The organism is Streptomyces lydicus (genome assembly GCF_000717345.1).
GTDB classification, from domain to species: domain Bacteria; phylum Actinomycetota; class Actinomycetes; order Streptomycetales; family Streptomycetaceae; genus Streptomyces; species Streptomyces lydicus.
The window spans coordinates 1-56185 of record NZ_JNZA01000008.1 but is presented as its reverse complement, the minus strand read 5'-3'; the positions used below and the strand labels follow the sequence as shown (position 1 = coordinate 56185).

Annotated in this window: 49 protein-coding genes and 2 pseudogenes (1 of these 51 cut by a window edge); 22 read left to right on the top strand and 29 right to left on the bottom strand. The window is 73.3% G+C overall.

Annotated features, from left to right (window positions below):
• Positions 1-611 carry the 3' portion of an ABC transporter ATP-binding protein gene (locus OO62_RS08690; RefSeq protein ID WP_033266693.1) on the top strand. 211 nt of this gene lie to the left of the window's left edge, so only the last 611 of its 822 coding nucleotides appear in the window; its start codon lies beyond the left edge, outside the window; the stop codon is at positions 609-611.
• A gap of 13 nt (positions 612-624) precedes the next feature.
• Here OO62_RS08690 and OO62_RS08685 read toward each other — a convergent pair whose 3' ends face one another.
• A complete protein-coding gene (locus OO62_RS08685; RefSeq protein ID WP_033266692.1) occupies positions 625-1089 on the bottom strand; it encodes a MarR family winged helix-turn-helix transcriptional regulator in 465 nt (154 codons plus the stop codon).
• A gap of 80 nt (positions 1090-1169) precedes the next feature.
• Here OO62_RS08685 and OO62_RS08680 point away from each other — a divergent pair, with 80 nt between their 5' ends.
• Positions 1170-2081 carry an alpha/beta fold hydrolase gene (locus OO62_RS08680; RefSeq protein WP_033266691.1) on the top strand — a complete coding sequence of 304 codons (912 nt, stop codon included), beginning with the start codon at positions 1170-1172 and terminating at the stop codon, positions 2079-2081.
• Here OO62_RS08680 and OO62_RS08675 read toward each other — a convergent pair.
• Positions 2026-2925, bottom strand: coding sequence for an ADP-ribosylglycohydrolase family protein (locus OO62_RS08675; RefSeq protein WP_033266690.1), 900 nt, complete (start codon positions 2923-2925; stop codon positions 2026-2028). The two genes, OO62_RS08680 and OO62_RS08675, sit on opposite strands and share 56 nt — an antisense overlap.
• A 55-nt stretch (positions 2926-2980) precedes the next feature.
• On the bottom strand, positions 2981-4090 hold the full coding sequence (locus OO62_RS08670) for a ferritin-like domain-containing protein (protein WP_033266689.1): 1110 nt from the start codon (positions 4088-4090) through the stop codon (positions 2981-2983).
• A 169-nt stretch (positions 4091-4259) separates the two neighbouring features.
• Here OO62_RS08670 and OO62_RS08665 point away from each other — a divergent pair, with 169 nt between their 5' ends.
• From OO62_RS08665 to OO62_RS08655, 3 genes are all read left to right on the top strand, one after another.
• Positions 4260-5207 (top strand): AurF N-oxygenase family protein, encoded by a 948-nt coding sequence (locus OO62_RS08665; protein WP_033266688.1) that lies wholly within the window; start codon positions 4260-4262, stop codon positions 5205-5207.
• A 73-nt stretch (positions 5208-5280) separates the two neighbouring features.
• A complete protein-coding gene (locus tag OO62_RS08660; RefSeq protein ID WP_051732912.1) occupies positions 5281-6021 on the top strand; it encodes a TetR/AcrR family transcriptional regulator in 741 nt (246 codons plus the stop codon).
• A 36-nt stretch (positions 6022-6057) separates the two neighbouring features.
• Positions 6058-6345 (top strand): hypothetical protein, encoded by a 288-nt coding sequence (locus tag OO62_RS08655; RefSeq protein ID WP_033266686.1) that lies wholly within the window; start codon positions 6058-6060, stop codon positions 6343-6345.
• 62 nt (positions 6346-6407) lie between these two features.
• On the opposite strand, the gene OO62_RS08650 is transcribed toward OO62_RS08655, so the two are convergent.
• The 5 genes from OO62_RS08650 to OO62_RS08630 form a co-directional block, all read right to left on the bottom strand.
• On the bottom strand, positions 6408-7661 hold the full coding sequence (locus OO62_RS08650; protein ID WP_033266685.1) for a styrene monooxygenase/indole monooxygenase family protein: 1254 nt from the start codon (positions 7659-7661) through the stop codon (positions 6408-6410).
• A 95-nt stretch (positions 7662-7756) separates the two neighbouring features.
• Positions 7757-8374 carry a GTP-binding protein gene (locus tag OO62_RS08645; protein ID WP_051732909.1) on the bottom strand — a complete coding sequence of 206 codons (618 nt, stop codon included), beginning with the start codon at positions 8372-8374 and terminating at the stop codon, positions 7757-7759.
• Positions 8375-8411: 37 nt separating this feature from the next.
• The gene (locus OO62_RS08640) at positions 8412-8816 is read right to left on the bottom strand and encodes a DUF742 domain-containing protein (RefSeq protein ID WP_033266684.1); all 405 of its coding nucleotides are present in this window, start codon (positions 8814-8816) and stop codon (positions 8412-8414) included.
• Positions 8813-9310: a roadblock/LC7 domain-containing protein gene (locus tag OO62_RS08635; protein WP_033266683.1), complete on the bottom strand. Its 498-nt coding sequence runs from the start codon at positions 9308-9310 to the stop codon at positions 8813-8815. Before OO62_RS08635 ends, OO62_RS08640 begins: the two co-directional genes overlap by 4 nt.
• The gene (locus OO62_RS08630) at positions 9307-12186 is read right to left on the bottom strand and encodes a sensor histidine kinase (RefSeq protein ID WP_051732931.1); all 2880 of its coding nucleotides are present in this window, start codon (positions 12184-12186) and stop codon (positions 9307-9309) included. The genes OO62_RS08635 and OO62_RS08630 overlap by 4 nt, the downstream gene beginning before the upstream one ends.
• A 613-nt stretch (positions 12187-12799) precedes the next feature.
• Here OO62_RS08630 and OO62_RS08625 point away from each other — a divergent pair.
• The gene (locus OO62_RS08625; RefSeq protein ID WP_033266682.1) at positions 12800-13645 is read left to right on the top strand and encodes a PP2C family serine/threonine-protein phosphatase; all 846 of its coding nucleotides are present in this window, start codon (positions 12800-12802) and stop codon (positions 13643-13645) included.
• 70 nt (positions 13646-13715) lie between these two features.
• Here OO62_RS08625 and OO62_RS08620 read toward each other — a convergent pair whose 3' ends face one another.
• On the bottom strand, positions 13716-14219 hold the full coding sequence (locus OO62_RS08620; RefSeq protein ID WP_033266681.1) for a MarR family winged helix-turn-helix transcriptional regulator: 504 nt from the start codon (positions 14217-14219) through the stop codon (positions 13716-13718).
• Positions 14220-14497: 278 nt separating this feature from the next.
• Here OO62_RS08620 and OO62_RS08615 point away from each other — a divergent pair, with 278 nt between their 5' ends.
• On the top strand, positions 14498-15361 hold the full coding sequence (locus OO62_RS08615; protein ID WP_033266680.1) for a lysozyme: 864 nt from the start codon (positions 14498-14500) through the stop codon (positions 15359-15361).
• 139 nt (positions 15362-15500) lie between these two features.
• Here the strand turns inward: OO62_RS08615 and lon are convergent, their stop codons facing one another.
• The gene (lon, locus tag OO62_RS08610; RefSeq protein WP_033266679.1) at positions 15501-17960 is read right to left on the bottom strand and encodes an endopeptidase La; all 2460 of its coding nucleotides are present in this window, start codon (positions 17958-17960) and stop codon (positions 15501-15503) included.
• A gap of 176 nt (positions 17961-18136) precedes the next feature.
• On the bottom strand, positions 18137-18982 hold the full coding sequence (locus OO62_RS08605; RefSeq protein WP_051732907.1) for a pentapeptide repeat-containing protein: 846 nt from the start codon (positions 18980-18982) through the stop codon (positions 18137-18139).
• 252 nt (positions 18983-19234) lie between these two features.
• Here OO62_RS08605 and OO62_RS08600 point away from each other — a divergent pair, with 252 nt between their 5' ends.
• Positions 19235-19789: a hypothetical protein gene (locus OO62_RS08600; protein ID WP_033266678.1), complete on the top strand. Its 555-nt coding sequence runs from the start codon at positions 19235-19237 to the stop codon at positions 19787-19789.
• 65 nt (positions 19790-19854) lie between these two features.
• Here the strand turns inward: OO62_RS08600 and OO62_RS08595 are convergent, their stop codons facing one another.
• Positions 19855-20688, bottom strand: coding sequence for a rhomboid-like protein (locus tag OO62_RS08595; protein WP_033266677.1), 834 nt, complete (start codon positions 20686-20688; stop codon positions 19855-19857).
• Positions 20689-20952: 264 nt separating this feature from the next.
• Between OO62_RS08595 and OO62_RS08590 the strand changes: the two genes are divergently transcribed.
• From OO62_RS08590 to OO62_RS08575, 4 genes are all read left to right on the top strand, one after another.
• Positions 20953-21705: a spermidine synthase family protein gene (locus tag OO62_RS08590; protein ID WP_051732905.1), complete on the top strand. Its 753-nt coding sequence runs from the start codon at positions 20953-20955 to the stop codon at positions 21703-21705.
• A gap of 73 nt (positions 21706-21778) precedes the next feature.
• On the top strand, positions 21779-22516 hold the full coding sequence (locus OO62_RS08585; RefSeq protein WP_033266676.1) for a response regulator transcription factor: 738 nt from the start codon (positions 21779-21781) through the stop codon (positions 22514-22516).
• Positions 22513-23649 carry a HAMP domain-containing sensor histidine kinase gene (locus OO62_RS08580; protein ID WP_228332533.1) on the top strand — a complete coding sequence of 379 codons (1137 nt, stop codon included), beginning with the start codon at positions 22513-22515 and terminating at the stop codon, positions 23647-23649. Before OO62_RS08585 ends, OO62_RS08580 begins: the two co-directional genes overlap by 4 nt.
• A gap of 250 nt (positions 23650-23899) precedes the next feature.
• The gene (locus OO62_RS08575) at positions 23900-27709 is read left to right on the top strand and encodes a multifunctional oxoglutarate decarboxylase/oxoglutarate dehydrogenase thiamine pyrophosphate-binding subunit/dihydrolipoyllysine-residue succinyltransferase subunit (RefSeq protein ID WP_033266675.1); all 3810 of its coding nucleotides are present in this window, start codon (positions 23900-23902) and stop codon (positions 27707-27709) included.
• 116 nt (positions 27710-27825) lie between these two features.
• On the opposite strand, the gene fxsT is transcribed toward OO62_RS08575, so the two are convergent.
• From fxsT to OO62_RS08540, 7 genes are all read right to left on the bottom strand, one after another.
• Entirely contained in the window at positions 27826-30876 is a 3051-nt protein-coding gene (gene fxsT, locus OO62_RS08570; RefSeq protein ID WP_228332532.1) for an FxSxx-COOH system tetratricopeptide repeat protein, read from the bottom strand.
• A 133-nt stretch (positions 30877-31009) separates the two neighbouring features.
• Entirely contained in the window at positions 31010-32191 is a 1182-nt protein-coding gene (locus tag OO62_RS08565) for an FxsB family cyclophane-forming radical SAM/SPASM peptide maturase (protein WP_206738429.1), read from the bottom strand.
• A gap of 205 nt (positions 32192-32396) precedes the next feature.
• The gene (locus OO62_RS08560; protein WP_033266674.1) at positions 32397-32606 is read right to left on the bottom strand and encodes a YxD-tail cyclophane-containing RiPP peptide; all 210 of its coding nucleotides are present in this window, start codon (positions 32604-32606) and stop codon (positions 32397-32399) included.
• A gap of 169 nt (positions 32607-32775) precedes the next feature.
• Complete coding sequence (locus OO62_RS08555; protein WP_033266673.1) at positions 32776-36186, bottom strand: SAV_2336 N-terminal domain-related protein; 3411 nt, start codon at positions 36184-36186, stop codon at positions 32776-32778.
• 5 nt (positions 36187-36191) lie between these two features.
• Positions 36192-37265 (bottom strand): AAA family ATPase, encoded by a 1074-nt coding sequence (locus tag OO62_RS08550; protein WP_033266672.1) that lies wholly within the window; start codon positions 37263-37265, stop codon positions 36192-36194.
• Between the two features lie 406 nt (positions 37266-37671).
• Positions 37672-39822, bottom strand: coding sequence for a VMAP-C domain-containing protein (locus OO62_RS08545; protein ID WP_033266671.1), 2151 nt, complete (start codon positions 39820-39822; stop codon positions 37672-37674).
• Positions 39822-40238, bottom strand: coding sequence for a CU044_2847 family protein (locus OO62_RS08540; protein WP_033266670.1), 417 nt, complete (start codon positions 40236-40238; stop codon positions 39822-39824). The genes OO62_RS08545 and OO62_RS08540 overlap by 1 nt, the downstream gene beginning before the upstream one ends.
• A gap of 161 nt (positions 40239-40399) precedes the next feature.
• Here OO62_RS08540 and OO62_RS08535 point away from each other — a divergent pair, with 161 nt between their 5' ends.
• The 3 genes from OO62_RS08535 (at position 40400) to OO62_RS08525 (ending at position 42887) form a co-directional block, all read left to right on the top strand.
• Positions 40400-40582: a DUF6104 family protein gene (locus tag OO62_RS08535; protein WP_033266669.1), complete on the top strand. Its 183-nt coding sequence runs from the start codon at positions 40400-40402 to the stop codon at positions 40580-40582.
• Between the two features lie 224 nt (positions 40583-40806).
• On the top strand, positions 40807-41727 hold the full coding sequence (locus OO62_RS08530; RefSeq protein ID WP_033266668.1) for a DUF4097 family beta strand repeat-containing protein: 921 nt from the start codon (positions 40807-40809) through the stop codon (positions 41725-41727).
• Between the two features lie 2 nt (positions 41728-41729).
• Complete coding sequence (locus OO62_RS08525) at positions 41730-42887, top strand: PadR family transcriptional regulator (protein WP_033266667.1); 1158 nt, start codon at positions 41730-41732, stop codon at positions 42885-42887.
• Between the two features lie 57 nt (positions 42888-42944).
• On the opposite strand, the gene OO62_RS08520 is transcribed toward OO62_RS08525, so the two are convergent.
• From OO62_RS08520 to OO62_RS08510, 3 genes are all read right to left on the bottom strand, one after another.
• Complete coding sequence (locus tag OO62_RS08520; RefSeq protein WP_033266666.1) at positions 42945-44087, bottom strand: serine hydrolase domain-containing protein; 1143 nt, start codon at positions 44085-44087, stop codon at positions 42945-42947.
• A 104-nt stretch (positions 44088-44191) separates the two neighbouring features.
• A complete protein-coding gene (locus OO62_RS08515; protein WP_033266665.1) occupies positions 44192-44755 on the bottom strand; it encodes a Clp protease N-terminal domain-containing protein in 564 nt (187 codons plus the stop codon).
• Positions 44755-44964: a helix-turn-helix domain-containing protein gene (locus tag OO62_RS08510; RefSeq protein ID WP_033266922.1), complete on the bottom strand. Its 210-nt coding sequence runs from the start codon at positions 44962-44964 to the stop codon at positions 44755-44757. The genes OO62_RS08515 and OO62_RS08510 overlap by 1 nt, the downstream gene beginning before the upstream one ends.
• 146 nt (positions 44965-45110) lie before the next feature.
• On the opposite strand from OO62_RS08510, the gene OO62_RS08505 reads away from it, so the two are divergent.
• Both OO62_RS08505 and OO62_RS36380 read left to right on the top strand, forming a co-directional pair.
• Positions 45111-45872 (top strand): antibiotic biosynthesis monooxygenase, encoded by a 762-nt coding sequence (locus OO62_RS08505; RefSeq protein ID WP_033266664.1) that lies wholly within the window; start codon positions 45111-45113, stop codon positions 45870-45872.
• A gap of 1 nt (position 45873) precedes the next feature.
• A pseudogene (locus OO62_RS36380) lies at positions 45874-46379 on the top strand (cupin domain-containing protein).
• A gap of 4 nt (positions 46380-46383) precedes the next feature.
• On the opposite strand, the gene OO62_RS08495 reads toward OO62_RS36380, so the two are convergent.
• The 3 genes from OO62_RS08495 to OO62_RS08485 form a co-directional block, all read right to left on the bottom strand.
• Positions 46384-46995 carry a HutD/Ves family protein gene (locus tag OO62_RS08495; protein WP_033266663.1) on the bottom strand — a complete coding sequence of 204 codons (612 nt, stop codon included), beginning with the start codon at positions 46993-46995 and terminating at the stop codon, positions 46384-46386.
• Complete coding sequence (locus OO62_RS08490; protein ID WP_033266662.1) at positions 46992-47954, bottom strand: zinc-binding dehydrogenase; 963 nt, start codon at positions 47952-47954, stop codon at positions 46992-46994. The genes OO62_RS08495 and OO62_RS08490 overlap by 4 nt, the downstream gene beginning before the upstream one ends.
• Positions 47955-48089: 135 nt before the next feature.
• Complete coding sequence (locus tag OO62_RS08485) at positions 48090-49319, bottom strand: NAD(P)-dependent malic enzyme (protein WP_033266661.1); 1230 nt, start codon at positions 49317-49319, stop codon at positions 48090-48092.
• 532 nt (positions 49320-49851) lie between these two features.
• Between OO62_RS08485 and OO62_RS08480 the strand changes: the two genes are divergently transcribed.
• The 3 genes from OO62_RS08480 to OO62_RS08470 all read left to right on the top strand — a co-directional run bounded on the left by OO62_RS08480 (position 49852) and on the right by OO62_RS08470 (position 52629).
• Entirely contained in the window at positions 49852-50826 is a 975-nt protein-coding gene (locus tag OO62_RS08480) for an ABC transporter substrate-binding protein (protein ID WP_033266660.1), read from the top strand.
• Positions 50827-50887: 61 nt separating this feature from the next.
• Positions 50888-51829, top strand: coding sequence for an amino acid ABC transporter permease (locus OO62_RS08475; RefSeq protein WP_033266659.1), 942 nt, complete (start codon positions 50888-50890; stop codon positions 51827-51829).
• Positions 51830-51876: 47 nt separating this feature from the next.
• Positions 51877-52629 carry an amino acid ABC transporter ATP-binding protein gene (locus OO62_RS08470; RefSeq protein WP_033266921.1) on the top strand — a complete coding sequence of 251 codons (753 nt, stop codon included), beginning with the start codon at positions 51877-51879 and terminating at the stop codon, positions 52627-52629.
• Positions 52630-52688: 59 nt separating this feature from the next.
• Here OO62_RS08470 and OO62_RS08465 read toward each other — a convergent pair whose 3' ends face one another.
• Positions 52689-53450 carry a class I SAM-dependent methyltransferase gene (locus OO62_RS08465; protein ID WP_033266658.1) on the bottom strand — a complete coding sequence of 254 codons (762 nt, stop codon included), beginning with the start codon at positions 53448-53450 and terminating at the stop codon, positions 52689-52691.
• 94 nt (positions 53451-53544) lie between these two features.
• On the opposite strand from OO62_RS08465, the gene OO62_RS08460 reads away from it, so the two are divergent.
• The gene (locus OO62_RS08460; protein WP_033266657.1) at positions 53545-54174 is read left to right on the top strand and encodes a CGNR zinc finger domain-containing protein; all 630 of its coding nucleotides are present in this window, start codon (positions 53545-53547) and stop codon (positions 54172-54174) included.
• Here the strand turns inward: OO62_RS08460 and sodX are convergent.
• Positions 54078-54548: a nickel-type superoxide dismutase maturation protease gene (gene sodX / locus OO62_RS08455; RefSeq protein ID WP_033266656.1), complete on the bottom strand. Its 471-nt coding sequence runs from the start codon at positions 54546-54548 to the stop codon at positions 54078-54080. The two genes, OO62_RS08460 and sodX, sit on opposite strands and share 97 nt — an antisense overlap.
• A 157-nt stretch (positions 54549-54705) precedes the next feature.
• Here sodX and sodN point away from each other — a divergent pair, with 157 nt between their 5' ends.
• A complete protein-coding gene (gene sodN / locus OO62_RS08450) occupies positions 54706-55101 on the top strand; it encodes a superoxide dismutase, Ni (protein ID WP_033266655.1) in 396 nt (131 codons plus the stop codon).
• A gap of 413 nt (positions 55102-55514) precedes the next feature.
• On the opposite strand, the gene OO62_RS08445 is transcribed toward sodN, so the two are convergent.
• Together OO62_RS08445 and OO62_RS08440 are read right to left on the bottom strand one after the other, a co-directional pair.
• Entirely contained in the window at positions 55515-55823 is a 309-nt protein-coding gene (locus OO62_RS08445; RefSeq protein ID WP_033266654.1) for an SCO5918 family protein, read from the bottom strand.
• Between the two features lie 99 nt (positions 55824-55922).
• A pseudogene (locus OO62_RS08440) lies at positions 55923-56185 on the bottom strand (DEAD/DEAH box helicase); the annotation flags it as partial.

The window sequence follows — 56185 nt, the reverse complement described above, 5'->3', positions numbered from 1 at the left end:
TCGGCACGGTGGAGGTGCTCGGGCACCGGCTCGGCTCGGTCGACGTGCGCGAACTGCGCGCCGTCATCGGGCTGGTCTCCGCCGCCCAGAAGGTGCCGCAGGACGCGACCGGGCACACGGTCGTGCTGACCGGCGCGACCGGCACCGTGCAGCCGCTGTGGCGCGAGTACGACCGGGCCACCCGCGAGCGCGCCCACGAGCTGCTCGCCGAACTGGACTGCAAGGAGCTGGCGGACCGCCCGTTCGGGGTGTGCTCGGGCGGCCAGCGGGCCAGGATCCTGATCGCCCGCGCGCTGATGGCCGCCCCCGCACTGCTGTTGCTCGACGAGCCGTTCAACGCGCTCGACCTGCCCTCCCGCGAGGACCTGATCGACGCGCTGCACCGACTGGCCCGCAGCCGCCCGGAGTTGGCGACCGTGACGGTCACCCACCATCTTGAGGAGCTGTCCCCGGCCATCGGCCACGCCCTGCTGCTGCGCGACGGGCGGGTGCAGGCGCGCGGCCCGGTCGAGGAGGTGCTGACCGGGGCGCGGATGACGGCCTGCTTCGGCCGTCCGATCGAGGTCTCCCGGCACGAGGGACGCTGGCTGGCGCGGTCGGCCCGGAGCTAGGGGGTGTCTCCCCCTAGGCCCCCTCGTCGTCCGCCGAGGCCGCGTCCCGTACGCCGGACAGGAAGCGGTGGACGGCGGCCCGTTCGCCGGCGTCGAAGGTGGCGAGCAGGGCGAGGGCGCGGTCGATCAGCGGGCCGAAGAACGACTGGCCCAGGGCGATCGCGCGGTCGTCCACCTCCAGCAGGACGCGGCGCCGGTCACGGGTGTCGCGGACCCGGCGGATCAGGCCGAGCCGCTCCAGGCGGTCGACCAGCGCCGTGGTGCCGGCGGAGTTCAGGCCGAGGTGTGCCCCGAGCCGGCCGGGCGTCGACTCCTCGCCGGCCCGGGCCGCGTCCAGCAGGCTGATCAGCGCCCGCAGGTCGGTGGGGTGCAGGCCGTTGCGGCCGGCGAACCGCGCACCCGCGAGGTCGAGTCGCAGGGTTGTCTCGCGCAGCAGATGGACCAGGTCCATCCCGTCCGGCTCCTGCCGCTGCACCATGTCCGGCCGCCTTTCCTCGCTCGCCCCCTATCCTAATATCTCGCTCAACGAGATACTTGCCGAGCGAGAGGATGGTTCGTATGGCAGCCACTGCCTTCCACACCGCCTACGAGGAAGCCATGGCCCGCTGGCCGGTCCCGGTGGAACGGCGCGAGGTGGTCACGGAGTTCGGCACCACCCGGGTCAACGTCTGCGGGGCGGCCGACGGCCCGCCGCTGGTGCTGCTGCCCGGCGGCGGCACCAGCTCGGCCGTCTGGCACGCCCTGGCCGCCGCGCTCGCCCCGGCGCACCGGCTGTACGCCGTGGACCAGATGGGCGCGCCCGGCCTCAGCGTGCCCGGCGGACGGAGGGTGCGGCGCCCGGCGGACCTGCCGGACTGGCTCGACGGGGTGCTCGACGGCCTCGGCCTCGCGTCGGCCGCGCTGCTCGGGCACTCGTACGGCGGCTGGGTCGCGCTGCGCCACGCGGTGCACAGCACCGAGGCGGGGCCCGCCGGCTCCTTCCGTGCCCGGGGGCGGGTCGAGCGGCTGGTGCTGCTCGACCCGACCCAGTGCTTCGCCGGTTTCCGGCTGTCCTATCTGGCCCGCGCCCTGCCGCTGTTCCTGCGGCCCGGGGAGCCGAGCGCCCGGCGGCTGCTGGAGTGGGAGGCCCACGGGGAGCCGCCGGCGCCCGAACTGGTGCGGCTGACGGGCCGGGGCGCGGTCGCGTTCCGGGACGCGAAGGTGGTCACCGGGCCGCGGCCGGACACCGGCCGGCTGCGCGGGGCCGGCGTACCGGTCCTGGTGCTGCTGGCGGGGCGCAGCCGGGCGCACGACGTCCGGCGGGTCGCCGCGCGGGCCCGACGGGCCCTGCCGGACGCGGTGGTCGCGACCGTGCCGGGCGTCAGCCACCACTCGATGCCGGACGATCCGACCGGGGAGGTGGGCCGCCGGGTGCTCAGCTTTCTGGCAGCGGCTCCCGGCGCGCCCGCCACTCCTCCGGCAGCGCCGTGACGCCCGTACGGGCCGCGACCACGCCCCCCGTGACGGCGCAGGTGGTGTCCACGTCGCCGAAGCCGGCCGCGGTGGCCCACAGGGCCGATTCCAGGTCGTCGGGATGGCGGGCGGCGCACCAGAGGGCGAACGGGACGGTGTCGTCGGCGCGGATCTGCCGGCCGCTGCCGAGTTCCGCGGCGGCCTGGCCGGGGCCGGCGGCCGGCGGCAGGCCGGCGGCGCGCAGCAGTCCGTCGCGGACCGGGCCGGCGGGGGTGCGGTCCGCGACGGCGTCGAGGTCCGGCGCCTCGCCGCGCGCGCAGAGCGCCGCCGCCACGGCCACCGCGACCGCGCCCGCGACCCCCTGGGGGTGGGCGTGGGTGACCCGGGCGGAGCGGGCGGCCTGGTCCACCACGCGGTCGAGGTCGTCGTGGAACCAGGCGCCGAGCGGCGCCACCCTCATCGCCGCGCCGTTACCGAGGCTGCCCTCGCCGTCGAAGAGGAGGCCGGCCAGTTCCTCCCACGCGTGGGGGGCGGCGGCGACCCGGGGCAGCAGGGCGTGCATGCCGGAGCCGTAGCCGCGGCCGGGGTCCGCGCGGTACGTGGCGGCGAACCGCTGGGCCAACGGCTGCGCCACCACCTCGCCGTGCGTCTCCAGGACGGCGAGGAGGTCCAGCGCCATGGCGGTGTCGTCGGTCCAGTGCCAGCGCGGCTCCGGGGGCGCGGTGCGGTCCGCGATCAGCTGGAGGGACGCGGGCAGGGGGCGCAGGCGCGGGAAGAAGCGCTCCCCGAAGGCGTCGCCGTACGCCAGTCCTTCGAGGCTGGTGCGGGCGGCCCGCCGTCGGTCTTCCGGGTGCAGAACCATGCGGGGATCCTGCCATCCGGGGGCACCGGAGGGGCCGTTTCCGCGTGCACCGCGGTCAGCCCGCCGCCTCCCCCTCCGCGATGGCCGCCGCGACCTCCGCCGTACGGGCCTGCTCCTCGGCGGCGAACCGCTCGGCGTCGAGTTTCTCGGCGAGTTCCTCGTCCTGGGCCATCAGCAGGTCGAGATTGGCGTCGCCCATCTCGAAGACGCCCATGTCGAGGTAGGCGCGCTGGAGCCGTTCGCCCCACAGCCCGATGTCCTTCACGCACGGCACGATCCGGCTGAAGAGCAGTTTCCGGAACAGGTGCAGGAATTCGGAGCGTTCGGTGAATTCGGCGGCTTCCTGCGTCGGAATGCCGAAGTTCTCCAGGACTTCCAGGCCGCGCAGCCGGTCGCGCATCAAATAGCAGCCCTCGATGACGAATTCCTCGCGCTCGCGCAGTTCGGCGTCGGTGAGCTGCTTGTAGTAGTCGCGCAGCGCCATGCGGCCGAAGGCGACGTGCCGGGCCTCGTCCTGCATGACGTACGCCAGGATCTGCTGCGGCAGCGGCTTGGTGGTGGTGTCGCGGATCATGCCGAAGGCGGCCAGCGCCAGGCCCTCGATCAGGACCTGCATGCCGAGGTAGGGCATGTCCCAGCGGGAGTCCTTGAGGGTGTCGCCGAGCAGGGTCTGGAGGTTGTCGTTGATCGGGTAGAGCATCCCGATCTTCTCCCGGAGGAAGCGGCTGTAGATCTCGGCGTGCCGCGCCTCGTCCATGGTCTGGGTGGCGGAGTAGAACTTGGCGTCGAGGTCGGGGACGGATTCCACTATGCGGGCCGCGCAGACCATGGCGCCCTGTTCGCCGTGCAGGAACTGGCTGAACTGCCAGGAGGTGTAGTGCCGGCGCAGTTCGCCGCGGTCCTTCTCGTTCATCTTGTCCCAGTACTTGGTGCCGTAGAGGGACATCGATTCATCGGGGGTGCCGAGCGGGTCGTAGGGGTCCACCTCCTGGTCCCAGTCGATCCGCAGGGTGGCGTCCCACTGCTTGTCCTTGCCCTTCTGGTAGAGGGCCAGCAGCCGGTCGCGTCCGTCGTCGTAGTCCCAGCTGAAGCGGGCCGCGCCGGCGGCCGGCACCTTCCACAGGGGGTCGCCTGGGTCCTGTACGTAGAGATCCGGTGTCGGCACGGACAGCCTCCTCGGCTCGCCAAACGCCTTGTCATGGGCGGTGGTTGGCAGGCTCACACGTTTCTTACCGGCGGGTCAATAAGTCGTGCGCGGGGGATTGACGAGCTTGCTGACACGCAGTCTCATAAGAGGCGACCGCGGGTAACCCACGAGCGAGGTAGCCACAGCCATGACGAGCGCGCCCACCGCAATGACCGTGACGGACACCGACGTCCTGCGCGACGCCCTCGGTCTCCTCAAGGACCGGGAGCAGGTCGCCGAGCGGTTGCTCGACTCCTCCGCCAAGCACTCCTTCGACCCCGACACCGAACTCGACTGGACCGCGCCCCCCGAAGAGGGCAAGTGGTTCTGGCCGCCGGAGCTGGTCTCGCTCTACGACACCCCGCTGTGGAAGAAGATGTCGCCGGAGCAGCAGCAGGACCTCTCCCGGCACGAGGCCGCCTCGCTCGCCTCGCTGGGCATCTGGTTCGAGATCATCCTGATGCAGCTGCTCGTCCGGCACATCTACGACAAGCCGGTCACCAGCGCCCACGTGCGCTACGCGCTCACCGAGATCGCCGACGAGTGCCGGCACTCGAAGATGTTCGCGCGCATGATCCAGTGGGGCGGGGCGCCCACGTACCCCGTCTCCCGCCTCAACCACAACCTCGCCCGCGTCCTCAAGACCATTTCCACCACCCCGGGTTCGTTCGCCTGCACCCTGCTCGGCGAGGAGATCCTCGACTGGATGCAGCGGCTGACCTTCCCGGACGAGCGGGTGCAGACGCTGGTGCGCGGGGTGACCCGGATCCACGTCGTCGAGGAGGCGCGGCACGTCCGCTACGCCCGCGAGGAGCTGCGCCGCCAGATGGTGACCGCGCCGCGCTGGGAGCGGGAGCTGACCCGGATCAGCTCCGGCGAGGCGGCCCGGGTCTTCTCCGTCGCCTTCGTCAATCCGGAGGTCTACACCAACGTCGGGCTGGACCGGCGCGAGGCGGTCGCCCAGGTCAAGGCCAGCGGCCACCGCCGCGAGGTGATGCAGTCCGGCGCCGAGCGGCTGACGGACTTCCTCGACGAGATCGGCGTACTGCGCGGTGCGGGCCGCAGGTTGTGGCGCAGCTCCGGGCTGCTGGCCTGAAGCACCCGCTCACCCGCCCGTTGGACACGAGCACCTGTACGAGCGGGAATCCGGGGCGGTTACGCTGCTGTTCATGAACGGCAGCGGCACCGCCCCAGCAGTACCCCGACCCGCCTATCGCAGGCTCAGCGTCGAGCAGCGCCGCAGCCAATTGCTCACCGCCGCGCTCGGCCTGTTCGCCCAGCGCGCCCCCGAGGACGTCTCGCTGGACGACGTCGCCACCGCGGCCCAGGTGTCGCGGCCGCTCGTCTACCGCTACTTCCCGGGCGGCAAGCAGCAGTTGTACGAGGCCGCGCTGCGCAGCGCGGCCGACATCCTGGAGCGCTGCTTCGCCGAACCGGAGAGCGGGCCGCTCACCCAGCGGCTGTCGTGCGCCCTCGACCGCTATCTGGCGTTCGTCGACGAGCACGACGCCGGCTTCAGCGCGCTGCTCCAGGGCGGCAGCGTCGTGGAGACCACCCGTACGTCCGCGATCGTGGACGAGGTGCGGCGCGCCGCGGCCGACCAGATCCTGCGGCACCTGGGCGAGCCGGAGCCGGGCCTGCGGCTCCGGATGACCGTCCGGATGTGGATCACCGCCGTCGAGGGTGCCTCGCTGATCTGGCTCGACGAGGGCAAACAGCCGCCGCTCGACGAACTGCGCGACTGGCTGGTCGACCACTTCGTCGCGCTGCTGGCCGCGACCGCGGCGCGCGATCCGCAGACCGCTCGGGTGACCCGGGCGGCGCTGCGGACGGAGTCCGCCGACGGCCCGGTCGGCGACCTCACCCGCCGCCTGCTGCCCGTCGTGAGCGAGGCCGCGCACCTGTTGTGACCTGCGCCTGCGCGCCGCGGGTGGAAGACTGGAACGGTGCGAAGCGAGAACACCCTGTTCGTCGGCGGACCGCTGGACGGCCGGGTCCTGCCGGTGCTCCTCGGCATGACCGGCCAGCCGCCGAAGACCTACGAGGTGCCGGTGCCGAACGACGACGGCCGGCCGCCGACGGTGCACGTCTACCGCCGGGCCCCCGGGCGGGTGGGCCGGCTGGGCCTGCCGCACGGGTGGAAGTACACCTACGACCCGGAGGGAACGCCGGGCCGCGGCGACAGGGGCCTCAAGTGGCCCTGGAGCAAGCCGGGCTCAGGGCGCGCGGGGTGAGCAGACCGCCCCGGCGGCCGGGCACGGGTGCCGGGCCGCCGGGGCGGTGGTGAGGTCAGCCGTCAGCCGCTCAGCGAGGCCAGGTAGGCGTTCGCCTTGTCCGGCTCGAAGAAGAAGTTCTCGAAGTCGGACGGGTCGTCGAAGCCGTTGGCGAAGCGGTCGGCGACGGGCTGGAGCTGGCCGGCCGCGCCGAGGAGGTTGAGGACGTGCTCCGGCGGCGGCGCCAGCATCGCGTTGGTCCACTTGGTGACGTGCCCGGCGGTCTGCCAGTAGCGCTCGAAGGTGCCCCGCATCCACTCCTCGTCGAACGGCTGCTCACCGCGCTCCACGATGGAGCCGAGGTAGGAGGCGGCGCACTTGGCGGCCGAGTTGGAGCCCTGGCCGGTGATCGGGTCGTTGGCGACGACCACGTCGGCGACGCCGAGCACCAGGCCGCCGGAGGGCAGCCGGCCGATCGGGTTGCGCACGGTCGGGGCGTAGCGGCCGGCCAGCGTGCCGTTGGCGTCGGTCAGTTCGACCTTGGCGGCGCGCGCGTACTCCCAGGGCAGGAACTTCTCCATCAGCTCCAGGGTGAGCGCCAGGTGCTCGTCGGGGTCCTTGACCGACTGGAAGACGTCCAGCGGGCCGCCGGGGATGCCCTCCCAGAAGAGGATGTCGGCGCGGCCGGAGAGGGTGTACGTCGGCATGACGAAGAGCTCGCCGACACCGGGGACGATGTTGCAGCGCACCGCGTCGAAGTCGGGGTGCTCCGGGCGCGGGCCCAGGCCGTGGACGTAGGAGACGGCGAGCGCGCGCTGCGGGGTGTCGTAGGGCGAACGGGAGGCGTCCCGGCCGAACATGGACACCAGCTCGCCCTTGCCGGCCGAGACCAGCGTCAGGTCGTAGCGGCTCGCGAAGAAGTCCAGGTCGGAGACGGCGGCACCGTGGATGACGAGCTGGCCACCGCGCTGCGCGAAGGTCTCCATCCAGCCGGCCATCTTCACCCGCTGGTCGACGGACTGGGCGTAGCCGTCGAGCTTGCCGACCCAGTCGATGGCGCGCTGCGACCCCTCCGGCGCCTCGTGGCTGCCGGGCGCGGCGACCGAGACGCCGAGGCCCTCGATGCGCGGGGCCTGGCTCTCCCAGAAGTTGATGCCCAGGTCGCGCTCGTGCTGGAGGGCGGTGTCGAACATGCACTGCGTCGACATGACCCGGCCGGAGCGGATCTCGTCGGCGGTGCGGTTGGACATCAGGGTGACCTCGTAGCCCCGGGCCTGGAGGCCGAGGGCCAGCTGGAGACCGGACTGTCCGGCTCCGACGACGAGTATCTTCCGCATGGCGGCACTCTTCTCTGTTACTGCGGTGTTCGGGGAGGGGTTCGGGGGTGGCGCGGGAGCGGGCCCCGGGGACGGGCCCGCCGGGGGACGGCCGGCTACTCCGGCGCGGTTTCCAGGGCGTGGCCGACCAGCGAGAGGAGCGACTGGATCACCGTGGTCCGCTTGCGCGCGTCCATGATCACGATCGGTACCTCCGGCGGGACGGTCAGCGCCTCGCGGACGTCCTCGGCGTCGTACGCGTCGGTCCCCTCGAAGTGGTTGACCGCGACGACGTACGGCAGCCCGCAGCTCTCGAAGTAGTCCAGCGCCGGGAAGCAGTCCTCCAGGCGCCGGGTGTCGGCCATCACGATCGCACCGATCGCGCCGCGCACCAGGTCGTCCCACATGAACCAGAAGCGCTGCTGCCCGGGCGTGCCGAACAGGTACAGCACCAGTTCCTGGTCGAGGGTGATCCGCCCGAAGTCCATCGCGACCGTGGTCGTGGTCTTCTCCGGGGTCGCGGTCAGATCGTCGGTGTCCTCGCTGGCCTGGGTCATCACCGCCTCGGTCTGGAGCGGGGTGATCTCCGAGACCGATCCGACGAAGGTGGTCTTGCCGACGCCGAAGCCGCCGGCCACCACGATCTTGGTGGCGATCGGTGCCCGCGAGCGGTCCGTCTGCCAGCTCTGCAGCCCCGCGTCGGTGGCCGCGGCCACCGGGTCGGCCTGGCCCACGGAACCGGCGGTCGGCGTCGGCCCGGCCGATATCGTGTCAGAGCCTGTGAAGTCCACTCAGCACCCTTTCGAGCAGCGCGCGGTCGGGCCGGCCGGTGCCGTGCCCGGTGCCGTAGACGCGAATCTTTCCCTGGTCGGCGAGGTCGCTGAGCAGGACGCGGACCACGCCCAGCGGCATCTTGAGGAGCGCGGAGATCTCCGCGACCGAGCGCATCCGGCGGCACAGTTCGACGATGGCTCGCATCTCCGGCATCACCCGGTCGCCCCAGCCGCCGGAGGTCAGCTCGGGCCGCTCCTCGGGGGCTTCCAGCGCGGCCACGAACGTCTCGACGAGCAGTACGTGGCCGAAGCGGGTCCGGCCGCCGGTGAGCGAATAGGGCCGTACCCGCGAGGGTTTGCGGTCCCCGCCGCGTATGGGGAGTTTGGGGGTACTGCTACTCACTGGGCGCTCTCCATCGACTTGCGCAGCTCACTGCGGAGTTCGGGGGTGAGGACATGACCGGCCCGGCCGACGAAGAGCGCCATGTGATAGGCGATGACGTTCATGTCGCAGTCCGGAGTGGCGTGCACACCGAGCAGCGAGCCGTCGCTGATCGACATGACGAACACACTGCCCTCGTCCATCGTGATCATCGTCTGCTTGACGGCACCGCCGTCCATCAGCTTCGCGGCTCCCTGGGTGAGGCTGCCGAGGCCGGACACGATGGTGGCGAGGTCGGCGCTGGATCCCCGGGGCCCGTCACCGGCACCCGGAAGGGCCGCCGGCCCCTCCTCCCGGTCGGGGTCGGAGTTGAGCAGCAGCAGACCGTCCGAGGAGACCACCGCGACCGAGCGGATGCCCGGCACCTCGTCGACCAGGTTGCTCAGCAGCCAGTGCAGATTCCGTGCCTGGCTGCTCAGTCCTTGTCCGTAACCTGTGGGCGCTTGCGCCTTCAATCGCGTGCCTCCTCGCCAACGTGGCTCTCTGCCGGGGCCCCCGCTCCGTCGGTGTCGGTCTGTGGGATGGTCTGCTCCGCCGTGCGTTCCGCGATCTCGGCCTCGACCTCGCGCCGGCCGACCCGCGCCCCCTGCTGAAAGCCGCCGAGCCGGCGCCGCAGCGCCTCGGCGTTGGCCGATCCGCTCTTGCGCGGGGCGGTGGGCGCTTGCTGCTGTGCCACGACCTTGGGCGTGCGCTTGGGCAGCCCCAGGGCGGTCCGCCGCTTCTCCGCGGACGGGGCGGCGGGTTCCGGAGCGGCCTCCGCGGGCGCCGCGTCGGTGGCGGGCACGCCGGTGGGCGCCCCGTCCGGCCCGGGCCGGGTGTGCTGCTCCGGGCCGACGGCGTACGGGCCGGGCCCGGCCGGGGCTGGCGGCGTGGTGCCGCCGGTCGCCGAAGGCGCGGTCCGGTCCACGGCCGGGGGCGCCCCGTCCGCCGGCCGGGTGTGCTCGCCGCTGTCGTCGGGCGCGAGCCCGGCCGCGTCGATCGCGCGCTCGGCGGCGGCGACCAGCGGGTCCGCGGCCGGGGCGGCAGCGGACCCGGCCCGCGGGTCCACCCGCTGCGCCCGCGTCGGCAGGGCGTTGGAGTTGGCCTCGGCGACCGAGCCGGGCAGGCTCGCGGTGTGCGTCACGTCCCGCGTCGCGGCGGGCGAAGCGGCCGGGCGGGTCGGCAGGATCGAGCCGGGCAGCACGATGACGGCGGTGACGCCGCCCTGCCGGGCGTCCCGCAGCTGCACCCGGACGCCGTGCCGGGCGGCCAGCCGCACCACGACGTACAGGCCCAGGCCCAGCGCCTCGTCGACGTTCTCGGCGGACGAGGCGGCCTCGGCGTCCGCCAGCCGCTCGTTGAGCTCGGCCATCCGCTCCGCGGTGATCCCTATGCCCTCGTCCTGGACCGAGAGCATCAGCTCACCGCTCTCCAGCAGCCAGCCGGACAGCTCGACATGGGCGTCCGGCGGCGAGAACGCGGTGGCGTTCTCCAGGAGTTCGGCGACCAGGTGGCTGAGGTCGTCCGCGGCGAAGCCGGCGACCTGGGAGTGCGGCGGCAGCGACTGGATGCGCACCCGCTCGTAGCGCTCGATCTCACTGATCGCGGCGCGCAGCACGTCCAGCAGCGGCACCGGGCCCTGGTGGGTGGTGCCGTGCTGCTCCGCGCCCGCGAGCACGAGCAGGTTCTCGCTGTTGCGGCGCATCCGTGCGGCGAAGTGGTCCAGCTTGAACAGGGTCGCCAGCCGCTCGGGGTCCTGCTCGCTCTCCTCCAGCGACTCGAGGACGGCGAGCTGGCGCTCGACGAGTCCGAGGGTGCGCAGCGAGAGGTTGACGAACCGGCCCTGCACACCGGCGTGCGCGGCGGCCAGCCGCTCGGTGAGCTCGGCGACCTGCGCCTGGAGCGTGGCGCTCTGCTCCTGGAGGACCTCGCGCTGGGCGGCCAGCCGCTGCCGGCCGCCGACCAGCCGCTTGCGCTCGCCCTCCAGTTCGGCGGTGCGCCGGGTCAGCTCGCCGACCTGGGCGTGCAGCGCGTTGACGGACCGTACGGCGGCGGCGAACTCGTCGTTGCGGCCCTTGTAGCTGACGGGCTCCTCGTTGACGGGGTCCTCGGCCACCCGCTTGGCGCCGATCCGCAGCGCCGCCAGCGGCTGGGTCATGGTGCGCGCGGCCCAGATGCCGGCGCCGACGGCCAGCAGCAGGCAGAGCCCCTCCAGACCGATGCGGATCTCCAGCTCGGTCACGTCGTCGTCGCGCAGCGCGCCGAGGCGCTGGATGTCGGCGGTGGCCAGGGCGGATTCGACGCCGCGCATCAGTCCGACGCGGGAGGTGAGGGTGGCCTGCACCCGCTGGCGGCTGAGCCGCATGTCGGCGGCGTCCAGGCGGGGCTGGTCGGTCAGCCGGGTCAGATAGCGCTCGGCGGTGGCCACGTCGGCGCCGTTGACGGTGCGGTCGTAGCGGTCCTTGGCGCTCTGGCTCGCGCCCTGGCGGAAGTCGCCCAGCGCGCCCTGTGCGCGCAGGTGCGCGACCTGGGCGAGGGCCGTCAGCCGGGGCTGGCTGCCGCCCGCGTTGAGCCCGGCGAGCAGCAGTCCGCGGGTGCCGGCGGCCTGTTCGGCGGCCCGGCCGAGGGCGGGCAGCGCGCGGACGTCGGCGGCCGCGGCGTCCGCGCGGGCGGGCAGCCCGCGGGCGATGCCGTCGCCGATCGCGCCGAGTGCCTGGAGGATGCCGGTATAGGCGTTGTAGACCTGCTCGGGGGTGTCGGTCCCGGACAGTGCCTGGTGACGGGTTTGCGGCAGGGTGGCCAGCAGGCGGGCGGCCGCCCGGTAGGCGGGGGTGTCACCCGACGCGTCCTGGGCCTCGGAACGCAGCTCGTCGATCTGCCGGTCGACCCGGGCCTGCTGGGTCCGGGAGACCGCGGAGTCGGCGGAGACGGCGGCCTGCACCCGGGCCCCGCCGGTCCCGGCGCGGGTCGCGGTGCCGTTCGTGCCGGTGCCGTTCGTACCGGTGGCGTGGGTGCCGATGCCGTTGGTGCCCGTCGTGCCGTCGGCGGCGCCCGTCGCGTTGACTCCCGTGCCGTTGAGGCCGGTTCCGCCGGTTCCGGTGCCGTTGAGGCCGATTCCGCCGGTTCCGGTGCCCGTCCGGGCGGCGCGGCCGGCGGCGGCGTACGCGGTCATGCCGTCGCGCTCGTCGGCGAGGGAGTGCGACAGCGCGACGGCGCGGGCGTTCAGCTGGGCCAGATCCACCAGTTGCTGGCTGGCGTTGGCGTCGTCGGCGGTGGCGGCGAGGCCGGGGGCGCCGGCACCGAGGACCGCCGCGGCGACCACGGCGACCGCTCCGACGAGCCGGTTGCGCACCCGCGCGGGACGCCGCCCCGCGAGGTCGTCAACGGTCGCACCCGGTCCCTTGCCGGACAGCGGGCCCTTGCCGGGTCCCGCGATCGAACCGGCCGGTGAACCCGGCTTCCCTGCGCCGCCCCGAAGCCGCATCTTCCGCACCGCTGCTCGCATTCCTGTCTCGCCTGCCCACGCCGTGTGGCGTCGCGGACCCGGCTGGCTCTCCGCTCGCGGGGCGGACCTGCGCGAACGCCGCAGCAGCACACACTTCCGCGAGGGTAAACAGTCCGGCTTGCGCGTCGCGACGGACGTCCTGGCCCCGCCCCGTGAACGGGCAACGACCATTCCACCGGCGCCGCGCAGTGGCTCGGCAACACATGCCCGGCCACCTGAACGAGTGAACATCAATCGGAGTTTGGCCATCAACTTCCGTGCGCCGATGTTTTCGACCGCAACCCCGCGCAACCCCCGGACGGGTTTGGAGATGCGACCCGCTCCTGGCAGGATGCGCGCCCGCACGCCGCCGGGCCCGTGGTCCACACCATTCCCGCACAGCTGACCTGGCCGTACGGGGTTACCGCCGGACACGCCCGGACACCGGGTGGAAACCACGGCCTCCGGCAGACTTGCCGCCATGCGCATCGAACTCGCCACCGAGCCGGGCGATCCCCAACGCCCAAACGAGGACTACGCATCGGTAGCTCTGCCGGCTTCCGGTCAGGGCGGAGTCCTGGTCCTGCTGGACGGCGTGACACCGCCCGCGGAGGACTACGGATGCCGCCATCCGGTCCCGTGGTTCACCGCGCGGCTCGGGGGCGCATTGCTGGAACTGTCTGTTTCACACCGGGATATGACGCTCGCTGAGGTGCTGGGCGCGGCCATCTCCCGGACAGCCGAGGTTCACCGGGCCACCTGTGACCTTTCTCACGTCCGCACGCCGCAGGCAACTGTCGTGCTCGCGCGGTGGTCCGGGGACACCGTCGACCATCTCGTCCTGTCCGATTCGGTGCTGCTGGTGGAACGGACGGACGGCTCGGTGCAGCCGGTGCTCGACCCGCGGCTGGACGAGCTGCCGCCCGCGGTACGGGCGCAGCGGGACGCCGTACGGGCGCTGCCGCGCGGCTCGGCGGAACGGGCCGCCGCGGGCCGGGAGTACGGCCGCGCGGTCGAGGCGCTGCGCAACGCCGAGGGGGGCTTCTTCACCGCCGCGGCGGACCCGGCGGTGGCCGCCCGCGCGGTCACCGGCAGCACCCCGCGCGACCGGGTCCGCTCGCTGACCGCCCTCTCGGACGGCGCGAGCCGCTGGGTGGAGGTCTTCCACGAGGGCTCGTGGGCCGACTGCGTGCGACTGGTGGCCGGCGAGGGCCCCCAGGCACTCATCGACCGGGTGCGCGCCGCCGAGGCCGCCGATCCGGAAGGCACCGGCCGTCCCCGCGGGAAGGCCCGGGACGACGCTGCGGTGATTTTTGTGGCGCCGTGACAGAAACGGGCCCCGGGAGGAGAGCCGGGGGCGGGACGGCCGCCGGGACCGGTGGTCCGGAAGGTGCGGCTTATCCTTCCTCGCCCTCCTGCTCCGCATTCAGCCGGTGCAGCAGCCGCGCCAGTTCGGACACCTCGCCGCGGTCCCAGGAGGCCAGGCGCCGGGCGTACTGCGCGCGGCGCCCGTTGCGGACGCGGGTGAAGCGGGCCCGCCCCTCGTCGGTGATCCTCACCAGGACCGCACGGCCGTCGGCCGGGTCCGGTTCGCGGGCTACCAGCCCCAGCTTCTCCAGCGCGTGCAGTTGACGGCTCATCGTGGCCTTGCCGACGCCGAAGAAGCCGGCGAGGTCGGTGGCGCGCTGGGCGCCGGCATCGGCCAGCCGGAGCAGCAGCCCGTACGCGGACGGCTCCAGGTCGGGATGCACCTCTCGGGCCAGTTCGCCGGAAGAGGCCCGGGCGCGGCGGAGAAATACCGCCAATTCACGTTCCAGGGCGAGAAATACGTGGTCCACACCAGTGGGTTCGCCGTCCGCCGCCGTGTCGCCGGTCCCGGTGTTGTGCACGTCAGCGCCCATGCCCGCTTTCCCTCATCTGAAAGTTTCCGCCCTCGCCGGGCGAAGCCGCAGCTCCGCCAGTATTTCGCAGGATTAGACCAACGGCAGCCCACGGCACCTCTTTTGCCCCCTGGGTCTACGCGCGTATCGTCATTTGTGGCATGACCACACCAAACGGTCGGGCGGTGTCAAAGGTTCCGCCGCGCGTCATGCACGCCGCACCTCCGTGTCCTCGCGTCTTGTCATGCCACTGGTTACCTCCCCCCTCAGAACACCCACCGAGATCTTCGGAGGCACGTATGCCCGTGCTCAGATCCGGCTTCCCCCACCGTCCCGCGCGGTCGCTGGCGACCGTGGCCGGGGCCCTCCTCGCCGTCCTCTCCCTCCTGCTCGGCCTGCCCGGCACCGCCGGTGCCGCGGCTCCCGGGCGCGCACCGGAACCCGCCCATCCCGGGCAGGACTGGGCCGGCTCCCAGATCGCCGCGCACGAGGGCACCGGCGCCGGCGCCGGCGCACCGGCAGGCGCCGCGCTCGCGGGGTCCGTCGAAGGCGTGGACGTCAGCAGCCACAACGGCAACGTCGCCTGGTCGACGCTCTGGAACAGCGGCGTCCGCTTCGCCTATGTCAAGGCGACGGAGTCCACCAGCTACACCAACCCGTACTTCGCGCAGCAGTACAACGGCTCCTACAACGCCGGGCTCATCCGCGGCTCGTACCACTTCGCCACACCCAACACCTCCAGCGGCGCCGCCCAGGCCAACTACTTCGTCGACCACGGCGGCGGCTGGTCCCGGGACGGCAAGACCCTGCCCGGGGCGCTGGACATGGAGTACAACCCCTACGGCTCGACCTGTTACGGGCTGAGCGCGGCCGGCCTGGTCAACTGGATGAAGGACTGGTTCGCCACCTACAAGGCGCGCACCGGCCGGGACGCGGTCATCTACACCTCCACCAGCTGGTGGAAGCAGTGCACCGGCAATTCGTCCGCCTTCGGCGCCGTCAACCCGCTGTGGGTCCCGCGCTACGGCTCGTCGGTCGGCGAACTCCCCGGCGGCTGGGGCTTCCACACCATCTGGCAGTACACCTCCACCGGCCCGACGGTCGGCGACCACAACCTCTTCAACGGCGCCTACGACCGGCTCCAGGCGCTGGCCAACGGCTGACCCCGCATCCCCCGGCACCGGGCGACCCGGCCCACGGCCGGCACGCGGGCGTACGGCCCCCACCCACGCCCGGTCGTACGCGCGAGAGGGCCCCTGCCGCACCTGGCGGCAGGGGCCCGTCCCGTTCCCCGCGCGTCCCTCACACCGCGACGGGGACCTCCGGCGCCGCCCCGTTCGACGCCGGGGTCAGCGCCAGTTCCAGCACCTGCCGGACGTCCGCGACCGCGTGCACCTCCAGAGCGGCCAGGATCTCGGCCGGCACGTCGTCCAGGTCCGGCTCGTTGCGCTTGGGGATGATCACCGTGGTGATCCCGGCCCGGTGCGCCGCGAGCAGCTTCTGCTTGACGCCGCCGATCGGCAGCACCCGCCCGGTCAGCGAGACCTCACCGGTCATCGCCACCTCCGGCCGGACCTGCCGGCCGGACAGCAGCGAGGCCAGCGCCGTGGTCATCGTCACGCCCGCACTCGGCCCGTCCTTGGGGACGGCGCCGGCCGGTACGTGCAGATGCACTCCGCGCTCCTTCAGGTCGCCGACCGGGAGCTCCAGCTCCGCGCCGTGCGAGCGCAGGAACGACAGGGCGATGTGCGCGGACTCCTTCATCACGTCGCCGAGCTGTCCGGTCAGCTGGAGCCCGGACGCGCCGGTCTCCGGATCGGCCAGCGACGCCTCCACGTACAGCACGTCGCCGCCGGCACCGGTGACCGCGAGGCCGGTGACCACACCGGGCACCGCCGTCCGGCGCTCCGCCGGGTCCTGCGCCGACTCCGGGGTGTGGTGCGGCCGCCCGATCAGCGGGCGCAGCTCGTCCACGCCGACCGTGAACGGCAGCTTCCGCTCGCCGAGTTCGTGCTGGGCCGCGACCTTGCGCAGCAGCCTGGCCAGGGCGCGCTCCAGGTTCCGTACGCCCGCCTCGCGGGTGTACTCGCCCGCGAGCTTGCGCAGCGCCGCGTCCTCCAGCGCCACCTCGCCCGGCTCCAGGCCGGCCCGCTCCAGCTGGCGCGGCAGCAGGTGGTCCCGGGCGATGGTGACCTTCTCGTCCTCGGTGTAGCCGTCCAGCCGGACCAGCTCCATCCGGTCGAGCAGCGGCTCGGGGATGGCTTCCAGGACGTTGGCGGTGGCCAGGAAGACCACGTCGCTGAGGTCGAGTTCGACCTCCAGGTAGTGGTCGCGGAAGGTGTGGTTCTGCGCCGGGTCGAGAACCTCCAGGAGGGCGGCGGCCGGGTCGCCCCGGAAATCGGAGCCCACCTTGTCGATCTCGTCGAGCAGCACGACCGGGTTCATCGACCCGGCCTCCTTGACCGCGCGCACGATCCGGCCGGGCAGCGCGCCGACGTACGTCCGCCGGTGGCCGCGGATCTCCGCCTCGTCGCGCACGCCGCCGAGGGCGACCCGGACGAACTTGCGGCCCATGGCCCGCGCGACGGACTCACCGAGCGAGGTCTTGCCGACGCCGGGCGGCCCGACGAGTGCCAGGACGGCCCCGCCCGCCCGTCGCCCACCACCGCCCTTGCCCGAATCGCTGCGCGATGCCCCCTTCGACGGCCCTCCGACGAGGTCGAGTCCCCGCTCGGACCGGCGCTTGCGGACGGCCAGGTATTCGGTGATCCGCTCCTTGACGTCCTCCAGGCCGGCGTGATCGGTGTCCAGGACCTCCTTGGCGCCGGCGATGTCGTAGGCGTCCTCGGTCCGTTCGTTCCAGGGCAGCTCCAGGACGGTGTCCAGCCAGGTGCGGATCCACGAGCCCTCCGGGCTCTGGTCGCTCGACCGCTCCAGCTTGTCGACCTCCTTGAGGGCCGCCTTGCGGACGTGTTCGGGCAGCTCGGCGGCCTCGACCCGGGCGCGGTAGTCGTCGCCCTCGTCCTCCGGGTCGCCGTTGAGCTCGGCGAGCTCCTTGCGGACGGCCTCCATCTGGCGCCGCAGCAGGAACTCCCGCTGCTGCTTGTCGACGCCCGCCTGGACGTCCTTGGCGATGGACTCGGCGACGTCCTGCTCGGCGAGGTGGTCGCGCAGCGCCTCGGTGGCGAACTTCAGCCGGGCCACCGGGTCGGTGGTCTCCAGCAGCCGCACCTTCTGCTCGGTCGTCAGGAACGGTGAGTACCCGGAGTTGTCGGCGAGGGCCGACACGTCCTCGATCTGCTGGACGCGGTCGACGACCTGCCAGGCACCACGCTTCCGCAGCCAGCTGGTGGCCAGCGCCTTGTACTCGGTGACGAGTTCGGTCACCGCGCCGGGCAGCCGTTCGGGAACGGTCTCCTCGACCGTCGTGCCCTCCACCCACAGCGCGGCACCGGGCCCGGTCGTGCCGGAACCGATCCGCACCCGGCCCAGGCCCCGGATCAGCGCCCCGGGGTCACCGTCGGAGAGCCGCCCGACCTGCTCGATCCGCCCGAGCGTGCCGATGCCCGCGTACGTCCCGTCGACGCGGGGCACAAGCAGCACCCGCGGCTTGTTACCTGACGAGGCTGCGGCCTGCGCGGCCTCCACCGCGGCGCGGACCTCGGTGTCGGACAGGTCCAGAGGCACCACCATGCCGGGCAGTACGACCTCGTCATCGAGGGGCAGCACGGGCAGAGTGAGCGAGGCGGACGTCGAAGCCATGATCTCCCCTTCGGCAAGCAAGTTGAGCTTTACCCACTCAATGTCAGCGACTGCCGAGATGTTCCCCGGTGCGCGTTCGCTGTGAGCGATCAACCGCGGAGCCCGGAAACGCGTACGGCCGAGCCGGGCCTCCACAGGGGGCCCGGCTCGGCTCGGAAGGGGGAAGCGGCGGCCCGCTACCAGTGGGCGGGGCGGGACAGGGCAGACGGCAGCGTGGTGGCGGCGTCGCCCCGGGCCGCGTTGACCTGGGCCTGGGTGAGGAAGAGCGCGCCGGTGAGATCGGCGCCGCGCAGGTCGACGTCGCGCAGATCGGCCCCGATCAGGTCCGCCTGCCGCAGATCGGCGCCCCGGAGGTCGGCGGCGATGAGGTACGCCCCGCGCAGGTTGGCGCCCCGCAGGTCGGCCTTCCGCAGCCGGGCCCCCATGAGGTCGGCGCCCCGGCGCTCCTTCTTGCGGCCCGGGACCGTGGCCCGTACGAGCTCGCTGGTGCGCAGCAGCAGGGTGTTGACCTCGCCGCGGTGGGCCGGCACGTCCAGCTGCCCGAGCTCCTCGGCACTGCCCCGGGTGAGGCGTTCGGTCTTCTCCAGGGCGGCACGCAGCGCGGTGTGGACCGGGCGGGCATCCGGCAGGGCCAGCGCCTCGGCGAGGTACCAGAGGAGTTCGTGCAGCTGCCGCATGACCGGGAAGACGTCGAACATCTGCCGGGCGGTGCCCGGTGCCTGCCGCCAGTCCCGTCCGCCGAAGGTGACCTGGGAGACCTTCTGGCCGGCGCCGAAGCAGTCGAAGACAGTGCAGCCGGAGAAGCCCCGCTCCCGCAGGTCGGCGTGGATGCCGCAGCGGAAGTCGGTCTGCAGGTTCGGGCAGGGCCGCCCGGCGTCCTTGTCGATCGCGAAGTCCGCGGAGGCGGCGAAGGGCAGCGCCACGCAGCACAGCCCGAAGCAGCTGCCGCAGTCGGACACCAGGCCCAGCTCGGCGGTGTGCGGAATCGATTGCTTGGGGTCCTGCGGACGTTCTGCGGACACGGTGCGGGTACTCCTGCGGCCGGCGGGCGGCGCACCTGCTGCGCCGGAAGAAAGGGCCATTCTCCCAGCCCGCGTCGGGGCCCCCGCGCCGGACCACCGCCCGACGGCGACCGCGACGGCCACAGCCGCACGCACCCCGCGCGAACGGAGGAAGGGCGCGCGGCGTCCGGCGCCGCCCGCGGAGGGCGGGGCGGGTGCGGAAAGACGGTCGTTGCGCCTCCCACTACCAGTCAGGACTGCTACTTTCACCGCATGTTGCAGCGGATGTCCGGCGTGTTCATCGGCGCCCTCTTCGGGACCATCTTCGTCATCGCCAATGCCCACGATCCGCTGAATCCCACGATCGGGGTCGCGCTGCGGGTGCTCGCGGTGCTCACTTTCGGGGGACTGCTGGCGCTGGCGCTGCGGGCCGGGCGCCGGGGCGGGGCCGCCGTGGGCGGCCCCCAGGCTTCCCAGGAGAGCTGGTACGGCGGGAAGTTCGGCTTCGTCGTGGCGGCCGAGGTGGTGCTGATGATCGGCGGCAACCTCGCCCTGCGCGGGGCGGGCGCCCCGGCGGAGACCGCCGTGGCCTGGATCGCGCTGATCGTCGGACTGCACTTCCTGGCGCTGACCGCGGTCTGGAAGCGGCGCAGCATCGCCGTGCCGGGCACCGCGCTGACCGCGCTCGGCGTGATCGGACTGGGGATGGCGGCGACCTCCGCCGTGGCGTGGGTGCCGTTCGTCAGCGGTGTGCTGTCCGGTGTGGCGCTGCTGGGCGGCTCCGCCTACGCCGTCACGCACGCCTACCGCGCGACCGTACGGCCGTAGGCCCAGCGGACGGACGACGACCACCCACCGGCGAGGGGCCGCCGCCCGCGCCCCGGCCCCGCGGGTCAGTGCATGCGTGCGCCGCGCAGTGCCGGGTGCCCCAGGTCGCCGAGGAGCGGCGCCGGGCCGGTGCGGTGGACGCGCCAGTGGCGGAGCAGCGGCCAGGCGGCCACGCCCAGGGCGACGGAGAGCAGGTGGCCCCAGTCGGTCATCGGGTCGGCGTAGGCCAGCAGATCGGTGAGGGCCAGATAGCCGACGCCGGCCAGCAGCGGCCAACGCGCCCAGGCCGGGAGCACGCCCGCGAGGGCTCCGGTGCAGGTCATCACGCCGAAGCTGATGCCGTAGTCGAGACGGTGCAGGGAACTCTCCGGCAGCTGGCCGGCGGCGACCGAGAAGGCGACGGGCACCTCGGTGGCGAGGGTGGCCAGCGCATGGCCGCCGAAGAAGACCGCGGCGGTGCGCAGTCCGCCGATCCGCCGCTCCAGGGCCGTCAGCACGAAGAGGAACGCGACCGCGTACGCCGAGGCCACTCCGCCGGCGATCCACAGCGCACTGGCCACCAGCACCAGCAGCGGCGCCTGCGCGAGGTGGACGACGTCGGTGCTGGAGCCCTGCAGCAGTTCGGAGACCAGGCCGGGGTCGGCGTACTCGGCGAACAACGAGGTGCCCGCGAGCAGGAGGGCGAAGCCGAAGGTGAAGGGGGTGCGGGCGGGGGTGGGCAGCAGCTGCCAGGGCCGCGGCCAGGCACGCGCCGGGCGGGGCGGCGGCGCCGCGTCCTCCGCGGGCACCGCACCGCCCCGGCCCCGCTGCCGGGGGATGCCCGACAGCACCGGGAGCGGGTCCGCCGGCCGCTCACCGCCGGCCGGAGCCCGGCCCTCCGACGTCCGCTCCCCCTGCATTCCCCCGACGGTTTCCAGCCTGCTCACGGTCCTGGGCCCCTTCCGTCCATGGCGCATCCGGTGAGCCGTGCCCGTGCCGCTCGGCGGTCCGTGCTTGCTCTGCCCTGCACAACGTCGCGCACCAGCCTGCACGCTCAACCCATGAAGAAGCTGTGCGAGTGAGATGCATCACGTCGGGCAACGGTCGCCGGGGCCGCCGCGTCCGGCTCGGCGGCCCCCGTAACGAGGTGGACCGCCGCCGCCCGCATTGGCCACCATGACCGCATGGCGTCCGTTACTCCTCCGCATCTGACGACGAACGGCCCGGCCCCGGCCCCGGCCCCCCGCACGCTCGACCGCCGTGAGGGCCCGTACGGCGAGGTGGTGCTGCGGCAACGGGACGGCTCCCCCGCCGGCCCCGGCACCCCCGCCGCCCCCGTGATCTACGAGATCATCGCCAACGGCTGCTTCCTGATGGACACCTCCGACGGCCGCTCCGAGCGGCTGCTGGTCGACGCCGCGCTGGCCGCACTGCCGGCCGGCCGGGCGCGGCCCGCGGTGCTGATCGGCGGGCTGGGCGTCGGCTTCTCGCTGGCCCGCGCCGCCGAACAGCCGCGCTGGGGCCGGATCGCCGTCGTCGAGCGCGAGGCGGCGGTCATCGACTGGCACCGCACGGGCCCGCTGTCCGAGGTCTCGGCGGCCGCGCTCGCCGACCCGCGCTGCGCGATCCTGCACACCGACCTGGTCGCCCACCTGCGCGCCGGCGGGGACACCTACGACGCACTGTGTCTGGACATCGACAACGGCCCCGACTGGACCGTCACCGAGGGCAACGACACCCTCTACTCCCCCACCGGACTCGCGGCCTGCCACGACCGCCTGACACCCGGCGGGGTACTCGCCGTGTGGTCCGCGCAGCCCTCGCCGGCCTTCGAGGAAGCCTTGCGAAATGCCGGTTTCAGCGGGGTGCGTACGGAAGAGATCCCGGTTGTCCGAGGCGTCCCCGACGTGGTCCATCTCGCGCGCAAGGGCGCGTAGCCGACAGTCGCACCGTGCCCGTACGCTGCTGCCCAGCAAAACGCGACCACGCAGGGACATGCAGGGGCGGGCGATGGACCAGACTCAGACAACGCAGGGCGGCGCCGCCGCCACGCCGGGTGCCCAGCGCCGGGTGCTGGTCGTGGAGGACGACCCGACGATCGTCGACGCCATCGCGGCCCGGCTGCGCGCCGAGGGCTTCCAGGTGCAGACGGCCACCGACGGCCCGGCCGCGGTGGAGACCGCCGAGGCGTGGCAGCCCGATCTGCTCGTCCTGGACGTGATGCTGCCGGGCTTCGACGGCCTGGAGGTGTGCCGCCGGGTGCAGGCACAGCGCCCGGTCCCGGTGATGATGCTCACCGCCCGGGACGACGAGACGGACATGCTGGTCGGCCTCGGCGTCGGTGCCGACGACTACATGACCAAGCCGTTCTCCATGCGGGAACTGGCCGCGCGGGTGCATGTCCTGCTGCGCCGGGTCGAGCGCGCCGCGCTGGCCGCGCACACCCCGCGCAGCGGCATCCTGCGCCTGGGCGAGCTGGAGATCGACCACGCCCAGCGCCGGGTCCGGGTGCGCGGCGCCGACGTCCACCTCACCCCCACCGAGTTCGATCTGCTGGTCTGCCTGGCGAACACCCCGCGCGCGGTGCTCTCCCGTGAGCAGCTGCTGGCCGAGGTGTGGGACTGGGCGGACGCCTCCGGGACGCGCACGGTCGACAGCCACATCAAGGCCCTGCGCCGCAAGATCGGCGCCGAGCGGATCCGCACGGTCCACGGCGTCGGCTACGCGCTGGAGACCCCGTCCGCATGACGCGGCGGCACCCGCCCGTGCGCCGCTGGTGGCAGCCGCCGCTGCGGAAGCTGTGGCAGCGGGTCTGGGAGGCGCTGCGCCCCCTGGACCCGTACCGCTCCGTGAAGGCGGCGCTCGGCGCGCTGGTCAGCGTCTCGGTGATCATCACCACACTCCTGGTGTTCGTCGCCATGCACTCGGCCACCGAGCTGCGGGTGATCACGATCTTCTCGATCATCGCCTCGCTGCTGATCACCCAGTTCGTGGCGAACAGCCTGACCGCCCCGCTCGGCGAGATGACGGACGTCACCCGCTCGATGGCGCACGGTGACTACAGCCGCCGGGTGCGCTCCGGGCGCCGCGACGAGTTCGGCGACCTGGCGGAGGCGTTCAACCGCATGGCGGCCGACCTGGAGGCGGTGGACACCCACCGCAAGGAGCTGGTGGCGAATGTCTCGCACGAGCTGCGCACGCCCATCGCCGCGCTGCGCGCCGTCCTGGAGAACGTCGTCGACGGGGTCTGCGAGCCCGACCCGGAGACGATGCGCACCGCGCTGAAGCAGACCGAGCGGCTGGGCAGGCTGGTCGAGCACCTTTTGGACCTGTCCCGGCTGGACAACGGCGTGGTGCCGCTGCACGCCCGGCGCTTCGAGGTCTGGCCGTACCTGTCCGGGGTGCTCAAGGAGGCCAACATGAGCCGCGGCGCCTCCACGCTGTCCGGCACCGGCACCCACACCCGTACGGACGTCCACCTCCACCTCGACGTCTCGCCGCCGGAGCTGACCGCGCACGCCGACGCCGAGCGGCTCCACCAGGTCGTGGCGAATCTCATCGACAACGCCATCAAGCACAGCCCGCGCCACGGCCGGGTCACGGTGCACGCCCGGCGCGGCGACGGGCCGGGGAGCCTGGTGGTGGAGGTCCAGGACGAGGGTCCCGGCATCCCCGAGTCGGAGCGCTACCGGGTCTTCGAGCGGTTCAACCGCGGCGGCCCCGGCACGTCCGGCCCCGGCACGGACGGCGGTACGGGACTGGGCCTGGCGATCGCCCGCTGGGCGGTGGATCTGCACGGTGGACGGATCGGGGTGGCCGAATCGTCGAAGGGTTGCCGAATTCGAGTCACTCTTCCGGGTACGGAATCAGCGCGGAGCTGACATCCCGGTTGACGGCACCTGACGTAGGGTCGGTGGTAGGAGCACTCATCCCATGGGTGCGACGGCGGTGAGTCCTACCCGGACGCGGGCAAACTCCGTGTGTTTCCCGCCAAGTCATGCCCCGAAACCCGTCGGGGAATGTGACGTGCGCGACGAGTGGCCCTCCCGGACTGCACCAAAGGTCACAAGAGGCGTAGCCTTTATTCCCGCTGTCCACCACCTTAGGAAGCGGAAGAGGGCGGTTGCCGCCGTGTCGCTACAGTCCCCCAACAGCTCGAGCATCTCGACCGAGGCCGATCAAGAGGGGCAGGGCAAGAGCCCTGCTGCCGCTTTCGGCCCGAATGAGTGGCTCGTCGACGAGATCTACCAGCAGTACCTCCAGGACCCGAACTCGGTAGACCGAGCCTGGTGGGACTTCTTCGCCGACTACAAGCCGGGCGGCGCCACCGCGCCGAGCAAGCCGGCGGAGGGTTCCCCCGGTGCGGCTGACGCCGCGCTGCCCCCCGTGGCGGCCCCGGACCGGTCGGCTCCCGCCGCGCCGGACCAGCCGAAGCCCTCAGCTGCCGCGCCGGCGACCCCGGCGAAGCCGGCCGCGAGCGCTCCGGCCCCGGCCCAGCCCGCCGCCGCGAAGCCCGCGGCTGCGAAGCCGGCCGCCGCGAAGCCCGCGGCCGCGAAGGACACCGAGGCCCCCGGCGGCCCCGAGTACGTCGTCCTGCGTGGCCCCTCGGCCGCCGTGGCGAAGAACATGAACGCCTCGCTGGAGCTGCCGACGGCCACGTCCGTCCGCGCGGTCCCGGTGAAGCTGCTGTTCGACAACCGCATCGTCATCAACAACCATCTGAAGCGCGCCCGTGGCGGGAAGGTCTCCTTCACCCACATCATCGGGTACGCGATGGTGCAGGCCCTCAAGGCCATGCCGTCGATGAACTACTCCTTCGCGCTGAAGGACGGCAAGCCGACGCTGGTCAAGCCCGAGCACGTCAACCTCGGTCTGGCCATCGACCTGGTGAAGCCCAGCGGTGAGCGCCAGCTGGTCGTCGCGGCCATCAAGAAGGCCGAAACGATGACCTTCTTCGAGTTCTGGCAGGCGTACGAGGACATCGTCCGCCGGGCCCGCGACAACAAGCTGACGATGGACGACTTCACCGGGGTCACCGCGTCGCTGACGAACCCCGGCGGCATCGGCACCGTCCACTCCGTGCCGCGTCTGATGCCCGGCCAGTCCATGATCATGGGCGTCGGCTCGATGGACTACCCGGCGGAGTTCCAGGGCACCTCCCAGGACGCCCTGAACAAGCTCGGCGTCTCCAAGGTCATGACGCTGACCAGCACGTACGACCACCGCGTGATCCAGGGCGCCGCCTCCGGCGAGTTCCTGCGCATCATGAACCAGCTGCTGCTCGGCGAGAACGATTTCTTCGACGACATCTTCAAGTCGCTGCGGATCCCGTACGAGCCGGTCCGCTGGCTGCGGGACATCGACGCCTCGCACGACGACGACGTCACCAAGGCCGCCCGGGTCTTCGAGCTGATCCACTCCTACCGGGTCCGCGGCCACGTCATGGCCGACACCGACCCGCTGGAGTACCACCAGCGCAAGCACCCCGACCTCGACATCACCGAGCACGGCCTCACCCTGTGGGACCTGGAGCGCGAGTTCGCGGTCGGCGGCTTCGCCGGCAAGTCCATGATGAAGCTGCGCGACATCCTGGGCGTGCTGCGTGACTCGTACTGCCGCACCACCGGCATCGAGTTCATGCACATCCAGGACCCCAAGCAGCGCAAGTGGATCCAGGACCGGGTCGAGCGTCCGCACAAGTCGCCCGAGCGCGAGGAGCAGCTGCGCATCCTGCGCCGGCTGAACTCCGCCGAGGCGTTCGAGACGTTCCTGCAGACGAAGTACGTCGGCCAGAAGCGCTTCTCGCTGGAGGGCGGCGAGTCCGTCATCCCGCTGCTGGACGCGGTCATCGACTCCGCCGCGGAATCGCGCCTGGACGAGTGCGTCATCGGCATGGCCCACCGCGGCCGCCTCAACGTCCTCGCCAACATCGTCGGCAAGTCGTACGCGCAGATCTTCCGGGAGTTCGAGGGCAACCTCGACCCGAAGTCGATGCACGGCTCCGGCGACGTGAAGTACCACCTGGGCGCGGAGGGCACCTTCACCGGCCTGGACGGCGAGCAGATCAAGGTCTCGCTCACCGCCAACCCCTCCCACCTGGAGGCCGTGGACCCGGTCGTCGAGGGTGTCTCGCGCGCCAAGCAGGACATCATCGGCAAGGGCGGCACGGACTTCACCGTCCTGCCGATCCAGCTGCACGGTGACGCGGCGTTCGCCGGCCAGGGTGTGGTCGCCGAGACGCTGAACATGTCGCAGCTGCGCGGCTACCGCACCGGCGGCACGGTGCACATCGTCATCAACAACCAGGTCGGCTTCACCGCCGCCCCGGAGTCGGCCCGCTCCTCCATGTACGCCACCGACGTGGCCCGCATGATCGAGGCGCCGATCTTCCACGTGAACGGTGACGACCCCGAGGCCGTCGTCCGCGTCGCCCGTCTGGCCTTCGAGTTCCGCCAGGCGTTCAACAAGGACGTGGTCATCGACCTCATCTGCTACCGCCGCCGCGGGCACAACGAGTCGGACAACCCGGCCTTCACCCAGCCGCTGATGTACGACCTGATCGACAAGAAGCGCTCGGTGCGCAAGCTCTACACCGAGTCGCTGATCGGCCGGGGCGACATCACGCTGGAAGAGGCCGAGCAGGCGCTGCAGGACTTCCAGGGCCAGCTGGAGAAGGTCTTCACCGAGGTCCGCGACGCCACCACGACGCCGGCCGCGCCCGAGGTGCCGCAGCCCAAGGCGGAGTTCCCGGTCTACGTCGACACCGCGATCTCCCAGGAGATCGTCAAGCGGATCGCCGAGTCGCAGGTCAACATCCCCGAGCACATCACCGTGCACCCGCGTCTGCTGCCGCAGCTGCAGCGCCGCGCGGGTCAGGTCGAGGACAACACCATCGACTGGGGCATGGGCGAGACCCTCGCCATCGGCTCGCTGCTGATGGAGGGCACCCCGGTCCGGCTCGCCGGCCAGGACTCCCGCCGCGGCACGTTCGGCCAGCGCCACGCGGTGCTGATCGACCGGGAGACCGGCGAGGACTACACCCCGCTGCTCTACCTGTCCGAGGACCAGGCCCGCTTCAACGTCTACGACTCGCTGCTGAGCGAGTACGCGGCGATGGGCTTCGAGTACGGCTACTCGCTGGCCCGCCCGGACGCCCTGGTCATGTGGGAAGCGCAGTTCGGTGACTTCGTCAACGGCGCCCAGACGATCGTGGACGAGTTCATCTCCTCCGCCGAGCAGAAGTGGGGCCAGACCTCCGGCGTCACCCTGCTGCTCCCGCACGGCTACGAGGGCCAGGGCCCGGACCACTCCTCGGCCCGCATCGAGCGGTTCCTCCAGCTGTGCGCGCAGAACAACATGACCGTCGCGATGCCGACGCTGCCGTCGAACTACTTCCACCTCCTGCGGTGGCAGGTGCACAACCCGCACCACAAGCCGCTGGTCGTCTTCACCCCGAAGTCGATGCTGCGCCTGAAGGCCGCGTCGTCGAAGACGGAGGAGTTCACCACGGGCGGCTTCCGTCCCGTCATCGGTGACGCGTCGGTCAAGCCCGAGGACGTCCGCAAGGTCGTCTTCACCTCCGGCAAGGTCTACTACGACCTGGAGGCCGAGCGGCAGAAGCGCGGCGCGTCCGACACCGCGATCATCCGCATCGAGCGGCTGTACCCGCTGCCCGGCAAGGAACTCCAGGCGGAGATCGCCAAGTTCCCGAACGCCGAGAAGTACCTGTGGGCGCAGGAAGAGCCGGCGAACCAGGGTGCCTGGCCGTTCCTCGGTCTCAACCTGATCGACCACCTCGACCTGGCCGTCGGCGCGGATGTCCCGCACGGCGAGCGCCTGCGCCGCATCTCGCGGCCGCACGGCTCCTCGCCCGCGGTCGGCTCCGCCAAGCGGCACCAGGCCGAGCAGGCACAGCTGGTCGCGGAGGTCTTCGACGCGTAAGGCGTCGGGCCACCGGTCGTACCGGGACCGTCACAAGGGCCCGTCCCCGCTGCTGCGGGGGCGGGCCCTTCGGCGTACCGGGAAAGGGGGTTACCGGGGACCCGGCCGACCCGCCCTCACACGGGCTGCGGTTCGAAGTCCCAGTACGGGCGTCTGCGGCGCCGGGCGGAGAGGGTGTGCGGGTGCTCGGCGCCCAGCGTCTCGGAGAGCTGCTGGATCGCCTCCTGCTCCAGCTTCGCCGCCTCCTCGCCCCGGCGGCGCAGCGCCCGCAGGTCCTCGGCCAGCGCCGTCTTCGCGGAGAGCGTCAGCGGATGGCGGTCGCCGAGCGTCACCTTGGCCCGCTCCAGGGTGTCGCGGCCCAGCTCCACCGCGCCGTCCTCGTCGTCGGCCCGGCTGCGGGCGGCGCCGGCGTTGAGCGCGCAGCCCAGCGTCCAGGGGTGGTCGCTGCCCAGCGTCCCGGTCATCCCGTGCAGCGCCCGCTCGGCGAGGTCCAGCGCCTCCGCCGTCTCCCCGAACTCGGCGCGGACCAGCCCGACATTGCCCAGGGTGCCGATGGTGTACGGGTGCCGCTCGCCGGCCAGTGCCTCGTAGCGCTCGGCGACCTCCTCGGCGAGGTCGCGGGCCTGGCCGAGGTCGCCGTGTTCGCGCAGGAAGGTGGCGTGGTCGGCGCGGACCATGAGGGTCTCGGGGTGGCGCGGGCCCAGCACCCGGCGGGAGCGCTCGACGACGTCGGACATCAGCGCGGCGGCCTTGGTCACCTCGCCGGAGCGGCGCCAGCACAGCGCGAGGTTGTGCTCGGCGCGCAGCGTCTGCGGGGTGTGCGCGCCCATCACCTGGAGGTGCAGCCGGGCGTTGAGCTCCTGGCTGGAGGTGGCGTCGCGGTAGCGGCCCAGCAGCCGGAGCATCCGGGCGTAGGCGGTGCCCGCGTTGAGCGTGAGGTGGTGCCGGGCGCGCAGCTCCCGCTCCCGGTAGGCCAGCACCTCGCGGTGTGTGACCAGCGCTTCCTCGTACCGGCCGAGCAGCGCGAAGACGGCGCCGAGGTTGTGCCGCGAGGAGAGGGTGCGCGGGGCCTCGGGGCCGAGCAGGGCGGCGTAGGCCCGCCAGACGGCGTCGAAGAGTTCGTACGCCTGCTGGTAGGAGCCGAGGGCGAGCAGGGTGCCGGCGAGGCCGTCCTGGGCGCGCAGCAGGTCGGCGTCGGAGGGGTCCCGCTCGGCGGCGAGCTGGTCGACGACGGCGCTGCCGACCGCTTCGGCCTCGCGGTAGCGGCCGAGCCTGCGCAGCATGTTGGCGTGCTGGTGGGTGAGCACGAGCATGGTGCGCTGGGTGGGTTCGAGGCGGGTGCGCCAGCGGGACATGAACTGTTCGCACAGCCGCAGCCCGATCCGGTACTCGCCGCGGACCCGCAGGTACTCGACGCAGTTGAGCAGCAGCTGCTGGACCGCCGGGTCGGCGCTGTCGAGCACGCCGGCCGGCTCCAGGTGCGGGATGAGTTCGGCGTAGCGCTCCCAGTAGCGGGTGTCGGCGGGGTTCTGCGGGTCGGCGGTGACCAGCACCCGGCAGGCGGTCGCCGACATCAGGTCGCGCTCGTCCTCGGTCATGTCGCTGCGCAGGAACCGGTGGTAGAGCCGGTGCATCAGCGCGGTCTCCACGGCCGGGTCGGCGTCCTGGGAGACCTGGTAGTCGAGGCGTACGGCGGTGGACTCGGTCAGCCGGCGCAGCGCGGTGTTCCAGCTGATCGGTTCGGCGGCGAGGTCGGCGAGGTGCTCGGGCAGGTCGCCGCGGCGGGCCTTGGCGAGCATCGGGACGGGGATGGCGTCGGGGGCGAAGAAGGCGAACAGCTTGAGGAGTTCGACCGCGGCGGGGCTGCGCTCGCGCAGCGTGTTGAGAGTTATGGCCCAGCTGGTCTGGAAGGCCATCGGGTAGTCGGAGGAGATCCGGATGCCGACGAGGCTGGGCTCGCCGCGCCGGATCAGCTCGATGTACTCCTTGGGCGACATCGGGTTGGCGTCGAGCCAGGCGGCGGTCTGGGCGAGCAGCAGCGGCAGGTCCTGGACGGCTTCGGAGAGCATGTCCGCCTCGACCGGGGTCAGCCGGGACGCGCGGCGGCGGGCGTAGGCGACGGACTCGACGCGGTTGAAGGGCAGTACCTCGATCTCCTGGGCGCTGCCGGATCCGGACCAGTCGCGGGTGAGGGTGGTGATCAGGACGTGGCCGCGGCCGTCGGGGATCAGGTCCTCGATCTGCTCCATGTCGTCGGCGCTGTCGAAGATCAGCAGCCAGCGGCGGTAGGGGCGGCCGACGCGCAGCGCCTCGTGGACGGCGCGGATGCGGTCGCCCAGCTCCCGGCCGACGGGGAGGCCGAGGCGGGTGGCGAGTTCGGCGAGCTGTTCGCGGGCGGCGCCGCGGTTGGTGGCGCTGATCCACCACACCACGTCGTAGTCGTTGCCGAAGCGGTGGGCGTACTCCGCGGCGATCTGGCTCTTGCCGACGCCGGAGGTGCCGTAGAGCGCGATACGGGTCTCCAGCGGCGGGGCCGCGGTGGTCCCGGGTCCGGCCAGCTTGCCGTACAGCTCTTCGAGGACGTTGTCGCGCCCGGTGAAGCGGTTGTTGCGGCGCGGGATGTTCCACACCTCGGGCGGGTTGTTCGGGAAGCGGGGTTCGCCGGGTGCGTTCTCGTCCACGGTCCGGGGCGGCGCGACGATGCCCAGCCGTTGCAGGAGCCGGCGGTTGGCCTCGTTGGCGTCCAGGTCGCGCAGGTCGGCGGGGTGCAGCAGGGACGCGGTGGCGGGCAGGCTCTGGGTGGCCACGCTCACCGCGGCGAAGCGGTCGGCGTGCGGCGGCACCACCTCGCGCAGCGCGGCGGTCCACTCGTCCTGCGTCTTGGGGCCCAGCCGGAAGTACCAGTCGTCCAGCACCATCAGCAGCCGTCCCTCGGCCTCCAGCAGCGCCGACAGCTCCTGGACCAGGGCGGTGTCGACCTTCGGGTCCCAGCGGAGCAGGGTCGTGCCGTGGCCCTGCTGCTCCAGCCGGTGGGCGATCCACGCGGCCCACGGCCGGGCGAAGCCCGCGTAACTGATGGTGATGTGTGCGGCGGAGCCGGCCGGGCCCGACGGACCGGAAGAAGCAGAAGAACCGGCTGAACCAACGGAAATGGACTGCTCGGCCATGCGACCGTCTCCCTGAGGTGCGATGGTGCGCGCGTGCGGAGGGTGAGACATCGGGCACGCCCTGGCTCTTTCGCACGATAGCCCAAGTGTCCCTCCATATGACGACAGTGCGTCAGGTCTTCTTGCATGCAGGTCAGTTGAGGGAAACCGTCGCGTCGAGCCGGGCGGCGATGTGCCGGATGAGGCGTTCCAGGTCCGCGCAGTACACGGACGGATGGGTGAATCCGCCGGCGTCCGCGCGGTAGCGGTGGGCGTAGTTGCCGCCGCCGCACACCTCCACCAGGGCGCAGGCCCGGCACTGGGCGGCGAGCCCGTCCCGGCCGCGCTGGCGGGCCGCCATGCCGGGGTGGGCCAGGGCCTCGTCGAAGCTGTGGCGGAAGACGTTCAGGCCGGTGGCGGCGGCGCCCTCGTAGGCGGACTTCAGCGAGTCCACCTGTTCGATGGCGCCGTCGGTGTCCACGACCAGGGCGACGACGGGGGAGAGACCGACCGCCTCGCTGGTGCTGGGCCGCCCCAGCAGGAGGCCGAGGATCTCGGTGAACACCCGCACGCGGGGGCCCGGGCCGCCGTCCCACCACAGGTCGAAGACGGTGCACAGCCAGTCGCCGTACGGGGCGCGGCCGGCCGGCGCGGGCGGCCCCGGCCGGGGGCCCCGCCCCGCGGGGGCCGGTGGCGGGCTGGACCAGTTGGCGTGCGGCAGCAGGAAGTCGAGCATCGGGGGGTCCAGTGCGCACAGCGAGCCGTAGACCTCGGCGGGGTCGGCGGTGATGTCGATGGTGCACAGGATCCCGGCGAACACCTCGGGGCGGTCGCGGAGCAGCCCGACGGCGCGGCAGACCGCGGGCCAGGAGGGCCGGCCGGCGTGGTCGAGGCGGCGCCGGTTGAGGCCAGGGGTGCCGCCGTCGAGGCTCAGGCCGAGCCGGAAGCCGGCGGCGCCGAGCGTGTCGAGGGTGTCCCGGGTCAGCAGCGTCCCGTTGGTCTGCACGCCGAATTCGGCGGTGCAGCCGGTGGGCAGCGCGGCGCGGACCGCGGCGGCCTGGGCGAGCAGCGGGCCGGGCCCGGTGAGCAGCGGTTCCCCGCCGTGCAGGTCGATGCGGATGTCCCGCAGCCGGTGGGTGCGGGCGTGTTCCGCGATGCGCCGGGCGGTTTGCCGGACGGTGGCGGGCGGCACGGTCCGGGGGCGCTCGCGCCAGCTGTGGTCGGGGCCGGCGTAGATGTAGCAGTAGGTGCAGGCGAGGTTGCAGCGGCTGTGGACCTTCAGGACGAACTGGCGGAAGGGCACCGCGGTGGTCCGGCCGGTCGTCTCCCCCGCCACGGCTCGCCCCCTGCCCCGTAGTCCTCGGTCGAGGTACGGGACCGGCGCCTTCGGCCGTCACGTCCCGTCCGCTGTCTGGTACTTGGCTCCCCATTCGATCGAAGAATCGAATTACCGCGACAACTGGCCGGTTCCCTAGCGCGTTTGCCCAAAAATCACCTCCCGCACGACCGGACGACGCAAAGGGAGGGGCCGTACCGGGCCGTCACCGCAGGAGTTTTCCCGGGCCGTCCTCGTAGTACGCGACGGCCTCGTCCCCGGTGGGCCAGTTGCGCAGCAGCAGGGTGGCGACCTCGCCGAGCACCGCGTGGTCCGTCCGTGCCGCCAGAAGGCGCACATCGACCCCGGCGAAATCCGGCAGCGGCTCGGCCGACGGGGCGGCCGCGGCCCGTTCGGTGCGGGGGGTAGTCGCCACGCTGCTCTCCTCTGACCGGCTGGACGGTGGTTTCCCGGACTCCCGTCCACGGAAACACGTGGGGGCGACGGACGGCCAGGCGGCCGTCCGGGGGGCGGGACGGCCGGGCCCGGAGCCCCGCCGCCCGGCCGGCGTCGGGCGCGGTTCCGGTCCCGCCCGTCCCGGATGGTCAGGCGGTGGACTCCAGGGCGCGCATCCGGGCGCGGGTGCGCTGCGCCTCGGGCCCGGCGTCCTCGCCGGCCCGCTGCCACCGCTCCCAGCTCTCGCGGTAGGCGTGCAGCGCGGAGCGCGGGCCGGCGGTGACCTCCAGGACCTCGGCGCGGCGGTGGTGGGCGCGGGCGGCCAGCAGGGCGCTGCCGGCCCGGCCGGCGGCCGCGGCGGCCCGGCGGTAGCAGGCGGCGGCCCGGTCGTGGCGCTCCCGGGAGTCGAAGCGGCGGTCCAGCAGCAGCTGCACGTCGCCCACTTCGAGCCATGCCTCGGCGCACACCACGTCCGGTACGTCCGCGCCGCGGGCGGCCAGCTCCAGCACCCAGTCGGCCTCGTGCAGATCGGCGAGCGAGGGCTGGCGTTCGTGCCGCAGCCGCAGCGCGCGGCCGAACAGCAGCCGGTGGCTGCCCAGGTCGGGGTCGTGCGGCGCGACCCGGGCCAGCGCCTCGCGCAGGACGTGCACCGCCTCGTTGGCCAGCCGCTTGCCCGGCTCCCCCGGCGGTTCCAGCCGGGCCCGCAGCAGCAGCGCGGCGCCCCGTTCGGCGAGCAGGGAGCTGTGCTCGGGCGAGTCGGGGGCGGTCAGCCGCAGCGCGGCGGCCAGCGCGGCGATCGCGGCGTCCAGGGCGCTCAGCGCGCCGGTGCGGGTGTGGACGGCGCGCTGAGCCGCGGCCGTCCGGCGCAGGCTGACCGCCTCCAGGGCCGGGTCGTCCAGCGCCCGGGCGATCTCCCGGGCGCGGTCGAGGGCCGGCAGCACCGACGGCAGGCCGGTGCCGCCGTTCAGCTCCCGCGCCGCGGCCAGGTCGAGCAGGGTCTCGCACACCAGCCGGTCGGCGGCGCTGCCGCGGCGGCGCAGCAGCACGGTGGCGGTGTCGAGGTCGTCGGCGGCGCGTACGGCCAGCTCCTGGGCGGGGCGCGGTCCTTCGGGAGGCGTCCGGGCGGCCCGGCGGGCCTGGTCGAGCAGGACACCGCCGCGGGCGGCGTAGACCTCGCCGGGCACCTGCTCACCGCTGGGCCACTGGTCGAGGAGGGCGGTGAGGGAACGTTCGGCCTCGTCGAGGGGGTCGGCGGGGCGGTCGGCGCCGGCTCCGGCGTCGCCCTCCCCCGCGTCGGGCGTCGCCCCGGGCGTCTCGGACAGGGCGGCCAGCCGCCGCAGGACCTCGGTGCGCAGCACCATGCTCTCCAGGACACGGGGATCGAGCAGGCTCATCAGCCCGCAGGCGGTGTGCAGGTGACGGGCGGCGTCGGTGAGGGCCGCGTGCTCCTCCGTCGCGGTGCCGGCCCGGCGCCGTTCGCCGGCGCGGGCGTAGGCGACCCGGCCGCGCACGATCAGCGCCCGGGTCCGCTCGGCGTCCCCGGCGGCGTCACCGGCGCCGTCGCCTCCGCCGGCGGCGTCCGCGGCGGACCGGGCCGCCCGCTCCGCCTCCTCCAGGGCGTCCGGCTGGCCCCACTTCGCCCAGGCGTGCAGCAGGGCGCGGGCGAGGTCGGTGCCGGCCGGCGGCAGGCGGTCGGCGGCGGCGCGCAGCAGGCGCACGGCCTCGATCAGGTCGCGGGCGGCGCGGTCCTGTTCGTAGCGCTCCAGCAGGGCGGCGCCCTCGGCGGCCGGGCCGTCGGGGACGTACGACCGCCGGCCGGCCGGGCGCAGCGCCGGTTCGAAGCGGCGCAGTACGCGTTCGGAGACCCGGGCGAAGGGTGCCGGGACGGCGCTCCCCCGGCCCCCGCCGGGAGGGACGCCCCGGCCGGCCTCCGGTTCGCGGCCGCTGCCGGAGAGCATGGCGACCGCGACGGCCGGGAAGTTACGGGCGCTGCGGCCGAAGGTGCGCTCGATGTAGAGCGAGCAGTGCTTGAGGATCAGGGCCGCCTCGCCCGCGCTGAGCCGGCTGAGGAGTTCGTCCCGTACGCCGGGCGCGAAGTCGTACCAGGGGCCGGTGCCCGTGCTCGGCCCGCCGGACGCCCGCTCGTCCGGCGGGAGTTGCGTGACCAGGCCGCTGAGCAGCACCTCGGCGAGTTCGGCCGGCCCGGTGTGCGGCAGCATCGCACGCTGGACGAGCTGGATGACGGGCAGCGCGAGCGGTACGGCCGAGAGGTGCACCGCGAGCAGCCGCGCGGCGGGGGACGCCTGCTGCTCGAACTCACGGACCATGCGCGACGGTTCGCCGCCTCCGGGAGCGTCCTGCGGGCCGGTCGGGGGCTCGGCGCCGTGGTCGGCCCGTACGACGCAGGCCGCGCCGCGCAGCGACAGCCCGGCGTCGGCGGCGGCCAGCCGGGCCCAGCAGCCGAGGGCCGAGGGGGTGGCCGACAGGACCGGGACGGCGCGCTCGCGGGGCGGCCCGGGCGACGAGGCCAGGGCCGGGGCGGGCCGGCGGCGGCGCCGGGCCGGGAGGAAGTCCAGGGCCTGGTAGGAGCCCTGGCGGCGGACGAGGGTGCCGGGGACCGCCGGCAGCAGGGTGCGCCCCCACATGCGCTGCGGCAGCGGCTGGACGACGGCGAGCGGGGCGTCGGCCGCCCAGCGGTAGAGCAGCCGCTGCATCCGGCCGTCGCGCCACAGCGGGCCCGCGCAGTCGCTGATGACGAGGGTGAGGTGGTGGCCGGTGGGGTCGTGCAGCTGGTCGGCGGGGCGCAGCGGGCTGCCGGGGCCGGGCGCCGCGGCGACGCCGACGTCCGGGCCGTGCGGGTGGAGGTAGTGCACGGTGACGTCCCGGAAGGCGCCCACCCGTTCACAGACCTGGCGCAGGTCGTGCAGCATCTGCTCCCAGACGGCCATCGAGGACGAGCCGTCCATCAGCAGCCGCAGGGCGGCGGCGCGGCGGTGCACCCCGCGCAGCACCGGGATGACCGTTTCGGCGTGCGCGGAGAGTTCGGCGGTGGCGGGCTCGTCGAGGGTGTGGCGGGCCGGGGCGGCCGGCGGGCGGTAGCGCTGGACCGGGCGCAGTGCGCGCTGCAGCGGCAGCAGTCCGGGGAAGGCGGAGGCGATCGGCACGGCGACCTCGCCGAGGCGGTGGTGGTCCGGGTCGGCGACCCGCTCGTCCTGGGCGGGCAGCAGCTCGGCGACGCGGCGGCGGGCGCCGTCGCGGGGCGCGGGGGACCGCCCGTCGGAGGCGTCGGGTCCGCTGCCGGACGCGGGCGGTGCGCCGTCGCGCGCCGGGTCCGCCGTACCGGCCGGCCCGGCCCGGAATGTGGCCGGATCTGTACGGTCGGGCGGGTCCGTGCGGTCGGTCGCCGCGTCGGCCGGGCCTCCGGGCGGCGCGTCGGGGGTGATCCACTGGGCGAGCCAGAGGGCGTCGGCCATCGCGCGGGCGTCGGGCGGCAGCCCCGCCGCGGTCAGCCGGGCGACCAGCTCGTCGAGGGGCCCCGGGCCGGGCGCCCCGGGGGGCATCGCAGTCACCTCGTCCGATCGAGAGGCCGCATCAGCTCCGCCGTCAGGCGCCGTCGGGTCTCCTCCTCGTCCTGGTCGGTCCAGCCGGCCTTCTGGGTGAGGTGGATGGCGTTGAAGAGCTGGTCGACGGCGCGGACGTCGCCGGGCTCGCGGTCCAGGAAGCGGTCGATCACCGCTTCGTGGCGCTCGGCGGCCCCCTCGCCGAAGTGGGCCCGCACCATGGCGGCGAGGCGCTCCTTGTCGGGGGCCGGGATGTGGAGGTGGATGCAGCGGCGCAACAGGGGCGCCGGGAAGTCCCGTTCGCCGTTGCTGGTCAGGACGATGAAGGGGAAGGCGCGGCAGCGCACCCGGCCGTCGCGCACCGTCACCCGCGCCCCGTCGTCGCTGAGCACCTGCACCTCGGGGGCGGATCCGGCCAGCCGCTCCAGCTCCGGAATCCTGAACTCCCCTTCCTCCAGGACGTTGAGCAGGTCGTTGGGCAGGTCGATGTCGCTCTTGTCGAGCTCGTCGACGAGCAGGACGCGGGGCCGTGCGGCGGGCAGCAGGGCGGTGCCCAGCGGGCCGAGGCGGATGTAGCGGCCGATGCCGCCGCCGGGCTCGTCCGTGGGGTCCGCGCCGGCCGTGCCGTCCGCGCCGTCCGGGGGGCCGCTGTCCGCCGCGGACGGTGCGGCGCGGGCGATCTGGAGGTCCTGGAGGCGGCCGATGGCGTCGTAGTCGTACAGGCCGTCGCGGAGCGTGCTGCGGCTGACGACCGGCCAGCCGAGCACCCGGCCGAGGCCGAGTTCGTAGGCGACCGAATGCGCCAGGGTGCTCTTGCCGCTGCCCGGCGCGCCGGTCACCAGCAGCGGACGGCGCAGGTAGAGCGCGGCGTTGACCAGCTCGCGCTCGGTCTCGCCCGGGCGGTGGTGGCTGGCCTCGCGGTGCTGCACGCCGAGCCGGCGCTCGGAGGCCGGGTCCAGGGCGGCGGGCGGCGCCACGAGCGGGCCGCCGTCGAAATCGCGCCAGGGGGGCGGCGGTGGAAGGTGCTCGATTCCGTCGTGCGGTGCGCCCGCGCCACGATAGATGAGCCAGTCGCTCACGTCGGAACTCCTCGTCGCCGGCCCGGCATCGGTCAGGAACGGGGGCCGGGGAGAACCGCCGGAGACGTCGGCACCCGCCCGGCCGTCCCCCGCGTCCGCCACCGACACACACGCAATCACGTCGTCACGTCATCACGAACAAGTCTTCCACGACGCTATGACAGTACCCATCCATACGGAAGCACACGGGGCGGTTTCCGGTCTCGCACCGCAGCACCGCGGGGCGCCAAGTGCCGTGCACGGGGCGCGGTTTGCGCATGTGCCGGGCCGTGAGCCGGCCCGGTGCGGGCCGAGCGGCCGGGCCGGGAGCGGGCGCCGGGCGCATGCGCGGGGCGCGCGCGGCGCCCCGGCAGCCTCCCCCGTGCGCGCGGCGCCCCGGCACCCCCGACGGGCGGCCGCCGCGCACTCATCCGGGCGACACCTGGGGCCGGTCCGGGAACAGCTGCGGAATCGGATCCTCCGGATCGTCGTAGAGGAGCACCAGATCGCGCGCCCAGTGCGCGGCCTCCCCGGCGGCCTCCGCCGCCTTGGCGCGCAGCTGCCGCACCAGCTCGGGCAGGCGGACCACACCGCCCGGGCCCTGGAGCAGCTCCCGGATCCCGCGGTGGAACTCCTCGCAGGAGGCGTCGCAGGCCCGCTCCTCCCCGTGGCCGCGGGCCGGCCAGAGCGCGGCCGGGAAGCCGGTGTCCAGCGCGGCACCGACCGCGTCGCGGCCGAACCCGTCGGCGACCGTGTGGCACAGCGCGGGCAGCGCGCCCTGGTCCGCCGTCTCCAGCAGCCGCCAGATCGCCTCGGCGGAGCCCCCGCCGGGGCGCGGGCCGGCGCCCGGGTGCGGCGGGAGGCGCAGCGCCCGCAGTTCGGGGGCGGCGGCCAGGCCCTGCCAGCGGCGCAGCCAGGCCGGGTCGACCTGCTGGCGCCGCCCCTGGTCGCGCAGGACCACCGCGCGCCCGGGCCCCACCGGCCGCCGCCGGGCGGTGCGCCGGGGGGAGGCGGCGACCTCCCACTGGCCGGCGGCGGTGTGCCAGCGGCCCTCGGGGACGGCGACCTCCAGGCGTACCCGGGCGCCCGGGCCGGCGTCGCCGTCGGCCTGCAGCAGCCGTCCGCCGAGCCGTTGCAGCACCTGCTCCCGCGCCTGCTCGAAGGGCACCCCGCCGGCCGCTTCCTGGACGTCCACCCGCAGCCACTGGCCCCGCCCGTAGCCCTCGCTGACCGACCAGTTGTAGAGCTCGTGGCCGCCCTCGTCGTAGAAGAGCGGCTCGAACTCGACGAGCACCGAGCGCGGCCGGCGGCGCACCGGCCCGATCCTGCGGCGGTCCTGCGGCTGCAGCACCACCGCCTTGGCCTGGACGAACTCCGCGAGCCTGGCCGCGTCCTCGCGGACCGCGGCGGCCTGCTCGTCCGGTGCGTCCCGCACCTCGTCGGCGCTGCGCTGAGCCACGATCCGCAAGTAGTGCACGAAGGCGCGCAGTTCGGTGTACGGATCGCTGCCCTGGTAGAGCGCGCCGTGGCCGTCCCGCCAGGTACGCAGCGTCCAGGCGCCGGGCCCCCCGCCGCGCTCCAGCACTTCGCCGACCGCCGCCTCCACCACCAGCGGGTCGCGGGGTGCGGGCAGCCGGGCGAGCAGATGCAGCGCCTGCAGCCGCTCCTGTACCCCCCACAGCCGGCCGCGCCCCGCCATGATCGCGTGCTGGGCGTCGAACCAGGTGGGCCCGCCGGCCCGGCCGAGCTCCTGCCCGGCCCAGTGCCAGCGGTCGTGCAGGCCGGTGAGCGCGTGGTACGGGTCGGGGCCGAGGTCCTCCGCGCCGGCGGCACCCTCGACCAGGTGCTCGGGACCCAGCCCGCGCAGCGCGGTGACGGGCACCGCGAGCCCGACGTGGTCCTGCTGGTGGCGGCCCTTGACGATGCCGACCACCTCGCCGCGGTCGCAGTCGAGCAGCGGCCCGCCGGAGGCGCCGGGAGCGACCCGGACGTCGCTGCCGAACTGCAGCCCGCGGGCGTCCCGGGCGCCGAACCGGACGGCGATGAACGGGTCGACCGGGGCGGCGGGCGGCGGGGTCCCGGCGGCGCCGCACCCGGCACCGGACTCGCGTATGTCGCGTTCACCGGGCCGGGACCCGCCCGACTGTTCGTGCCCGCGGAAGATGTAGGCGTCCTCCAGGAGCGTCGCCGGCTGGTCGCTGAGCCAGGCGCAGGGGTGCGCGGGCGCGGGGTCGCGCAGCCGGACCAGGGCGAGGTCGGCGCGGGCGGCGGGCCCGGCCTGCGGGTCGGGCCGGCTCAGGTCGTACGCGAGCCGCGCGGGCGTCACACGGCCGCCGAACGCGACCCCGAACTCCCCGTCCGGGCCGGTTGCCCGGCGCCGGCCGTCGCTGGCGGTGAGCACATGCGCGCAGGTCAGCACCCATCCCGGCGCGATCAGCACACCGCTGCCCCACAGCGGGGCGTCGGGCACGCCGGGTGCGGCGCGCAGCGCGACGGTGGTGCGTCCGGCGAGGTCGAGGAGCTGGGCGTACCGGGCGCGGTCGCCCCGGCCGGCGGCCGGTCCTTCGGGGGTGGCCATCAGCGGCCCGCGTCGTCCGGCTCCCGGACTCCGGGCGGTGGCGCCCGGTGCTCCTCGGGTGCGGGCGCCCCGCCGTCCCGGCGCCAGGTGAGCGTGACGGACAGATTGGCCTTGGCCTCGCCGTCCGCGAGCAGGGCCACGGCCTTGCCGGGCTTGGCCGACAGCTCCACGCCGAAGGTCACGCTGGTCTCGTCCGGCGCGACCCGCGCGGCGGCCTGGCGGACACTGCTCGCGACCCCGCCGATCACCTCGCGGAGCCCCTCGACCCGGGCGCCGAGCGCGTCCCAGGCGCCCACGTCCTCGAAGTCGTCCGCGCTCCCGTCGGGCCCGGCGAGACCCGGGGCGTCGAGCCGGGAGACCCGGGCCCAGACCTCCGTACCGTCGGGCATTTCGATGCGCTGCGCGCGCTCGTGCATCACGGCCTCCTGCTCCCCCTGAACGGCAATTCGGCCATTCCCCCATTGCCGCAGGGCCGTTGACAGGTGATCAGGCTAGCCCGCGGCCGCCTGTGGCGCGAGAGGTCCGTGGGCCTGCCTATCCTGGCCGGGAATGTCCCATGACCCCTGGTGGAGAGCGCGTGTATTTCACTGACCGTGGCATCGAGGAGCTGGAGAACCGGCGCGGCGAGGAGGAGGTCACCCTCGGCTGGGTGGCCGACCAGCTGCGGACCTTCGTCGATCTGAACCCGGACTTCGAGGTGCCGGTGGAGCGGCTGGCGACCTGGCTGGCGCGCCTGGACGATGACGACGAGGACGAGTAGCCGGGCGAGGACGAGCAGCCGGCCAGCGGCCGGCAGGAGCCTGCCGGGGCGGCGGAACGCCCTGGTCAGCGACGCTTCCGTGGGGGCCCACCCCTAGGGGTGCCACCCCACGGAACGGGGGTCGGCTCGGGGTCGGGGCCGCTTGACTTCCGCAATCCGCGATATATCGTGTTCATTGAGAACGCGATATGTTGCGTTGCACGGCTATCCAGGGGAGGCCAGGAATGTCAGCCCGGACCGAGTGGTCGCAGAATCCCGTACAGGTGACCGAGCCACGCACACTGGAGATCGCCGAGCCCGTCGATGCGCTCAACGTGCGCCTGTACGGCGGCACGGTCAATGTCGTCGGCACCTCGGACGGCGGCCCGGCCCGCCTGGAGATCAGCGAGCTGCACGGGCCGCCGCTGACCGTGTCGTGCGACGGCGGCGTCCTGTCGGTCGCGTACGAGGACCTTCCCTGGCGCGGCTTCCTGAAGTTCCTCGACCGCCGGGGCTGGAACCGCAGCGCGGTGGTCTCGGTGACGGTGCCGGCCGGCACCCGCGTGGAGGTCGGCGTGGTCGGCGCCACCGCGGTGGTCTCCGGCATCTCCGGCGACACCGACGTCCGCGGCGTCACCGGCGACAGCACGCTGGTCGGGCTGACCGGCGCGGTGCGCGCCGAGACGGTGTCGGGAAACGTCGAGGCGCAGGCACTCACCGGCGACCTGCGCTTCACCTCCGTCTCCGGCGACCTGACGGTCATCGACGGCGCGGGCGGCGCGGTGCACGCCGACTCCGTCAGCGGCGACATGGTCCTCGACCTGGACCTCGCTCACGCCGCCGACATCAATCTGACGTCGGTCTCCGGGGAGATCGCCATCCGGCTGCCCGACCCGGCGAACGCCCGGGTGGAGGCGGACACCACGACCGGCACGGTCGCCAACGCCTTCGACGCCCTCCGGGTCAGCGGCCAGTGGGGCGCGAAGAAGATCACCGGCTCGCTGGGCGCGGGCAGCGGCACCCTCAAGGCCACCACCGTCTCCGGCGGCCTGGCCCTGCTGCGCCGGCCCGCCCGCGAGGACGGCCACAGCGGGCCGGACGGCGCCGGCACCGGTCCGCACGAGGACTCCCCGACCGCCCCGCCCGCCGGGAAGAAGGTGCTCTGAGCATGCCCCCCGTCTTCGCCCACGGCCGTCTGCGCCTGTACCTCCTCAAGCTGCTCGACGAGGCCCCGCGGCACGGCTACGAAATCATCCGGCTCCTGGAAGAGCGCTTCCAGGGCCTGTACGCCCCCTCCGCCGGCACGGTCTACCCGCGGCTGGCCAAGCTGGAGGCCGAGGGGCTGGTCACCCACGCGACCGAGGGTGGCCGCAAGGTCTACTCGATCACCGACGCCGGCCGGGCCGAACTCGCCGACCGCGGCGGTGAGCTGGCCGAACTGGAACTGGAGATCAGGGAGTCGGTCGCCTCGCTCGCCTCCGACATCCGCGCCGACGTCAGCGGCTCCGCCCGCGACCTGCGCCGGGAGATCCGGGAGGCCGCCAAGCAGGCCCGCGAGGGCAAGCGGGCTGCCACCGGGGCCGGGCGCGCGGGCGCGGAGAAGCAGGCAGCCGGCGACGAGGGCGGCGGCCGGCCGTTCCCGGAAGCCTCGGACCACCTCGACGCCGCCTTCGGCGACAAGGACGCCTGGCGACAGGCGAAGGAGGAGTTCCGGCGCGCCAAGGACGAGTGGAAGGAACAGGCGCGGCGGGCCAAGGAGGAGAGCAAGCGGGCCAGGCAGGACGCCCAGCGGGCCCGTAAGCAGGCCAGGGACGCCCAGGTGTTCGCCCGCGAGGAGGTCCAGCAGGTCATCCGCCGCGTGCAGGAACAGGCGCAGGGGGCGGTGCGGACCGGCGACTGGTCGGGCGCGGTGCGCGAGGCGCTGGCCGAGGTCTCCCGCGAGGTCGGCCGCTTCACCGGCGACCGTCGTCCCGGCGAGGGCCGGGCCGCGGAGGGCGCCGACGGCGGCGGCAACGGGACGGCCCGGGTGACCGTCGAGCGCGTCGACCCGGCGGAGGAGACGTCCGCAGCGGGCCCGCCGGCCGCCGCCCCGCCCGCCCCGGCGTGGGCCGGCGAACCGGCCAGCGGCGACCCGGCCCGCGACTTCGACCGGCTGCTGGACCGCTTCCGCGACGATCTGCGGGACGCGGCCCGCGACCACGGTGTCACCGCCGAGCAGCTCAAGGAGTCCCGCCGCCGGCTGTCCACGGCCGCCGCCCACATCGGCGCGCTGCTGCGCGAGCCGGAGCGGTACGCCTCGGCCGCGGACACCGACAGCGACGGGTAGCGGGCCGGCGCCCGGCGGCCGGGGCGGTCACCCCGGGTGGTCAGCCCCGGCCCGGCCTCAGGACGCCACGCACTCCCGCAGCGCCCCGATGAGCCGCTCCGCGCGCCGGTCGCCGCTGCCGCCCATCAGGTTCGCGGTGTAGGCGAAGCCCACCCCGAACGCGTCGTCGCCGAAGGCGAACTGGCCGCCCGCCCCACTGCTGGCGAAGGAGCGCGGGCCCAGCAGCCGGCGGAACGGCGAGTCGAGGAGGAAGCCGGTGCCGTAGCGCGCGCCGAAGTCCGGCAGCCCCGACCAGGACGCCCCGCCCGAGCGCGGCCGGACCGCGTCGCTGAGGGTGTCCGCCGAGAGCAGCCGCGGTGCGCCGGCCACGCCGGTGGCGGCCGCCGCGTACAGCGTGGCCAGCCCGCGCGCCGACGAGACCGCGCCGGCGCCGGGGATCTCGGCGGTCAGCAGGGCGGGCCCGTTGTAGCCGTGCGGGTCGTCGAGGCCGGGGAAGGGCAGCACACCGTTCATCGTCAGGGACCGCATGGGCAGCGTGTCGGCGTCCGGCAGCGCCGGCCGGCCCGCGGCCTCGGCGAGCCGGGCCATGCCGGGCAGTTCCTCGGGCGGCAGCCCGATCCAGGTACGCAGCCCCAGGTCGTCGGCGACGGCCTTGCGGAACCAGGCCCCGGGGGTGAGGCCGGTGAGGCGCCGGATCACCTCGCCGACGACGAAGCCGAAGGCATGCGCGTGGTACTCGTACGCGGTGCCGGGCTCCCACAGCGGGCGCTGCTCCTCCAGGGCGCGGATCACCGGCGTCCAGGCGGTGACCTCCTCGAAGGTCAGGTGCTGCTCGGCGAGCGGGATGCCGGCGGTGTGGTCGAGCACCATCCGGGTCGTGATCCGCTCCTTGCCGTGCCGCGCGAACTCCGGCCAGTAGGCGGCCACCGGCGCGTCGAGGTCCAACTGCCCCTGCTGGGCGAGCAGATGGGCGCAGACGCTCACGACGGCCTTGGCGCAGGACATCACCGGAAGGACGGTGTCCTCCTCCCAGGCCCGCCCGGTGCGGCCGTCGGCGATGCCGCCCCACAGGTCCACGACCTTGCGGCCGCCCACGAACACGGTGACGGCGGCGCCGAGTTCGGCCCCCTCGTTGAAGTTGCGGGCGAACGCGTCCGCGACGGGACCGAAGCCCTCGTCGGCCGCTCCGTGGTGTGACACCTGGTGCTCTCTTCCTCGTGTGCGCCGGCGGCCCCCCGTGGGCCGCCGGCCGCGTCACGATAGGCGACCGGTCCACGCGCGCTCGACCGAATATTCCGCGCCGGTCAGCTCGCGCGCCGCCGACTGCCCTCCCCCAGCACCCGCAGCACCTCGGCGTACGTCACCCCGTGATCGGCGAGCACCGCGGCGGCCGGCCCCGGCCGCGCCGTGAGGGCCATCAGCAGATGCTCGTCGCCGAGGTGCCGTTCGCCGCGGCCGACCGCGATGCGCAGCGCGCGCTCCAGGACCGCCTTCGCCTCCGCGGTGAACGGCCGGCGTGCCCGCCCGCGGCGCCCGGCGGGGCCGCCGGCGGCCAACGCGCCCACCCCGTGCGCCCGTTCCACCCGGGCCACGATCTCGTCGACGTCGATGCCGAGCCCGGCCAGCGCCGCCGCGTCCTGCGCCGTGATCCCGCCGCGCCGGCGCACCGCCGCCAGCGCCCGGGCCACGGACGCGCGCCGCTCCCGGACACCGAGTGCGCCGAGCGCCGTCGCGGCCGGTGATGCCGTACGGTCCAGCAACGCCAGCAGCAGCTCCGGTTCGCCGACCGTGCCGCTGCCCGTACGCTCCGCCTGTTCGGCCGCTCCGCGCACCACCGCGCGCGCGTCCGCCGTGAACTTCTCGAACATCAGCGCCTCCCGTGCTTCTTGTGCACCGCTTGCCTGCTGACCCCGAGCTCCGCCGCGATCTCCTGCCACGACCAGCCCTTGGCCCGCGCACTGCGCACCTGTACGGCTTCGAGCTGCTCCAGCAGCCGCCGGAGCGCGGCCACCGCCCGCAGTCCGACCCTGGGGTCCTGATCACCCGCCCGTTCGGCGAGATCCGTCGCTTCGGTCATCCTGTCAATGTACGTTGACACATCCCACTCGTCAACCATCGTTGACATCTCCTGCGGTGCGAAGACCGACCCCCTTGACCTCAAGCGCGGTTGAGGAAGCAGGCTCCTGATCACCACCCGCCGAACGGCGCAGAACGGAGCCGCTGATGCCGCTGTCCACCGACTTCCCCGACGTCCGCCGCCCGGACGCCGCGACGGTCCTCGTCAGCCCCTGGCTCGTGCCGGCCCCCGGTCTCCAGGCGCCGGCGGCCGCGTCCGTCCTCGCCGAATGGGAGCACCGGCAGCGCCCGGACGCGATGCTCTCGCTCACCGCCTTCCTGAGCACCGACGGCAGCCACGTCCTCAACTACGCGCAGTGGACCAGCGACGACGACCACCGGGAGTGGGTCCGCACCGGACGCCCCGCCGTCGTCCGCCGGATCGACCGGGCCCTCGCCGGCATCCGGCGGCCCGGCCCGGTGCGCTACCGGTGGTACCGCAGCCATGTGCCGGCGGAGAACGCCGGGCTTCGCCCCGGGCTCCTGGTCACCCCGGCCCACTCCACGGACGGCCCGGCCGCCCAGCGGGCCGTCGCCGACACCGTCGTCGCGGTGCTGCGCGAGGAACGGGTGCCGGGCCTGCTCGGCGTCCACCTCCACCTCCACCTCAGCCGGGACGGCCGGCGGGTGCTCCGGTACACGGAGTGGACCGACGACGCGGCGTGGCACGCCTCCGCCGGTCAGGGCCACGCGGCGCGGCTGGACGCGGCCCTCGCCGGCCTGGCGGGCGTGGCCCCCGCCCCCGCGCTCGACCCGGCGGGCGCGGCGCCGCCGGACCGCGAAGCGGCCGCCCACCCGGATCTGCCGGCGGTTCCGCGGTACCACCTCTACGGAAGCCTGCTCAACATCGCACCCCCGCAAGGAGCCTGACATGTCCTACCCCGAGCCCCGCTACCTCGGCGACAACGGTGCGGTCTCCGCCGCGTTCCGCCCCGCCGACACCCCGCCCGAGCTGGTGCGGGGCGCCAACCGCACGCACTACCTGGCCACGCACGCCACCACCGGCGGCGACTTCGGCCTGTACCGCGTGGACATGGGCCCTCATGCCCCGGGCCCCGGTACGCACTTCCACCGGACGATCTCGGAGTCCTTCTTCGTGCTGTCCGGCTCGGTGCGGCTCTACGACGGCGAGCGCTGGCTCACCGGCGGGGCCGGCGACTTCCTGTACGTACCGCCGGGCGGCCTGCACGCCTTCCACAACGACACCGGCGACCCGCCTCGATGCTGATGCTCTTCGCGCCGGGCGCGCCCCGGGAGGAGTACTTCGAGCAGGTGGCGGAGAAGGCGCGGCGCGGCGGGCAGGAGTTCGCGGACTTCCTGGTCCGGCACGACAGCTACTTCGTCGAGGAGGAGCCGGACGGGACCGCGCGGGGCTGACCGGTCAGCGGCCGGCGGTGAGGGCGATGACCGCCGCGGTGCCGTCGGTCCGCAGTTCGGCGGCCGCCGTGCCCGGCCCCGACAGCAGCGCCGCGTCGAACCGGCCCAGCCGCACCGGCGGCCGCCCGGCCGCCGCGAGCAGGGCGGACCCCTGGAGCGCCACCACCACGAGGGCGTCCGGGACGTCGCTGTCCGGGTCCGCAGGCCGGAGCGGCGGCAGCGTCCGGGTGCCCCGTACGGTCTCGACGGTGGCCGCCGCCCGCCCGTCCCGGAGCATCACATTGAGGTTGACGACCGGGCCGGCGAGCAGCCGGCAGTCGGTGGCGGCACCGCCGGGGAAGGCGAACGGGCGGTACCGGTCCGCGAGGAGGTGGCGCGTGCCGTCCACGGTCAGCTCCAGCCCGCCGCCTTCGACGACGGTGAGGATCCGCCGGACGCCGGGCAGCGGCGAGTACGGGCCGTCCCGGCCGACGTCGGCCAGGCTGACCCGCCAGGCGAAGCTGTCCCAGCCGGCACCCGGCGGGTGGGCGGCGACCTCGCGGGTCACGCCGCCGCCGTTGCTCCACGGGGCGGCGGACCGCTCCGCCGCCCGCAGGATCCGCGCCTCCCCGGTCACACCGTCAGCACGATCTTGCCGAACAGGTCGCCCTGCGCCATCTTCGCGAAGCCCTCGCGCGCCCGGTCCAGCGGCAGCGTCGAGTCGATGACCGGCCGGATGCCCTTGGCGGCGCAGAAGCTGAGCAGGCCGGCCAGCTCCTCCTTGGTGCCCATCGTCGAACCGACGATCCGCAGCTCCAGGAAGAAGATCCGGTTGAGCTCCCCGCTCTCGGGGGTGAAGCCGCTGGTGGCACCCGAGATGACGAGCGTGCCACCGGGCTTGAGCGACTTGATCGAGTGCGACCAGGTGGCGGCGCCGACGGTCTCGATCACCGCGTCCACCCGCTGGGGCAGCCGCTCCCCGGTGGCGAACACCGCCTCCGCGCCCAGTTCCAGGGCGCGCTTGCGCTTGGCCTCGTCCCGGCTGGTGGCGAAGACCCGCAGGCCGGCGGCGGCACCCAGCACGATCGCGGCGGTCGCCACCCCGCCGCCCGCGCCCTGCACCAGCACGCTGTCGCCCGGCCGTACGCCCCCGTTGGTGAAGAGCATCCGGTACGCGGTCAGCCAGGCGGTCGGCAGGCAGGCGGCCTCCGCGAAGGACAGCTCCTTCGGCTTCGGCAGCACGTTCCAGGCGGGGACGGTGACCTGTTCGGCGAAGGTGCCCTGATAGCGCTCGGTGAGGATCGAGGGCTTCTCCCGGGGACCGACGCCGTGGCCGGTCTGGCCGATGACCGAGTGCAGGACGACCTCGTTGCCGTCCGCGTCGATCCCGGCGGCGTCACAGCCGAGGATCATCGGCAGCGTGTCCTCGGTGATGCCGACACCGCGCAGCGACCACAGGTCGTGGTGGTTGAGGGAGGCGGCCTTGACGTTGACGGTCGTCCAGCCGGGGCGTACGTCGGGGGCCGGGCGCTCCCCCAATTCGAGGCCGTTCAGCGGCTGGTCACGGTCGATGCGGGCGGCATAGGCAGCAAACATGATCCCAAAGTAGGCCGCGACCGCGGCTTGCGGTACCGCGCAGAGGTGTGACACGCGCCGCGCCGTCGCACCGCAACGGGCCGGGCCCGCACCCCTGTCAGGTGCGGGCCCGGCCCGTCGGCGGATGCCGCGATGTCAGCGGCGCGCCACGCCCTCGGCGCGGGCGGCCGCCGCGACGGCGGAGGTGACGGCCGGCGCGACCCGCTCGTCGAACGGCGAGGGGATGACCCGGTCGGCGCTGAGTTCATCGGCGACGACGGCGGCCAGCGCCTCGGCGGCGGCGAGCTTCATGCCCTCGGTGATCCGCGAGGCCCGCACCTGCATGGCCCCGGCGAAGATCCCCGGGAAGGCCAGCACGTTGTTGATCTGGTTGGGGAAGTCGCTGCGCCCGGTGGCGACGACCGCCGCGTACTTGTGCGCGACGTCCGGGTGGATCTCCGGGTTCGGGTTGGCCATCGCGAAGATCAGCGAGTTCTTCGCCATCTTCGCCACCGCCGCCTCCGGCACCGTGCCGCCGGAGACCCCGATGAAGACGTCGGCGCCGTCCAGCGCCTGCTCCAGCGAGCCGGTCAGCTGCGCCTTGTTGGTGAAGCCGGCCACCTCGCGCTTGACGTCGGTGAGGTCGTCGCGGTCGGCGGAGACGATGCCCTTGCGGTCGCAGACCGCGACGTCTCCGATGCCCGCCTCGATGAGGATCTTGGCGATGGCGACACCGGCCGCGCCGGCGCCCGAGATGACCGCCCGCAGCTGCCCCAGCGACCGGTCGGTCAGCTTGGCGGCGTTGCGCAGTGCGGCCAGCGTGACCACGGCGGTGCCGTGCTGGTCGTCGTGGAAGACCGGGATGTCCAGGGCTTCCTGGAGCCGGCGCTCGATCTCGAAGCACCGGGGCGCCGAGATGTCCTCCAGGTTCACGCCGCCGAAGGACGGGGCGAGCCGGACGACGGTCTCCACGATCTCGTCGGTGTCGGTGGTGGCGAGCGCGATCGGCACCGCGTCCACCCCGCCGAACTGCTTGAAGAGGATGGCCTTGCCCTCCATCACGGGGAGGGATGCCTCCGGGCCGATGTCACCGAGGCCCAGCACCGCTGTGCCGTCCGTGACCACGGCCACGACCTGGGACTTCCAGGTGTAGTCGTGCACGAGCTCGGGCTGCTCCGCGATGGCGCTGCACACCTTGGCGACGCCCGGCGTGTAGGCGAGGGACAGGTCGTCCCTGTTGCGCACCGGGACGGTGGCCTGGATGGCCATTTTGCCGCCGCGGTGCAGCGCGAAAGCGGGATCGAAGGTGCCGTCGGGCGCCGTGCCCGCTCCTTCGTCCGCGCCCGTATTGCCGTCGCTGCGAGGATTGACGATCTCCGCTGCCACTTGTCTTACCCCTTTTAATCGAAAAATCTGCTGAGGGTGGCCACTCCCTGGTTGAGGAGTGGGCGGGCACCGCGTCCGCGCCCCGCCTGGCGGATGGCCGCCGCGCGGGGGGAGGTACGGACGCCGGGCGCGCCGCACACGCGCCCTGAGCCCCGGATGAGGGGTGTAACGAACCTTTCTACCGGACGGGCGCGGGCCCCGACGAGTCAGATTCATTACCCTCGAGTTCAGAGGCACGACAATAACGGCGAAATACACAAAACCCGCAGAAGCTCACCCCCGTCCGATGTCCGGACTCCGAGACGCCCGGAGCGCACGCCACGCCCCCCGCGCCCCGTCGGCGGCCGGCTCCCCTTACGGCACAAGGGCGCCACCTCGCCGTATCCGTCCGTTATCCGATTTTGACCTGAACGACAGTCCGAATACCGGAGTCCGGATGGCAGGATTCCGTCACCAACCCAGGTCGCGACGCTCAAAGGTGTGTGCCGGCCCCTTTTGTCACGTCAGCTTCTCCATCCGCAGGAGGATCAGCATGACCGCAAGCACCACCCGTCGCCCGGCCACCGGCAGGTCACACAAAGCCGTGGCCGCCGCGGCCGCGGTCGTCGCCTCGCTGATGCTGCTCAGCGCCTGCGGCGACCAGACGGACGCGGCCATCGCCCGGCGTGAGGCGCAGAAGAACCGCGACGTCAACGCGCCGCTGTTCAAGATGCTGCCGAAGGACGTCCAGGAGAAGGGCCTGCTCCAGGTCGGCTCGGACATCACCTACAAGCCGGTGGAGTTCCGCTCCAACGGCGCGATCGAGGGCATCGACCCGGACCTCGCGGCGGCGATGAGCAAGCAGCTGGGCATCAAGCTCAACTTCAACAACGCCACCTTCGACACCCTCATGGGCGGGCTGAAGTCCAAGCGCTACGACATCTCGATGTCGGCCATGACCGACACCAAGGAGCGCCAGGAGGGCATCGACAGCAACACCGGCAAGAAGATCGGCCAGGGTGTCGACTTCATCGACTACCTCAACGTCGGTGTCTCGCTCTACACCCAGAAGGGCAAGACCAAGGGCGTCGACGGCTGGGAAACGCTGTGCGGCAAGAAGCTCGCGGTGCAGCGCGGCACGGTCTCGCACGACCTGGCCAAGGACAAGTCGAAGGCTTGCCAGAAGAACGACCAGCAGCCCATCTCCATCGAGGCGTACGACAACGACTCCGAGGCCCAGACCCGGCTGCGCACCGGCGGCGTGGACGCCGTCTCCAGCGACTACCCGGTCGCCGCGTACGCGGTGAAGGTCTCCGGCCACGGCAACGACTTCCAGATGGTCGGCGGCGCACCGCTCAAGGCGGCGCCGTACGGCATCGCGGTCCCCAAGGGCCAGGAGAAGCTGCGCGACGCGCTCAAGGCAGCCGTGGAACGCACGATCAAGAACGGCTCGTACGCCAAGGTCCTGGACAAGTGGGACGTCAAGGACGCGGCGGTCAAGGAAGTGCAGCTCAACGGCGGCAGCTGAGCCGCCGGCAGCCGTCCCGTCCCCTCCGGCCACTCCCGCCGAATGCTGAAAGGCAACATCCGTGTCAGTTGACGTCGACAAGCCGGCGCAGCCGCCGGCTGACGCTCCGCCGCCCCAGCCCGAGCCGATCAAAGCCATCCCGGTCCGCCACTACGGCCGGTGGGTGGCGGCGATCGTCGTCGTCGGGCTGATCGCCCTGCTCTTCCGGGCCTTCGCCTCCGGGAACGTCAACTGGGGCGCCATTCCCCAGTACATGTTCAACGCGGACATCCTCAAGGGCCTGCGCAACACCCTGCTGATCACCGTGCTCTCGATGATCATCGGCATCGTGCTCGGCGTGATCCTGGCCGTGATGCGCCAGTCCAAGAACCCGGTGACGTCGTCGGTGGCGTGGTTCTACGTCTGGTTCTTCCGCGGTACGCCGGTCTACGTCCAGCTGTTCCTGTGGTTCAACCTCGGCCTGGTCTTCCAGTACATCGACATCATGCCGATCTACAAGGACGAGTGGTCGGACTTCATGACCCCGTTCCTGTGCGCGCTGCTGGGCCTCGGCCTGAACGAGGCCGCCTACATGGCGGAGATCTGCCGGGCCGGCCTGAACGCGGTCGACGAGGGCCAGACCGAGGCCGCGCACGCGCTGGGCATGAGCCACGCCAGGACGCTGCGCCGGATCATCGTCCCGCAGGCGATGCGGGTGATCGTGCCGCCGACCGGCAACGAGGTCATCAACATGCTGAAGACCTCCTCGCTGGTGATCGCCGTGCAGTACTACGACCTGCTGCAGGCGGCGCAGAACGTCGGCCGGGACTCGGGCGTCGTGGTCGAGATGCTGATCCTCGCCGCCGCCTGGTACCTGATCGCCACCACGGTGCTGAGCATCGGGCAGTACTACCTCGAGCGTTACTACGCCCGCGGATCCAGCCGCCAGCTCCCGCCCACTCCGCTCCAGCGCGCCAAGGCGAGGCTGACCGGCGGCTTCCACCGTGCCGGAGGTGCGGCATGACCAGCAAGATCACCACGAGCACGACCGCGGGGACCAGCGGCGGTCCCATGGTCCTGGCCGAGGGCGTCCACAAGTCCTTCGGCGCGGCCCACATCCTCAAGGGCATCGACCTGGAGGTCGCGCCCCGGGAGGTCTTCTGCCTGATCGGCCCGTCCGGCTCCGGCAAGTCGACGTTCCTGCGCTGCATCAACCACCTGGAGAAGGTCAACGCCGGACGCCTGTCGGTCGACGGCGAGCTGGTCGGCTACCGCGAGCACAACGGCAAGCTCTACGAGCTGCGGGACCGCGAGGTCGCCGCCCGCCGCCGCGACATCGGCATGGTCTTCCAGCGCTTCAACCTCTTCCCGCACATGACCGCGATCGAGAACGTCATGGAGGCGCCGATCCAGGTCAAGGGCGAGTCCAAGGCCGCCGCCCGGGAGCGCGCGACCAAGCTGCTGGACCGCGTCGGCCTCGCCGACAAGGCCGGGAACTACCCCTCGCAGCTCTCCGGCGGCCAGCAGCAGCGCGTCGCCATCGCCCGGGCGCTGGCCATGGAGCCCAAGCTGATGCTCTTCGACGAGCCGACGTCGGCGCTCGACCCGGAGCTGGTCGGTGACGTCCTGGACGTCATGAAGGACCTGGCCGCGGACGGCATGACGATGATCGTCGTGACCCATGAGATGGGCTTCGCCCGTGAGGTCGGCGACTCGCTGGTCTTCATGGACGACGGCGTGGTCGTCGAGTCCGGCCACCCGCGCGAGGTGCTCACCAACCCCCAGCACGACCGGACGAAGTCCTTCCTGTCCAAGGTGCTGTAAGGCGCACGCAGAAGTGGGCCGCTCCCCCGGGGAGCGGCCCACTTCTGCGTGCGGGGGTGCTACTTCAGCCCCAGCACCAGCGCGTCGGTGGGTGAGGACCACACCGCACGGGCCTCGCCGAAGCCCGCGTCGCGCAGCGCGGCGGCGTGCCAGGCGGCCGAGGGGGTGTCGCCGTCGGCGTGCTCACCGTAGATCGCGAAGCGCTCGGCGGTCGGCGCGGCCAGCCGCGGGTCGGCGGCGGCCAGTTGCCACCACTCGGACCAGTCGACCGCGCCGGACGCCTTCGCCTCGCCCATCCGCGCGTGCCGGAAGGCCCGCTCGGCGGCGTTGATCCGCGGAGTGGACTCCTCGGGCATGCGGTCGGCGTTGAGGAAGACCCCGCCGTCCCGGACGAGGGTGCCGAGCTGGCCGTAGAGTCCGCGCAGGTCCTCGCTGTGCAGCCAGTGCAGCGCGGTGGCGGTGAGCACCGCGTCGTAGCTGTCGTGCGGCAGCCGCTCCGTCCACCGGGGGTCCTTCAGGTCGGCCCGTACGAAGCGGACCCGGGACTCGCCCTCGAAGTACCCTTCGGCGATGGCCAGCAGCGCGGGATCCAGATCGACGCCTACGCTCTCGGCCCTCGGGAACCGCTTGAGCAGCCGGTCGGAGATACTGCCCGTACCGCACGCCAGATCCAGCACCCGGGGCTCGGGGCCCACCAGCGCCTCGACCATGTCGAGCATCACCCGGAACCGCTCCTCGCGGTCGGGGAGGTACCACTCCTGCTGACGGTCCCAACTGTTCTGCCACGCCTGCCAATCGGCGCCGACGACGGTCTCGGTCATCGCTTCCCCTTCAGGCCGTAATACCCTCGTAGTAACAACGCCCATTACTACGTCCAAGTACTCGCACCCTAACCCCCGCCCGTAAGGACTACAAGTGGAACTGGCCTATTACTCGGACTACGCCGTGCGACTGGTCAACACCGAGCAGCCCGAGCGCGGCGGCGACAGCCTCACCTCGGTCGAGGCCGTACGCGAACTGTTCGGAGCGGCCCAGCAGGCGGCCCGGCGCGCGACCGAGAGCGATGTGACCCGGCTCCGCACGGTCCGCGCCCGGCTGCGCGCGATCTTCGAGGCCGCGGACGCCGGCGACGAGGTACTGGCCGTGGACCTCCTGAACGCGCTGATGATGGAGTTCCCGGTCAGCCCGCAGATCTCCGGCCACGAGCACCGGGACGACGACGGCCGCCCCAAGTGGCACATGCACATCGCCGACCACGCGGCCAACGCGACGGCGGGCTTCACCGCGACCGCCTGCATGGGCCTGGCCTTCCACCTGACCGAACTCGGCGTGGACCGCCTGGGCATCTGCGAGGCGGCCCCCTGCCGCAACGTCTACCTCGACACGTCCACCAACCGCTCGCGGCGCTACTGCTCCGACCGCTGCGCCACCCGCGCCAACGTCGCCGCCTACCGCGCCCGCAAGCGCCTGGAGAGCGAGCGCGCGGCCCGTACGGGACGGACCGCCGAGACCGCCCAGGATGCCACCCCGGCGACCGAGCGCTGAACGCCGCGCGGCGGCCGCAGGCGCACCCAGGCGCGGGCGATGACCAGCTCGTCCGGAACCGCCCCGAATTCCCGGCTGTCGTTCTCGACGGACGGATTGTCCCCCTGGACCCACCAGCCGCCGTCGCGCCGCCGCACCGCCCGCTTGACGATCAGCAGGTCCTGCCGGAACGGGTGCCGCAGCACCACCACGTCACCGGGCCGCACCGCCGACCCGTAACGGACCACCAGTTGGTCACCGGGCTGCAGCGTCGGCATCATGGACCGGTTGTAGACCTCGGCCAGCCCGAAGGCGCGCAGCCCCCTGGGCCGCTCCGGCCCCTGTTCCGCGCCCTCGTCCTGCCCCGGCCCGCGCTCGTGCACCCGCTCCGGCATCCCGTACCTCCCGGTCCGACCCGCTCACCGGTCCATCCTCCAACAGTCCCGGAGTGACACCGGACTTTTGCCCTAAGACCCCCGGCCCACCCGAGAAAAGCCTTCCCGCACCGAGTAATCTCGCACCTGAGAAGACGATCACGAGGAAGGACTGAACATGCTTTCGCGCCTGTTCGCCCCCAAGGTCAAGGTCAGCGCCCACTGCGACCTGCCCTGCGGCGTGTACGACCCGGCCCAGGCCCGCATCGAGGCCGAGTCGGTCAAGGCCGTCCAGGAGAAGTACCAGGCCAACGAGGACGCGGACTTCCGCACCCGCGCCGTCCTGATCAAGGAGCAGCGCGCCGAGCTGGCCAAGCACCACGTCTCCGTGCTGTGGAGCGACTACTTCAAGCCCCCGCACTTCGAGAAGTACCCGGAGCTGCACCAGCTGGTCAACGACACCCTCAAGGCGCTCAGCGCCGCCAAGGGCTCGAACGACCCGGCCACCGGCCAGAAGGCTCTGGACTACATCGCCCAGATCGACAAGATCTTCTGGGCGACCAAGAAGGCTTGAGGCTTACCCGGGCGGTCTGACCCGCACTTCCGCGGGTTCGCCTCGTCCACCTGTCCGCACCCGGTCCGCATGCCGCCCAGCAGGGCGTCCATGACGGAGCGGGTGCGGTCTTCTTTTGCCGGAAAGACCGTCGAAGCGTCCGCCGGCTTCCGCCAGGGCCCCGAGGCGATGACGCGCTCGCACGCGCGCAACCGCAGGACGTGCAGGGGAACGCGGCCGCCCCGGCTCGGTCCGCGACTGGTCCTGACGGCCGGTCACGTGCTCATCCGCGACGACGGCACGGCCTCCCCGCGCGTCCGGGTGCGCTCCGTACGCAGCGCGGGTTGCTCCCGATCCTCGGGTGAAGGACCTGGCGGAGGCCGCGGAGATGCTGACCGGGCGCCGTGGGCGGCATCCGCCCACGGCGCGACGGCTCAGACCTGGGGCGGGTCCCCCAGCAGGGCCGACGCCGCCTCCAGGGGGGTGACGGGGGTCGGGGGGACGGCCCCGGCAGCGGGGCGGCACTCGAAGCCGAGGCGGGTCAGGGCCCGCGTCACCTCACCGGCGGTGAAGTCCCGGCGGTCCTGGCCGGTGATGATCTCCCCGACCTGCTTGACGGGGTACTGGCGACGGCCGATGAGCACGGACTCACCCGTGACGGGTTCGGGCGTGATGCCCTTCATCGCGTCCTGTACCTCGGTCTTGATCAGGTCGAAGGGGAAACGGGCGATGACACAGCGCATGGTGCCTCTACAGGGTCGAGGAGGAGCCGGGAACGGATCGCCGGCCGGGCGGGGAGTGGGGTCAACGGGGGCGGAAAGCGTCGCCGTCCGGGCCGGGACCTACGCGGACGAACCCGGGGAGGTCCGTCGCCGGGAAGTCGGGGCCGCGGACCGGGGTGCTCCCGCGGAGCGCCGGGCCCGGTCGGATCGGCTGCGGCTGCCGCGCGAGGCGGAGCCGCCGCGCTTGGCCCGCTCGGCGGTCGGTGCGGCGATGGTGACGGGGATGCCGGAGGGGGTCCGGGCGCCGGTGATGCGGTTCAGTTCGGCCTCGCCGGAGCGGACCTGGGTGGACTGCGGGGTGATGCCGGCGTCGGCCATCAGGC

What these genes read in the sequence shown, in the direction of transcription:
- OO62_RS08685 (WP_033266692.1), bottom strand. Translation starts at nt 1,089, where the DNA reads ATGGTGCAGCGGCAGGAGCCGGACGGGATGGACCTGGTCCATCTGCTG.
- OO62_RS08680 (WP_033266691.1), top strand. Translation starts at nt 1,170, where the DNA reads ATGGCAGCCACTGCCTTCCACACCGCCTACGAGGAAGCCATGGCCCGC.
- OO62_RS08675 (WP_033266690.1), bottom strand. Translation starts at nt 2,925, where the DNA reads ATGGTTCTGCACCCGGAAGACCGACGGCGGGCCGCCCGCACCAGCCTC.
- OO62_RS08665 (WP_033266688.1), top strand. Translation starts at nt 4,260, where the DNA reads ATGACGAGCGCGCCCACCGCAATGACCGTGACGGACACCGACGTCCTG.
- OO62_RS08660 (WP_051732912.1), top strand. Translation starts at nt 5,281, where the DNA reads ATGAACGGCAGCGGCACCGCCCCAGCAGTACCCCGACCCGCCTATCGC.
- OO62_RS08650 (WP_033266685.1), bottom strand. Translation starts at nt 7,661, where the DNA reads ATGCGGAAGATACTCGTCGTCGGAGCCGGACAGTCCGGTCTCCAGCTG.
- OO62_RS08625 (WP_033266682.1), top strand. Translation starts at nt 12,800, where the DNA reads ATGCGCATCGAACTCGCCACCGAGCCGGGCGATCCCCAACGCCCAAAC.
- OO62_RS08620 (WP_033266681.1), bottom strand. Translation starts at nt 14,219, where the DNA reads ATGGGCGCTGACGTGCACAACACCGGGACCGGCGACACGGCGGCGGAC.
- OO62_RS08615 (WP_033266680.1), top strand. Translation starts at nt 14,498, where the DNA reads ATGCCCGTGCTCAGATCCGGCTTCCCCCACCGTCCCGCGCGGTCGCTG.
- lon (WP_033266679.1), bottom strand. Translation starts at nt 17,960, where the DNA reads ATGGCTTCGACGTCCGCCTCGCTCACTCTGCCCGTGCTGCCCCTCGAT.
- OO62_RS08600 (WP_033266678.1), top strand. Translation starts at nt 19,235, where the DNA reads ATGTTGCAGCGGATGTCCGGCGTGTTCATCGGCGCCCTCTTCGGGACC.
- OO62_RS08595 (WP_033266677.1), bottom strand. Translation starts at nt 20,688, where the DNA reads ATGCAGGGGGAGCGGACGTCGGAGGGCCGGGCTCCGGCCGGCGGTGAG.
- OO62_RS08590 (WP_051732905.1), top strand. Translation starts at nt 20,953, where the DNA reads ATGGCGTCCGTTACTCCTCCGCATCTGACGACGAACGGCCCGGCCCCG.
- OO62_RS08585 (WP_033266676.1), top strand. Translation starts at nt 21,779, where the DNA reads ATGGACCAGACTCAGACAACGCAGGGCGGCGCCGCCGCCACGCCGGGT.
- OO62_RS08580 (WP_228332533.1), top strand. Translation starts at nt 22,513, where the DNA reads ATGACGCGGCGGCACCCGCCCGTGCGCCGCTGGTGGCAGCCGCCGCTG.
- fxsT (WP_228332532.1), bottom strand. Translation starts at nt 30,876, where the DNA reads ATGGCCGAGCAGTCCATTTCCGTTGGTTCAGCCGGTTCTTCTGCTTCT.
- OO62_RS08555 (WP_033266673.1), bottom strand. Translation starts at nt 36,186, where the DNA reads ATGCCCCCCGGGGCGCCCGGCCCGGGGCCCCTCGACGAGCTGGTCGCC.
- OO62_RS08545 (WP_033266671.1), bottom strand. Translation starts at nt 39,822, where the DNA reads ATGGCCACCCCCGAAGGACCGGCCGCCGGCCGGGGCGACCGCGCCCGG.
- OO62_RS08540 (WP_033266670.1), bottom strand. Translation starts at nt 40,238, where the DNA reads ATGCACGAGCGCGCGCAGCGCATCGAAATGCCCGACGGTACGGAGGTC.
- OO62_RS08530 (WP_033266668.1), top strand. Translation starts at nt 40,807, where the DNA reads ATGTCAGCCCGGACCGAGTGGTCGCAGAATCCCGTACAGGTGACCGAG.
- OO62_RS08525 (WP_033266667.1), top strand. Translation starts at nt 41,730, where the DNA reads ATGCCCCCCGTCTTCGCCCACGGCCGTCTGCGCCTGTACCTCCTCAAG.
- OO62_RS08515 (WP_033266665.1), bottom strand. Translation starts at nt 44,755, where the DNA reads ATGTTCGAGAAGTTCACGGCGGACGCGCGCGCGGTGGTGCGCGGAGCG.
- OO62_RS08510 (WP_033266922.1), bottom strand. Translation starts at nt 44,964, where the DNA reads ATGACCGAAGCGACGGATCTCGCCGAACGGGCGGGTGATCAGGACCCC.
- OO62_RS08505 (WP_033266664.1), top strand. Translation starts at nt 45,111, where the DNA reads ATGCCGCTGTCCACCGACTTCCCCGACGTCCGCCGCCCGGACGCCGCG.
- OO62_RS08490 (WP_033266662.1), bottom strand. Translation starts at nt 47,954, where the DNA reads ATGTTTGCTGCCTATGCCGCCCGCATCGACCGTGACCAGCCGCTGAAC.
- OO62_RS08480 (WP_033266660.1), top strand. Translation starts at nt 49,852, where the DNA reads ATGACCGCAAGCACCACCCGTCGCCCGGCCACCGGCAGGTCACACAAA.
- OO62_RS08470 (WP_033266921.1), top strand. Translation starts at nt 51,877, where the DNA reads ATGGTCCTGGCCGAGGGCGTCCACAAGTCCTTCGGCGCGGCCCACATC.
- OO62_RS08465 (WP_033266658.1), bottom strand. Translation starts at nt 53,450, where the DNA reads ATGACCGAGACCGTCGTCGGCGCCGATTGGCAGGCGTGGCAGAACAGT.
- sodX (WP_033266656.1), bottom strand. Translation starts at nt 54,548, where the DNA reads ATGCCGGAGCGGGTGCACGAGCGCGGGCCGGGGCAGGACGAGGGCGCG.
- sodN (WP_033266655.1), top strand. Translation starts at nt 54,706, where the DNA reads ATGCTTTCGCGCCTGTTCGCCCCCAAGGTCAAGGTCAGCGCCCACTGC.
- OO62_RS08445 (WP_033266654.1), bottom strand. Translation starts at nt 55,823, where the DNA reads ATGCGCTGTGTCATCGCCCGTTTCCCCTTCGACCTGATCAAGACCGAG.